This is a genomic window from Pseudomonas sp. Z003-0.4C(8344-21) (genome assembly GCF_900104975.1).
GTDB classification, from domain to species: domain Bacteria; phylum Pseudomonadota; class Gammaproteobacteria; order Pseudomonadales; family Pseudomonadaceae; genus Aquipseudomonas; species Aquipseudomonas granadensis.
Genome location: NZ_LT629756.1, coordinates 1820440 through 1878110, shown reverse-complemented (window position 1 = coordinate 1878110; position 57671 = coordinate 1820440). Strand labels below are relative to the sequence as shown.

Genomic DNA, 57671 nt, shown 5'->3' with positions numbered 1-57671 from the left:
CCTTAATCTGCCGACCGATCGCAACGGCCTGCAACAACTGGCCGCGCAATCGAGCGTTGGCGAGCAGTTGTTGCGTCAGGGCGACGCCCTGACCGACCTGATTGCCCAATGCCAGGCAGCCAACGTCAAGAATGGCCAGTCGATCCGCATTCAGCAGGCCACCACGGCCAATCAGCTGAAAATCCTCACCGGGGGCGAACCGCCAGCGTTGTACGACGCCAGCGGCACCTTTGCCAAGCCCGCCAAACCGCGTCCGCTCAGCCAGGCATGAGCCGTTGATGCGCCAGCTCTATCAACCCGCGGAACATGCTGGCAAAATGCTGGCTAGTCGTCATATTTTGTCTGGAGATTGATAAACCGTGTCCAACGCCCTCAGCGCGGATGATGCTCCGCAGCCACCTAAGGTGCTCACCACGCCACTGGAAATCTCCAGCAACCTGCGCCAGCTGCAGGACAGCCACGATCCGCTGATCATCACCTTCCACGAGCGCAGCCAGCGCTTCCAGAGCTACCTGATCAAAGTCGACCGCGACAGCGCCTCGATCGCTCTGGACGAAATGATCCCGCGCGATGGCGAACGCTTCCTGCTCGCCGGCGAGCCGTTCAAGGTTGAAGGTTTTCATGACGGCGTACGCATCGCCTGGGAATGCAACGGCACGCTGAATATCGAAGAATCCGACGGCGATCGGTTCTATACCGGCGAGCTGCCGACCGAAGTGGTTTACCACCAGCGCCGCAACGCCTTCCGTGCCGCGCTGAAACTGACTGATCTGGTCAGCGTTGAACTGGGTGGTGAAAAACTCAAGTCGCCGATCCATGGCAAGCTGCTGGATATCTCCGCGACCGGTTGCAAGTTTCGTTTCGAAGGCGACATCACCGACCGCCTGCAACTGGGCCAGGTCTACGACCGCTTGATTGCCCCGCCGCTGTTCGGCAACCAGCCGATCGCCGTCGAACTGCGCTACCTGCACTTCGAAGAAAAGCTCAATATCACCTTCGCCGGCCTGCGCTTTCACAACATCAGCGGCCCGGCCGCGCGCAACGTCGAACGTTTCGTTTATCAGCTTCAACGTGAAGCGCGGCGGTTTGATAAAGACGATCTCTGAGCCGTAGCGACCCACAAAAAAGGGCAGCCCCTCACAGGACTGCCCTTTTTTATGCGCGAGTGCTTATCTTCGATTCAGGGCCGCGCGCCACTGATATCCGGCGCAGGCTTGTCATCTGCGCTGCTCACATCATCTTCGGCCGTGGCTGGCTGCGGTTCGGCTGGCTCGGGTTCAGGTTCTGGACTGGACGGTGCCGGGTCCTGGACCATCTGCTCTTGCACCACTTGCTCGTCGACCCGTGGGTCGAGCGCCGCCACCAGTGGCGAACTCGACATGCTGTCGGGCATGGCGACGTGATGCAGCGGCGCATCATCGACCTGATGCAGATTGGTCACCGCTTTTGGCCGAATCCGCCACACCAGCACCAGCGCAAAAAAGCTGAAGAACGCATACAGACTCTGGCTGCCGAGAAACTTCATCAGCACGCCGGCCAGCAGCGGCCCGATGCTCGCGCCCACACCGTAGGTCACCAGCAGCATCGCCGTCAGCGACACCCGTCGATCGCCCTCGACATGGTCGTTGGAAAACGCCACGGCCAACGGATACAGGCAGAATTGCACCAGCGAACAGAGGAAACCCACCACAAACAGCACTTCCAGCGGTACCTGCGGCAACACCGCCAACGGTAAAGCCGCCACTGCCAGAAACCCGGCGAAGCAGCGGATCAACAGCGCCCGGTCGTAGCGATCGGACAACCAGCCGAGCGGCCACTGCACCAGCAAACCGGCAAAGATGCAGCTACCCATGAACAGACCGACCTGCTCGGTCGACAGCCCTTGCTGCGAGGCATACAACGGCGCCAGACCGTAAAACGAACCGATGATCAGGCCGGCGCCGAGCACCGTGCTCAACGACTGCGGCACCCGCTTGATAAAGAAGCGCGGCTCCATCGGCGCCGGATGCAGGGGCGCCGGGTGAATCCGCCGGGTCAGCGCCACCGGCACCAGACACAGCGCAAAGCACAGCGCGACCAGCATCAGCAGCTCCAGGCCGAGGCCCGGGTGCATGACCAGAATCAACTGACCGAGCACCAGGCCCAGATACGAAGCGATCATGTAACCGCTGAACACCAGACCGCGCTGATTGGCGTCGGCCTGCTCGTTGAGCCAGCTCTCGATCACCATGTACTGGCACATCATGCCGAGGCCGACGATGGTCCGCAGCACCAGCCACGCCGGCAGCCAATCCACCAGACCATGGCCCAGCACTGCCGCACCGACAATCCCGGCACACGCCGAATAAGCGCGAATGTGCCCGACCCGGGCGATCAGTCGGTGACCGATCTTGCCGCCCAGCACCAGACCAAAATAGTTGGCGGCCATCAGCGCACCGACCCACAGGCCGTCGACATTGTCTGCTGCCAGACGCAAGGCCAGATAGGTGGAGAGAAGGCCCGAGCCGATCAACATCATCAGCGAGGCGAAATACAGCGCTCGAAAGGATTTCCAGATTTGGCGCATCGGCGTTCCGAGCGGCTCCTTGCAGTAGATTTCGGGCTAACAAGCGCTAGCCCGATGGCGACAGTACGTCAGGCCTGGGCTGCTAGAACACGCCGTTCCCAGGGGGTGATTTCATCGAAGAAGCTGGTCAACTCCATGGTCTTCGACGCGATGTAGCCTTCGATGAACTCGGGTCCGAACAGTTCCCTGGCCAAGTGGCTACGCTTCAGACGTTCCAGAGCAGCATGCAAGGTACACGGCAACGCAAGATTATCCGGCACGACAAACTCGCCCTGGATCGCCTCGCTGGGCTCGAGTTCCTGCTCGATGCCATGCAAACCCGCGGCCAGACTGGCGGCGAGCGCCAGATACGGATTCGCGTCGGCGCCCGGCAAGCGGTTTTCGACCCGACGAGCGACCGGCGAACTGGCCGGAATGCGCAGCCCGGCCGCACGGTTGTCGTGGGACCAGCAGGCATTGTTCGGCGACGCATACGGATGGCACAGGCGCTGATAGGAATTCACGTTGGGTGCAAACAGTGCGGTGAAATCCGTCATCGCCGCCTGCTGCCCGCCGATGAAATGGCGGAACATCGCAGTCGCCTCGCCGCTCGCGTCACTGAAGACGTTTCTGCCGCTGCCGATTTCGACCACGCTCTGGTGAATGTGCATCGAACTGCCCGGCGTGTGCGCCAGCGGCTTGGCCATGCACACGACGGTCAGGCCGTGCTTGAGCGCGACCTCTTTGAGCAGGTGCTTGAACAGGAACGTCTGGTCGGCCAGCAACAGCGGATCGCCGTGCAGCAGATTGATCTCGAACTGGCTGACGCCCATTTCGTGCATGAAGGTGTCGCGCGGCAAGCCCAGCGCGGCCATGCATTTATAGACCTCGCTGAAAAACGGTCGCAGCCCGTTATTGGAGCTGACGCTGAATGCCGACTGCCCGTCCTCGCGACGACCGTCGAGGCCGACGGGCGGGCGAAACGCTTGGGTCGGATCAGGGTTGGGCGCGAAAACAAAAAACTCCAGCTCGGTCGCCACCACCGGCGCCAATCCGCGCTCGGCGTAACGGGCAATGACTTTCTTTAGCTGGCCACGGGTCGACAGCGGCGAACTTTCGCCGCTCAGCTCGTCAGCGTCGCAAATCGCCAGGGCGCGCGGCTCGTCACTCCAGGGCAGGCGATGGATCTGGGTCGGTTCGGCGACGAGGGCGAGGTCGCCGTCATCGCTGCCGTAAAACCGCGCCGGCGGATAACCGCCCATGATGCATTGCAGCAGCACACCCCGCGCCAACTGCAGGCGCCGCCCTTCGAGGAAAGCCTCGGCAGTCATCACTTTGCCGCGCGGCACGCCGTTCAGATCCGGCGTTACACATTCAATCTCATCAATGCCCGTCAGTCGCTGTGCGAGTGAGCGCTGGCCATCGGTTGTCATGACGCAATCCTTGTTATTGTGCGAGCCGCGAACGGCGACCCGTACAAAATAGGCTCCGGCTGTTCGGAATATCAAGCAGCGTCAAACAAAAACCGTTGTTACGGCAGATACAGGCTGAACACACCGCCGCCGAGCGGCCCGCCGTTACTGATTTCCGTACGCCCTTCTACACCATTGCGCTGATGCAGCGCCGCGATGCGATTGGCGAAATACAGGCCGAGCCCGGTACTGCCGCTGCTGTGATTGATGCCTTGCACGTAATCGGCCTGACGCTCGAGCATATCGCGCGGATAACCGGCGCCGTCATCGTTGATGCTCAGGACCAGTTGCCCGGCCTCGTCACTCACGGTGATCAACAATGATTCGCGTGCATAACGAATGGCGTTGTTGATGCAGTTGCTCAGCACCGAAGCAATCAGTTCGCGATCGAAGAAACCCAGCGGGCTCAGCGGATCGACTTCATAGGTGGCGATGATGCCGCGGCTGGCGAACACCTCTTGATGCGCGGCCAGTTGCGCCTCGATGAAATCGTCGAGTTCGTGATAGGCCGGTTGCAGCGGCAGCTGATTGACGCCGAGCTTGTACAGCCCGAGCAACTGCACGAGCATGCCGTTTAGGTGAGCGAACTCGAAGTCGATCACGCCCTGCTCCGCGCCCTCGCGCTGCGCTGGCGGCAGACGCGCCAGCCATTGGCTGTGCGCCTGCGTAAGCATAGCCAGGGAGTTTTTCATGTCGTGGACGGTGGAGGCGATCACCGTGGAGAAATCCAGCGCCTGCTCGTCTTGGTTCATTCGCCAAACGCCTTGCTTTTCAGCTTCTGATAACGCGCAAACCGCGCGTCGGTGTCGGGCATCAGGCCGACCATTTTCAGGCAGGCCCGACATTCTTCCAGCTCCGCCGACGGCACACTGGTGTCGGTGCCATGCAACAGCGACTGGGCCAGGTTCAACGCGATGCTGAGGTTCTTCGGTTGCATCTTCAACGCCTTGCGGAATACCTCGCGGGCTTCCACCAGGTTGCCGGTCTTGTAGACCCGCACGCCTTGACGGTTGAGGTCGGCAGCGGCGTTGCTGGAGCTGAGAATGGTCGGGTCATCGGTGAGCTTGGCGATGTCTTTCATCACCGCCGGGTCATCACCATAGATTTCCGCACAGCTCTTGAGCATCGAGGTGCCCGCCTCGGCCTGACCGAGCATCTGCAACTGCTTGGCCACCAGCAACGCCGCTTCCGGGCTCATGAACTGTTCCATGCCGTCGAGGCGCATCAGCGCTTGCTCGGTGAGCTTGTCGGCGGTTTCCGCATCGTTGAGCAGCAGACTGGTGGCCTTCATCAGACGTGCACGAATCTGCAGGCCGGGGTCACTCGGGTTTTCTTTGGCGACCGCGCTGAGCGTGGTGTTGATCTCCAGTCGCGTGCGCGTGTCGAGTCCACGATCACTGCCCTTGCTGATCAGCGCATGCGCCAGGCCGAGGTTGCTTTCCGGGTCCTTGAAGCGCGACTGCGCGCCTTGCGACACGGCCTGACGATAGGCGCGCGAGGCGGTTTCGAAGTCTTCGTTGGCCATCGCCAATTTGCCCAGCAAGGCCTGACGACGCACCGCCAACGGTGACAGGCGAATCGCTTCTTCCAGCACCCGTTGCGCGCCTTTGCTGTCACCCTCGGCCACCAGCACGTCGGCCATGCCGTCATACAGCGCCGGCATCATCGGGAAGACTTTCAAGGCTTTCTCATAGACTTCTTTGGCCTGCGTCACCTGGCCACGCTTGAACAGCAGCTTGCCCAGACCGGCGAACGCCCATGGCAATGGGCGGTCGGCGATGATGCCGTCATAGAGGCGTTCCAGCGCTTCGTTCTGATTCATATCGCGCAGCGCATCGGCGCGATAGCGCAGGCACAGCGGCGAATAGCGGATGTCCTGCTTGCACAGGGCGATGCAGGCGTTGAGCACCTCGACCGGTTTGCCACGGTCGAGGGCTTGCAGAATCGGTTTGAGCAGGGTTTTGCGCTGCTCCAGGCGCTCCAGGCGCTGGGCCAGGCCGGAGCGGTTGAACGGCTTGGTCAGGTACGCATCGGGCTCGTGTTCCAGCGCACTGAGCACCATCGCCTGACTGGTTTCGGCGGTGACCATGACGAACACCGCTTCGTGACTGATGAGCTTTTCCGACATCAGGTCTTCGAGCACTTGCTGGCCGTTTTTCTTGCCGTCGCCGAGATGGAAATCCTGCAGGATGAAATCGTAGGATTTCTGCGAGCACATCTTCAGCGCCTGCTCACCCGTGTCGGCAGTATCGACATCCTTGACGCCCAGTTCACGCAGCATCGAACGCACGGAACTGCGGAAATCCGAAAAATCATCGACGATCAGAAAGCTTTTTTGGTGATACGACGACATCGACGATTTCCAGGCAAATGAAGAGAGGGCAATTTCAGGCGCGCAGATGATAGCTGCCGGCCAAATGCTATCAAGCGATTTCGCGCGACGTTGCTGTCACCGAACGGGTTATCGGCCGCTCCCTCGAATCTCTTGAAGATTGTTGGTGCGTTTAGGTCAAGAGCGAGGTCAACACAAAACAACCAGCACGCCATTCGAACTGCGGCAGGAAAAAAGTCGGAAACAGGATTATCCTGCGCAGTTACCCATGCGTTTTTTGATCCACCGCGACCCCAACCGTCGCCTTCTCAAGGCCGAAGTCATGACCTCGAAATCACCCTCCTCGCCCTCTGCTCCCGAGCGCCGAGGCCTGAGCCCCAGCCACCTGGACTTCCCGGTGGTCGGCATCGGCGCGTCCGCTGGCGGACTGCAAGCGATCAAGCTGTTTTTCGAGCACATGCCGCAAGACACTGGCATGGCCTTCGTGATCATCCTGCATTTATCGCCGGATCATCAGAGCGTCGCTGACAAGATCATCCAGGAATCGACGCGGATGCCGGTGCTGCAGGTGACGCAACCGGTGCCGATCGAGAAAAACTGCGTGTACGTCATTTCGCCCGCGCAATCGCTGTCGATGAACGATGGTTACTTACGCGTGAGCACCGCCGCCACACAAACCACCCGACATTCGGCGATCGACCTGTTCTTCCGCGATCTCGCCGATGTGCATCGCGAACGGGCGTTTTGCGTGGTGCTGTCGGGCACCGGCTCCGATGGCGCAGTGGGTTTGTCGCGGATCAAGGAACAGGGCGGCGTCACCTTGGCGCAAGTGCCTGAAGACGCCGAATACGACGGCATGCCGCGCGCCGCGATCGAAACGCGAATGGTCGACCTGGTGCTGCCAGTGGTGGAAATGCCGCAGAAGCTGATGGAGTTGTGGAGCAATTCGCAGAACATCACCCTGCCCAGCGCCAATGACCCCGACATCAAAGTGCAATCGCCGTCCAGCGACCAGGAAGCGGCGATTGCCGAACAGCGTTTGCATGACATCCTGATCTATCTGCGCGCAAGTACCGGCCACGATTTCAAACACTACAAGCGCGCCACCGTGCTGCGCCGCATCGAGCGGCGCATGCAGGTCACCGGCCAGTCCGACCTCAGCGCCTATTACGATTACCTGCAAAACACCGCAGACGAAGCCAAGGCGCTGCTGGGCGACATGCTGATCGGTGTGACCAACTTCTTTCGCGACCGCGAAGCCTTCGAGGCGCTGGAGCGCGAAGTGCTGCCGCAATTGGTGCAGTCGGTATCCAGCTCGGCGGAAAAAGAGGAATTGCGCGTCTGGTCTGCCGGCTGCTCTACCGGCGAGGAAGCCTACAGCCTGGCGATCCTGCTCGACGATCAGTTGCAGGTCGAAAACAGCAAGGCCAACCTGCAAGTGTTCGCCACCGATATCGACGAACGTGCGATCAGCGTCGGCCGCGCCGGCACTTACCCGCAAGCCATCGTTACCGACGTACCGCCTAATCGCCTGCGCCATTATTTCGTTAAAGACGACGAGCATTACCGCATCCGCAAGGAAATCCGCGAAAAGGTTCTGTTTGCCAAGCACAGCCTGTTGTCCGATCCGCCGTTTTCGCAGATCGATCTGATCACTTGCCGCAATCTGCTGATCTATCTTGATCGCGAAGTGCAGCGCGAGATCCTGCAGATGTTTCACTTTGCCTTGCGACCGGGTGGCTTCCTGTTTCTCGGCACTTCGGAAAGCGCCGATGCCTGCCATGAATTGTTCACTCCGGTGGACAAGCGCAACCGCATCTTCCGCGCCAAGACCGGCACGCCGAACAGCCGTCGCACGCCGACCATGCCGCGTGGCGGCTATATGCGCAGCAGTGTCTCGCGTCCGGAAGTGAAGCCCAGCGAACAACCCAAGTTGTCGTTCGCCGACATTCATCGACGTGCGATCGAGCGTTCGGCGCCGCCGAGCATCATTGTCGACAGCAACGCCGATATCCTGCACATGAGCGAAAGCGCCGGGCGCTTTCTGCGACATGTCGGCGGCGAGCTGTCGCGCAACCTGCTGACGCTGATCCTGCCGGAGCTGCGCCTGGAGATTCGCACAACGCTCTTCCAGGTGCAGCAAAGCAACCTGACCGTGCGCTCGCGGGAAGTGATCCTCAAGCGCGAAGAGCGGCAGTTCCGCATCGATCTGATCGCCCAACCGTATAAAGACGACGAGTCGGACAGCGAATGCGTGCTGGTGATCTTCGAGGAAGTGGAAATCGATCCCGCCGAACACGCAGCCACCACCATGTTGCAGACCGAAAGCCAGGTGCTGTCGAACCTTGAGCGCGAACTGCAACGCACCAAGCTGCACCTGCAGGACACCATTGAACAGTCGGAAGTCTCCAGCGAAGAACTGAAAGCCTCCAACGAAGAGATGCAGGCCATCAACGAGGAGTTGCGCTCGGCCACCGAAGAGCTGGAAACCAGCAAGGAAGAACTGCAGTCGATCAACGAAGAGCTGTTGACGGTCAATTACGAGCTGAAAACCAAAGTCGAAGAAACCGACAAGATCAACGATTACCTGACCAACCTGATCGCCTCCACCGACATCGCCACGGTGTTTGTCGATCGCAGCATGCGCATCAAGTGGTTCACCCCGCGCGCTACCGACATTTTCAGCATGCTGCCGGTCGACACCGGTCGTTCATTGCTCGACATTACCCATCGCTTGAATTATGCCGACCTCGCCGAGGACGCCGCGCAAGTGTTCGAGTCGCTGAACATGATCGAACGTGAAGTGAACAGCACCGATAATCGCTGGTACATCGCCCGGTTACTGCCCTATCGCTCCAGCGAAGATCATATCGACGGCACCGTGCTGACCTTCATCGACATCACGAAACGCCGCGCCGCCGAAGAAGAATTGCGCCTGGGCGAAGAACGCATGCGCCTGGTGGCCGAGAGCACCCGCGATTACGCGATCATCATTCTCGACGAACAAGGCGCGATCACCAGCTGGAACAAAGGCGCCGAACTGATCTTCGGCTACACCAAGGCCGAGGCCGAGGGTGCGTTCTACGATTTCATCTTTACTGCCGAAGATCGTGCTGCCGGCATGGCCGAGAACGAACTGGCGACTGCCCGTACCCACGGCCGCGCCGAAGATGAACGCTGGCACCAGCGCAAGGATGGCAGCCGCTTCTTCTGCAGTGGCGAGGTCACCCTGCTCAGCGGCGATTATCTGCAAGGCTACGTGAAGATCGCGCGCGACCTGACCGGCCACAAACGCGCCCAGGACGAGCAGAGCCAGGAACTGGCGCAGACGCGCAACACGGTGTCCCTGCGCGATGAGTTCTTTGCGGTCATGTCCCATGAACTCAAACATCCACTGAACCTTATTCAGCTCAACGCCGAGCTGCTGCGACGCCTTCCGGTTATCCGTACCGCAGGGCCGGCGACGAAAGCGGTCAATACCATCTGCGATGCAGTCAACAGCCAGGCGCGGATCATCGATGACCTGCTCGACGTCGCGCGAGTGCGCACCGGCAAGCTCAAGCTGCAACTGACACGGGTTGATCTGAGCGCCGTACTGCGTGATATCCATACCGTGGTGATCAACGAACAGCATGCGACGCGCGTTGATCTGCACTTGCCCACCGAGCCACTGATCATTCATGCCGACCCGACGCGGGTGGAGCAGATCATCTGGAACCTGGTGAACAATGCGCTGAAATTCACCCCACCGACCGGACGAATCGAATTGATCGCCAGTCGCAGTGCGCAAATGGCTCGTCTGGACATCAAGGACAACGGCGTCGGCATCGCTGCGGAAAATCTGGAACATGTGTTCGATCTGTTCGGCCAGGCGGAAAAACAGCACACCAATCATCAGCGCGAAGGTTTGGGGATTGGTCTGTCACTGGTCAGGCAACTGACTGAAGCACAACACGGCTCGGTACTGGTCACCTCGCCTGGCCTGGGCGCTGGTTGCACCTTTACCGTGTGCCTGCCATTGGCAATTGATGTGGTCGAAGAAAGTTCGCCACAAGAGGTTGAAGTGGCATCTGGCAAACTGGATGGCCTGAGTATCCTGCTGGTGGATGACTCACCGGAAGTGCTCGAAACGCTGAAAATGCTGCTGGAAATGGAAGACGCGGACGTTACCGCATTCGATCATCCGGTTGCCGCACTGAAAGCGGCTGAGGGCACGCGTTTCGATCTGATCATTTCCGATCTGGGCATGCCGGTCATGAGCGGCTACGAACTGATGAGCGCGTTACGCAAATTGCCGCTGGTGAAAAATGTACCCGCCATCGCCCTCACTGGTTATGGCACGCAAAGCGATATGCAGAAGTCCCGTGAAGCAGGTTTCGACCAGCACCTCGGCAAACCAGTGGCCTATGACGATTTGATCGAAACCATCGAGGCGCTGCGCCGCTCGCAGCGCCTGTAAGCGATTCAGCTTAGATAGGCGCGCTGGATGCACACGCGACGGTCGATCGCCTGCTGAAGGCGCGCCTTGCTCTCGGCCCAAATGCCTGGATCGACGCGCCTCAGGCGCATCAGATCGAGCATGGCGGTCTTGGCAGCCAGATATTCTGACCAGGCATCCGACGCCTTGAGTTTAAGGCGCTCGTGCTCGCTCATCTCCATCCGCCGGATCGCAACTATCGAGGGGTCGGTCACCACTGCACTCAGCGTTGTCTGAGTACGATGCGGGGCGGCGAAGACCTGCTGAGCGATAACGATCTCCCGGGCTCGCTCGCTTCCCCACTTCAGCGCAACTTCGCAGGAAATGTCTGTGCCGCGGTCATGAAACTCTTCACTGATCGCTCGCCCCTCCTTCGTATACACGCCGATAAACACTTGCGTGTCGCCACTCAGGCCTATGCGAGCCTGAACCTCGATCTGTAAGCCGTCGCTCAGTGTCTCGTCATGGCCGTACATCGGCAAACGGCTGTTGATCCATAACCAATAGCTGGCTCCACGACGTCGCATGGTCATCCCCCCTGCCCCGAAAGAGAAACATTAAGGCACTGGATCGGAAGGTACGCCATGTCGATTCGTCGGCTTGGTCGACGCCTCAAACTTTTTCGCAGGCAAAACAAAACCCCAACTGCTTTCGCAATTGGGGTTTCGGAATTTAATCTTGACGATGACCTACTCTCACATGGGGAAACCCCACACTACCATCGGCGATGCATCGTTTCACTGCTGAGTTCGGGATGGGATCAGGTGGTTCCAACGCTCTATGGTCGTCAAGAAATTCGGGTACTGACTCGTGACCAGATGGCCTCGCTTCAGCAAATTGGGTATGTGACAGCTGTCGGTGTTTTGTGAACATCGAACTTTCGGTTCGTTTCGTCTTCACACACCGCAATCTGGTCTGTTCGACGCAAATTGCTTGGGTGTTATATGGTCAAGCCTCACGGGCAATTAGTATTGGTTAGCTCAACGCCTCACAGCGCTTACACACCCAACCTATCAACGTCGTAGTCTTCGACGGCCCTTCAGGGAACTCAAGGTTCCAGTGAGATCTCATCTTGAGGCAAGTTTCCCGCTTAGATGCTTTCAGCGGTTATCTTTCCCGAACATAGCTACCCGGCAATGCCACTGGCGTGACAACCGGAACACCAGAGGTTCGTCCACTCCGGTCCTCTCGTACTAGGAGCAGCCCCTCTCAAATCTCAAACGTCCACGGCAGATAGGGACCGAACTGTCTCACGACGTTCTAAACCCAGCTCGCGTACCACTTTAAATGGCGAACAGCCATACCCTTGGGACCGGCTTCAGCCCCAGGATGTGATGAGCCGACATCGAGGTGCCAAACACCGCCGTCGATATGAACTCTTGGGCGGTATCAGCCTGTTATCCCCGGAGTACCTTTTATCCGTTGAGCGATGGCCCTTCCATACAGAACCACCGGATCACTAAGACCTACTTTCGTACCTGCTCGACGTGTCTGTCTCGCAGTCAAGCGCGCTTTTGCCTTTATACTCTACGACCGATTTCCGACCGGTCTGAGCGCACCTTCGTACTCCTCCGTTACTCTTTAGGAGGAGACCGCCCCAGTCAAACTACCCACCATACACTGTCCTCGATCCGGATAACGGACCTGAGTTAGAACCTCAAAGTTGCCAGGGTGGTATTTCAAGGATGGCTCCACGCGAACTGGCGTCCACGCTTCAAAGCCTCCCACCTATCCTACACAAGCAAATTCAAAGTCCAGTGCAAAGCTATAGTAAAGGTTCACGGGGTCTTTCCGTCTAGCCGCGGATACACTGCATCTTCACAGCGATTTCAATTTCACTGAGTCTCGGGTGGAGACAGCGCCGCCATCGTTACGCCATTCGTGCAGGTCGGAACTTACCCGACAAGGAATTTCGCTACCTTAGGACCGTTATAGTTACGGCCGCCGTTTACCGGGGCTTCGATCAAGAGCTTCGCGTTAGCTAACCCCATCAATTAACCTTCCGGCACCGGGCAGGCGTCACACCCTATACGTCCACTTTCGTGTTTGCAGAGTGCTGTGTTTTTAATAAACAGTCGCAGCGGCCTGGTATCTTCGACCGGCATGAGCTTACGGAGCAAGTCCTTCACCCTCACCGGCGCACCTTCTCCCGAAGTTACGGTGCCATTTTGCCTAGTTCCTTCACCCGAGTTCTCTCAAGCGCCTTGGTATTCTCTACCCAACCACCTGTGTCGGTTTGGGGTACGGTTCCTGGTTACCTGAAGCTTAGAAGCTTTTCTTGGAAGCATGGCATCAACCACTTCGTCACCCAAAGGGTAACTCGTCATCAGCTCTCGGCCTTAAGATCCCGGATTTACCTAAGATCTCAGCCTACCACCTTAAACTTGGACAACCAACGCCAAGCTGGCCTAGCCTTCTCCGTCCCTCCATCGCAATAACCAGAAGTACAGGAATATTAACCTGTTTTCCATCGACTACGCTTTTCAGCCTCGCCTTAGGGACCGACTAACCCTGCGTCGATTAACGTTGCGCAGGAAACCTTGGTCTTTCGGCGTGGGTGTTTTTCACACCCATTGTCGTTACTCATGTCAGCATTCGCACTTCTGATACCTCCAGCAAGCTTCTCAACTCACCTTCACAGGCTTACAGAACGCTCCTCTACCGCATCATCCGAAGATGATACCCGTAGCTTCGGTGTATGGTTTGAGCCCCGTTACATCTTCCGCGCAGGCCGACTCGACTAGTGAGCTATTACGCTTTCTTTAAAGGGTGGCTGCTTCTAAGCCAACCTCCTAGCTGTCTAAGCCTTCCCACATCGTTTCCCACTTAACCATAACTTTGGGACCTTAGCTGACGGTCTGGGTTGTTTCCCTTTTCACGACGGACGTTAGCACCCGCCGTGTGTCTCCCATGCTCGGCACTTGTAGGTATTCGGAGTTTGCATCGGTTTGGTAAGTCGGGATGACCCCCTAGCCGAAACAGTGCTCTACCCCCTACAGTGATACATGAGGCGCTACCTAAATAGCTTTCGAGGAGAACCAGCTATCTCCGAGCTTGATTAGCCTTTCACTCCGATCCACAGGTCATCCGCTAACTTTTCAACGGTAGTCGGTTCGGTCCTCCAGTCAGTGTTACCTAACCTTCAACCTGCCCATGGATAGATCGCCCGGTTTCGGGTCTATTCCCAGCGACTAGACGCCCTATTAAGACTCGCTTTCGCTACGCCTCCCCTATTCGGTTAAGCTCGCCACTGAAAATAAGTCGCTGACCCATTATACAAAAGGTACGCAGTCACCCAACAAAGTGGGCTCCCACTGCTTGTACGCATACGGTTTCAGGATCTATTTCACTCCCCTCTCCGGGGTTCTTTTCGCCTTTCCCTCACGGTACTAGTTCACTATCGGTCAGTCAGTAGTATTTAGCCTTGGAGGATGGTCCCCCCATATTCAGACAAAGTTTCTCGTGCTCCGTCCTACTCGATTTCATGACTAAAAGATTTTCGCGTACAGGGCTATCACCCACTATGGCCGCACTTTCCAGAGCGTTCCGCTAATCTCAAAGCCACTTAAGGGCTAGTCCCCGTTCGCTCGCCACTACTAAGGGAATCTCGGTTGATTTCTTTTCCTCAGGGTACTTAGATGTTTCAGTTCCCCTGGTTCGCCTCTTGCACCTATGTATTCAGTACAAGATAACCATCTTATGATGGCTGGGTTCCCCCATTCAGACATCTCCGGATCAAAGTCTGTTTGCCGACTCCCCGAAGCTTTTCGCAGGCTACCACGTCTTTCATCGCCTCTGACTGCCAAGGCATCCACCGTATGCGCTTCTTCACTTGACCATATAACCCCAAGCAATCTGGTTATACTGTGAAGACGACATTCGCCGAAAATTCGAATTTCTCAATTAAGAGAACTCACAAATTTTACCTTAGCCTGATCCGTTACCAGTGAAAGTAACGTCCAGTCTATCTTTCTATCACATACCCAAATTTTTAAAGAACGATCTAGCCAAAGACTAGAAATCAACATTCACCATCACAACGATGGAATGCTCATTTCTAAGCTTTATACAAGAGAAGCAGTAGTGGTGGAGCCAAGCGGGATCGAACCGCTGACCTCCTGCGTGCAAGGCAGGCGCTCTCCCAGCTGAGCTATGGCCCCGTATTTCTACCGGCGTTTCCCACACAAAATTGGTGGGTCTGGGCAGATTCGAACTGCCGACCTCACCCTTATCAGGGGTGCGCTCTAACCAACTGAGCTACAGACCCAATTTCGGGCTGCTTCTATCGTCTTCTTCAATGAATCAAGCAATTCGTGTGGGAGCTCATGGAGCAGCTGATGTCGTCGATTAAGGAGGTGATCCAGCCGCAGGTTCCCCTACGGCTACCTTGTTACGACTTCACCCCAGTCATGAATCACACCGTGGTAACCGTCCTCCCGAAGGTTAGACTAGCTACTTCTGGTGCAACCCACTCCCATGGTGTGACGGGCGGTGTGTACAAGGCCCGGGAACGTATTCACCGTGACATTCTGATTCACGATTACTAGCGATTCCGACTTCACGCAGTCGAGTTGCAGACTGCGATCCGGACTACGATCGGTTTTATGGGATTAGCTCCACCTCGCGGCTTGGCAACCCTTTGTACCGACCATTGTAGCACGTGTGTAGCCCAGGCCGTAAGGGCCATGATGACTTGACGTCATCCCCACCTTCCTCCGGTTTGTCACCGGCAGTCTCCTTAGAGTGCCCACCATAACGTGCTGGTAACTAAGGACAAGGGTTGCGCTCGTTACGGGACTTAACCCAACATCTCACGACACGAGCTGACGACAGCCATGCAGCACCTGTCTCAATGTTCCCGAAGGCACCAATCCATCTCTGGAAAGTTCATTGGATGTCAAGGCCTGGTAAGGTTCTTCGCGTTGCTTCGAATTAAACCACATGCTCCACCGCTTGTGCGGGCCCCCGTCAATTCATTTGAGTTTTAACCTTGCGGCCGTACTCCCCAGGCGGTCAACTTAATGCGTTAGCTGCGCCACTAAGAGCTCAAGGCTCCCAACGGCTAGTTGACATCGTTTACGGCGTGGACTACCAGGGTATCTAATCCTGTTTGCTCCCCACGCTTTCGCACCTCAGTGTCAGTATCAGTCCAGGTGGTCGCCTTCGCCACTGGTGTTCCTTCCTATATCTACGCATTTCACCGCTACACAGGAAATTCCACCACCCTCTACCATACTCTAGCTCGACAGTTTTGAATGCAGTTCCCAGGTTGAGCCCGGGGATTTCACATCCAACTTAACGAACCACCTACGCGCGCTTTACGCCCAGTAATTCCGATTAACGCTTGCACCCTCTGTATTACCGCGGCTGCTGGCACAGAGTTAGCCGGTGCTTATTCTGTCGGTAACGTCAAAATTGCAGAGTATTAATCTACAACCCTTCCTCCCAACTTAAAGTGCTTTACAATCCGAAGACCTTCTTCACACACGCGGCATGGCTGGATCAGGCTTTCGCCCATTGTCCAATATTCCCCACTGCTGCCTCCCGTAGGAGTCTGGACCGTGTCTCAGTTCCAGTGTGACTGATCATCCTCTCAGACCAGTTACGGATCGTCGCCTTGGTGAGCCATTACCTCACCAACTAGCTAATCCGACCTAGGCTCATCTGATAGCGCAAGGCCCGAAGGTCCCCTGCTTTCTCCCGTAGGACGTATGCGGTATTAGCGTTCCTTTCGAAACGTTGTCCCCCACTACCAGGCAGATTCCTAGGCATTACTCACCCGTCCGCCGCTGAATCCAGGAGCAAGCTCCCTTCATCCGCTCGACTTGCATGTGTTAGGCCTGCCGCCAGCGTTCAATCTGAGCCATGATCAAACTCTTCAGTTCAAACATCTTTGGGTTTTTAAGAAACCCTAAACTTGGCTCAGCAATCGTTGGTTACATCTTTGATTTCTCGCGGAGTAACTTGTGATGCTGATAATCTTGTTGACTATCAGTCTGACTCCACAAGCACCCACACGAATTGCTTGATTCAGTTGTTAAAGAGCGGTTGGTTAAGATCTTTCGTCTCAACCGAGGCGCGCATTCTACAGCAGCCTCATTTGCTGTCAAGTGATTATTTTCAGAAGCTTTCGAAGATTTCTTCAACAACTTCAACCACTTGCGCTTCCGATCTCTCGTCAGCGGGAGGCGAATTCTACAGCGTTACACGCTGCTGTCAACACCTCTTTTTCAACTTCCTTTCGGGCTTCGATGAACTGAAACCGCTTATCGCCGAAACCTACTTAACTCATTGAATCTCAAGGAGTTTTCCGTTTCGACTGCGCCGGAAGTGGGGCGAATTATAGACACCTCAGATCTGCCGTCAACCGTTAATTTCGCTTTTCACGCATTCTCGCTTCACTACCGCTTTATATAGAAGCGATGCTAGCGGTCAGCCCGATGGCGCCTGTAACAGGCAGCCAAAAGTCATCCCACTCGGGGTGAGCAGCCATCTTAAGGAGGAAGTTGATATAGATGGTGTCCCAGGGCAGGTTCGAACTGCCAACCTTCCCCTTAGGAGGGGGATGCTCTATCCAATTGAGCTACTGAGACACAGGTAAGCCGCAGCAAGCGCTGCGTGACGGACGGCGTGCATGTTAACGGCCGAACCCTGATTTGTCATGTCATCCCACGGCTTTTTAAGTGTAGGACGCTACCCCACCCGGTTGCGCGAAGAATTACCGGCATTTTGCACGACCGTGAAAACACCGGCATTGCAGATTGCAACCAGCGCGCTTGCTCAAAATCGTTCAAATGCTTGTCTTTAAAGGACTTAACAGCCGCTAGACTGTTGGCACGGCGAGTGCTTTGCCTGTCCTATAAAAGAACATTCGGAGCCCAGCCCCATGAACAGCACCCTTTTGCTTGCAAATGCAATTGCTTTGGCGGTTTTGGTCGGTTCTCAGTTTATCCCCGAGCGCAAAGCACCCGAATCCGTGGCTCAACGCGTACCGCATTACTTGCAGGTACAGAAGGCACCTCAACTCGCAGTGTTAAGCAATCAGGGCGCGCCGCAAGCCGTGAGCGATTCCGAGCGGTCACTTCCGACGGCAACCTCAGAACGACTGGTTTTTTGAATATCTTCAGGAGTACAAAGTAATGTCCAAGTCAGCTGCGGGATTACTGATCCTCGCCCTGTTGAGCGGCGCTGTGCATTTTTCGCTGTTCGAGGACACCGAGATCAGCCTGCCGCTGGTTGGCAGCGGCGTCTTTGGGGTGTTATTCGTTTTGGCGTTGGCTGCCGGACGAAAAATCAAATTCGATCCGGTTTTGCGCTAAGCGCAATCAAAGCCAGAAGTTGATTCACGGCATCCGCCAGGTTGCCTGAGTTGTCGATGAGGTACACAGGCCCATCGCTCGACCTCCTGTCCTTGAACTGCGCATTACGACCCAGCCTCTGATCGATCTGCTCAAGCGTTTCACGACCACGGTTGAGCAGACGCTCTCGTAATACATCGTCCCGAACCGTCAACAAGACCGCTACTAGCCCTGGGTAAAGCGTCATCGCTTGGCGTAGATTAGCTCGCGAACCATTAACCAAAACGTTTTGGCCAGCACGCAGGCGTCGATCCATTTCCACGGGAATGCCATAGGACAAACCATTGGCGTGCCAAGCCAAGGCAAAATCGCCTGCTCGCTCGCGTTGGTCAAATTCATCGGGCGTCACTCCGATAGCATCCTCCCCCACCGATTCGGCGGATCGGGTAATCACCCGGCGCATGACTTCACAATTCAATGCACGCAATGGTTGGCGAGCAGCCTCGATCAGACTGTCTTTGCCTGAACCCGACGGACCCATCAAATAAATAAGCTTGCCATCCATCCCTTAAACGCCCTCTACGGATGCCCGCCACTAGTAAATCGGCAATTTGCCACTATCCTGTAAAGGTCAGTAACAACGATGCGCAGCTGCTTAGCATGCACCCTATGGCACCTTAGAGCATCCGTGGAAGCCGATGACACCTAGGCAGAGCAGGGGACACAGGCAAAGATTTCCAACCAGTCCGCATTTCTGATGATTGGTGCTGGCATTACGCCTTTACCCGGCTCAATATTTGTCACAGAATTGACGCCAATGATCTGGCAATTTTGAGGCATGATGCCGGCCTCTTAACAATTCAGGTTGAACCATTTGGCGCGGATGCTTGTCCTACCACACATCCTGCGGCCAATCCCGAGAACCGCTCCCCTGAACTAACCGGTTAAATATATGCGCCCATTGAAACAGGCAATTTATTCCAGCCGTACGGCTGACAAGTTCGTCGTACGTCTGCCAGACGGAATGCGTGAACGCATTGCCGAGGTGGCTCGCAATCATCATCGCAGCATGAACTCCGAGATCATTGCGCGCCTTGAGCAGAGTCTTATTCAGGAAGGCGCACTGGGCGAAGAGCTGAGCATGCGCCTGGACAGCCCGGAGCTGTCGTTGCACGAGCGCGAGCTGTTGCAACGCTTCCGTCAGTTGTCGCACCGTCAGCAGAACGCACTGGTTTCGCTGATTGCACACGATGCAGAAATGGCCGCAGACGCGTCCTGAGTAACAACGAACACCTCAAGCCAGCTTGATTGCTGGCTTTTTTTTGCCCGAAATTCGCGTTTTACAGGGCAAAAAAAACCCGCCAGACTGGCGGGTTGTTTCAGCGCGATCAGTTAGAGCAGGAAGATCGTCGCCAACCCCAGAAAGATGAAGAAGCCACCGCTGTCGGTCATGGCAGTGATCATCACACTGGCGCCCATCGCCGGATCCCGGCCCATCTTAGCCAGCGTCATCGGAATCAATACCCCCATCAACGCAGCCAATAACAGGTTCAGTGTCATCGCGGCAGTCATTACCACGCCTAGCGACCAACTGCCGTATAGCAGATAGGCCACGACACCGATTACCCCACCCCACACCAGGCCATTGATCAGACCTACCGCAAGCTCCTTGCGCATCAGCCGCGACGTATTACCGGTGCTGACCTGATCAAGCGCCATGGCGCGTACGATCATGGTGATCGTCTGATTACCGGAGTTGCCACCGATACCGGCGACGATCGGCATCAATGCAGCGAGTGCCACCAGCTTCTCGATCGATCCTTCGAACAGACCAATCACACGCGATGCGACAAACGCCGTGATCAGGTTGACGGCCAGCCATGCCCAACGGTTGCGCAGCGACTTCCAGACGGAAGCGAAAATATCTTCCTCTTCGCGCAGACCCGCCATGTTGAGCACTTCGCTTTCGCTCTCTTCACGGATCAGGTCGACCATCTCGTCAATGGTCAGACGGCCAATCAGCTTGCCGTTCTTGTCGACCACCGGCGCCGAGATCAAGTCGTAACGCTCGAACGCCTGCGCCGCATCGTAGGCGTCTTCGTCCGGGTGGAAGCTTACCGGATCGCTGGCCATGACTTCGGCGACCTGTTTTTCCGGATCATTGACCAGCAGACGCTTGATCGGCAGTACACCCTTGAGCACACCGTCGTAATCGACCACGAACAGTTTGTCGGTATGGCCGGGGAGTTCTTTCAGGCGGCGCAGATAACGCAGGACCACTTCGAGACTGACATCCTCACGGATGGTCACCATCTCGAAGTCCATCAATGCACCGACCTGGTCCTCGTCGTAGGAGAGGGCCGAACGCACGCGCTCACGCTGCTGATTGTCGAGGCTCTCCATCAATTCATGGACGACGTCCCGCGGCAGCTCGGAAGCCAGGTCAGCGAGTTCGTCGGCGTCCATGTCCTTGGCAGCCGCGAGCAGTTCGTGATCGTCCATGTCGGCGATCAGCGTTTCACGAACGGAATCGGATACTTCGAGCAGAATATCGCCGTCGCGGTCAGCCTTGACCAATTGCCAGAGCGTCAGACGATCGTCCAGCGGCAGGGCTTCGAGAATATAGGCGACGTCGGCGGAGTGCAGATCATCGAGCTTGCGTTGCAGTTCGACGAGGTTTTGCCGGTGAACCAGGTTTTCGACGCGGTCGTGATGCGGACCTTCCTGACGATGAGTCAGGTCCTCGACGACGCGCTGGCGCTGCAGCAGTTCGACCACCTGAGCCAGGCGATCCTGCAGGCTTTCTTGAGTTTTCTTTACTTCGATTTCAGACATAGGCGAACTCCACTCCCAGCAGCGGGGCACGCCGGAAGGATCAATCAGTCAATTCATGATTGGTGAAACGGGGTACTGAGTAACTACTGGGTAAGTCCATGGAATTTTTCCATAAGCCCCGGCGGGGCTGACGGGCGCAATGATACACCGCTTGACGGTTTAAAACGTTAAAAAATCACGGCCGAAACAAGCGCTTGCGAAACAATTCTGAGCGCCGTCCTGAACCCTGCAAATGCGACGACTCATTCTGAAAAGAAAACACACCGGCAGCAGAAAATGTAGCGGCTACGCTTGAAGACAGATCGTCATGGAGGACATCGAATGCTGTTCAACCCCTATGTTTTTCTGCTACCCGCCTGCCTGCTTTGCCTGCCATCCAGCGCAGCGCCTGTTTCGCTTCATCGTTGCGAGGCCAGCGACGGCAGCGTCACGTTCACTTCAATGAGCTGTGCGCAGGGAGAGCAGCGATCGACACAAGAAGTACACCCCTACTCGCCCGGATCGGTTGCCGTAATGCCCGAGCACGACCACGAACGCATGACCGAACTGAAGGCCATGAGGCGCGAACCGGCCGTGATTGGTCATGCGGAAGACAACTGCGGAAATCTGATCGATAACCGACAGCGGCGAGAAGCGATCATCAATCGGCGCGTCATCGCCGGCATGAGCCAACAGGACGTCGAAAGCGCGCTGGGCAAACCAGACAAGGTGAGTATCAGAACATCGACCACCCGCTACAGTTACGACCTCAAGCGAGACCACAGTGCTCAGATCGATTTTGACGAGAGAGGATGCGTGAAGGCAAAAGCCAAATCCCGGACAGCAAAAAGCCCGCGTTAAACGCGGGCTTTTTGGTATATGGTGCACTCGACAGGATTCGAACCTGTGACCGCTCGGTTCGTAGCCGAGTACTCTATCCAGCTGAGCTACGAGTGCAATTTGTGTTTTTAGCCCAGACCACAACTGGATGAAGCCAAGTTACCTGCATCGCTGCAACTAACTCTTAAATGGTGCACTCGACAGGATTCGAACCTGTGACCGCTCGGTTCGTAGCCGAGTACTCTATCCAGCTGAGCTACGAGTGCATTTGTGTTTTTAGACCAGCTCACATCTGGTTGAAGCCGAGTTACCTGCATCACTGCAATCAACTCTTAAATGGTGCACTCGACAGGATTCGAACCTGTGACCGCTCGGTTCGTAGCCGAGTACTCTATCCAGCTGAGCTACGAGTGCATTTGTTGCGCCGCATTATAGCCCGTCTAATCTCTATTCCAACCACTTTTTCAAGTAAATTCAATCACTTACCGAAAAAGCCAGATTACAACGTACTAAGCAAATAATGGCGGAGAACGGGGGATTCGAACCCCCGACACCCTTGTGAGGTGTACTCCCTTAGCAGGGGAGCGCCTTCGGCCACTCGGCCAGCTCTCCGCAACACGGGGCGTATCTTAACCAACCTTTTCCCCGTTTGCAAACATAAAAATCGATAAAAATTAATGGCTTGGTTCTTCGTCCTTCTCTTTCTTTATACGCAGGTAAATTTCCTCACGGTGCACGGCAACCTCTTTCGGCGCGTTGACGCCGATGCGCACCTGGTTTCCTTTAACGCCAAGCACGGTCACAGTGATTTCGCCATCACCGATAATCAGGCTTTCTGCGCACCGACGAGTCAGAATCAGCATACCTTTCTCCTCACGCAATTCTTTCAGGGACAACAGTCTGCAAAAAAAAGGCACCCGACCTACAACCGGAGCGATCGTAGCCCTACATGCCTGAGTATTGACCAGCACGAGCAAAAGAACAGTTCAGGGCTCGCGCCATTCAAAAATAAAGGGCGCGGTCAGACCGCGCCCTTCAAGAAACGGATTACTCGCCCTGGCGGGCCGGAGCATCCAGTTCGAAAGCCGTGTGCAGGGCGCGCACAGCCAGTTCCAGGTACTTCTCTTCGATCACCACGGAAACCTTGATTTCCGACGTCGAGATCATCTGGATGTTGATGCTTTCCTTGGCCAGCGATTCGAACATCCGGCTGGCAACGCCCGCGTGGGAACGCATGCCGACGCCGACGATCGAGACCTTGGCAATCTTCGTGTCGCCCACCACTTCACGGGCACCGATCTCGCGAGCGGTGTTTTCCAGCACGGTCTGTGCGGCCTGATAGTCGTTGCGGTGCACGGTGAAGGTGAAGTCGGTGGTGTTATCGTGCGCGACGTTCTGCACGATCATGTCGACTTCGATGTTCGCGGCACTGATCGGGCCGAGAATCTTGAACGCCACACCCGGGGTGTCTGGCACGCCACGGATGGTCAGCTTGGCTTCATCGCGGTTGAAAGCGATGCCGGAAATGATCGGCTGTTCCATGGTTTCCTCTTCATCGATAGTAATGAGGGTGCCCGGACCCTCCTTGAAGCTGTGCAGTACGCGCAGCGGAACGTTGTACTTGCCAGCGAATTCGACTGCACGGATCTGCAACACCTTGGAACCGAGGCTGGCCATTTCCAGCATCTCTTCGAAGGTGATCTTGTCCAGACGCTGTGCAACCGGAACAACACGCGGGTCGGTGGTGTAAACGCCATCAACGTCGGTGTAGATCTGGCACTCGTCAGCCTTCAGCGCGGCCGCCAGGGCTACGCCGGTGGTGTCGGAGCCACCACGGCCCAAGGTCGTGATGTTGCCGTGCTCGTCGACGCCCTGGAAACCCGCGACCACAACCACGCGGCCGGCTTTCAGATCGCCACGAATCTTCTGATCATCAATCTGCAAGATACGCGCTTTATTGTGCGCACTGTCTGTCAGGATCCGCACCTGATTACCGGTGTACGACACCGCTGGCACACCGCGCTTGATCAGCGCCATGGCCAACAGGGCAATCGTCACCTGCTCACCGGTGGAAACGATCACGTCCAGTTCACGCGGAACCGGTTGCGTCTCGCCACTGATTTGCTTGGCCAGATCGATCAGACGGTTGGTTTCGCCGCTCATTGCCGACAACACGACCACCAGGTCATCGCCAGCATCACGGAATTTCTTAACCTTGTCGGCGACCTGCTCGATTCTCTCGACAGTGCCGACCGAGGTGCCTCCAAATTTCTGTACGATCAAAGCCATTTCAAAGCCGCCTCTGCCCATGAAGGGCGCCCAATAATCAATCGAACAGCCGCCCGGCGCGCCACTAGACTGCGGGCCGGGCGAACCGTCTTATAAACCCTGCTCGACGAATGGAACGGTCAGCGCCAGTGCGCCATCCAGCGCCCCGGCATCGACACCGCCGCCCTGCGCCATGTCCGGACGACCACCGCCCTTCCCGCCCACTGCCGCAGCAGCCTGCTTCATCAAATCACCGGCTTTGAGTTGGCCAGTCAGGTCCTTGGTTACGCCTGCAACCAGTACGACCTTTTCCTCATGGACACCGCCGAGCAGGATCACTGCGCGGCCGAGTTTGTTTTTCAGCTGATCGACCAGCGCCAGCAGCGCCTTGCCGTCCTGACCGTCCAGACGTGCGGCCAGAACCTTCACGCCCTTGACGTCCACTGCCGAGGCCGACAGATCGTCGCCCGCCGCACTGGCCGCCTTGGCCTGCAACTGCTCGAGTTGCTTTTCCAGCAGGCGGTTGCGCTCGAGCACAGCCGACAGCTTGTCGATCAGATTGTCACGGCTGCCCTTGACCAGGCTGGCCGCTTCCTTGAGTTGTTCTTCGGCAGCGTTGAGGTACGCCAGCGCCGCGGCACCGGTGACGGCTTCGATACGACGCACGCCCGAAGCCACACCGCCTTCGCTGATGATCTTCAGCAGGCCGATGTCGCCGGTACGGTTGGCGTGGATACCGCCGCACAGCTCGACGGAGAAATCGCCGCCCATGCTCAGCACGCGCACACTGTCACCGTACTTCTCGCCGAACAGCGCCATCGCGCCTTTGTTCTTCGCGGTTTCGATGTCGGTTTCTTCGGTTTCAACCGCAGAGTTCTTGCGGATCTCGGCGTTGACGATGTCTTCCAGTTGCTTGATCTGTTCCGGCTTGATGGCTTCGAAGTGGCTGAAGTCGAAACGCAGGCGCTGACTGTCGACCAACGAACCTTTCTGCTGCACGTGTTCACCCAGCACCTGACGCAATGCCGCGTGCAGCAAGTGGGTGGCCGAGTGGTTCAACGCGGTGGCATGACGCACTTCGGCGTCGACGTGGGTTTCCACCGGCGCGCCGATGGTCAGGCTGCCGGACGCCAGCACGCCATGATGCAGGAACGCACCGCCGGTCTTGGTAGTGTCGCGCACGTCGAAACGGCTGTTGCCGGCCTGAATGAAACCGCAGTCGCCAATCTGGCCACCGGACTCGGCGTAGAACGGCGTCTGGTTGAGGACGATCACCGCCTCTTCGCCTTCGCTCAGCACGTCGACCGACTGACCGTCCTTATAGATAGCCACGATTTTCGCCGAACCGCTGGTGGCGGCGTAACCGGTGAATTCGGTGGCGACGTCAACCTTGACCAGCGTGTTGTAGTCCAGACCGAACGAGCTGGCGGAACGCGCACGCACGCGCTGGGCTTCCATTTCACGCTCGAAACCGACTTCATCGACAGTCAGGCCGCGTTCGCGGGCGATGTCAGCGGTCAGGTCCATCGGAAAACCGTAGGTGTCGTAGAGCTTGAACACCACGTCGCCCGGCACCACGGTGCCTTTGAGCTCGGCCAGATCCTGCTCGAGAATTTTCAGGCCGTGCTCCAGCGTCTTGGAGAACTGTTCTTCTTCAGCCTTGAGCACGCGTTCGATGTTGCTCTGCTGCTTCTTCAGTTCCGGGAACGCTTCGCCCATCTCGGCCACCAGCGCCGCGACGATCTTGTAGAAGAAGCTGCCGGTGGCGCCGAGCTTGTTGCCGTGACGGCAGGCGCGACGAATGATCCGGCGCAGCACGTAGCCACGGCCCTCGTTGGACGGCAGCACGCCATCGGCAATCAGGAAGCCGCACGAACGGATGTGGTCGGACACGACCTTCAGCGATGACTGATCACCGTTCTCGCAACCGATCGCTTCAGCCGAAGCCTTCAGCAGGTTCTTGAACAGGTCGATGTCGTAGTTGGAGTTGACGTGCTGCATCACCGCACTGATCCGCTCCAGGCCCATGCCGGTGTCGACCGACGGCGCTGGCAACGGATGCAACACGCCGTCGGCGGTGCGGTTGAACTGCATGAACACGTTGTTCCAGATTTCGATGTAACGGTCGCCATCTTCTTCCGGCGAGCCCGGCGGGCCACCCCAGATGTGCTCGCCGTGATCGTAGAAAATCTCGGTGCACGGGCCGCACGGGCCGGTGTCACCCATGGTCCAGAAGTTGTCGGACGCGTACGGCGCGCCTTTGTTGTCGCCGATGCGGATCATGCGCTCGGCCGGCACGCCGATTTTCTGCGTCCAGATGTCATACGCTTCGTCGTCGGTGGCGTAGACGGTGACCCATAGTTTTTCCTTCGGCAGCTTCAGCACGCCGGTCAGGAAGGTCCAGGCGAAGGTGATCGCGTCGTGCTTGAAATAATCGCCGAAGCTGAAGTTACCGAGCATTTCGAAGAACGTGTGGTGACGGGCGGTATAACCGACGTTTTCCAGGTCACTGTTCTTGCCACCGGCGCGCACGCACTTCTGGCTGCTGGTCGCACGGGTGTAGGCACGTTTTTCCTGGCCCAGGAAGCAGTCCTTGAACTGGTTCATCCCCGCGTTGGTGAACAGCAGGGTTGGGTCGTTGCCCGGAATCAAAGAGCTGGAGGCTACACGGGTGTGGCCTTGCTCTTCGAAGAAGCGAAGGAAGGCTTCACGGATTTCTGCGCTTTTCATTAGGTTCTTCCACGGAGGCTGCGGCCAAAGGCCTGTTCGAAACGTCAGAGACGAAGCGACGGCAAAGGGCCGCATTATATCGGCCCTGCGCGCGGGGTACAGCGTGTTTATACGATAGAAACGGTCAATTGGACGGCTAACGCTGTCACTTGCGTGAAAACTCGACGAATGTCGCGATCACTTGCTCGATTTGTGCGCGGCTGACATCCATGTGCGTGACCATGCGCAGACGTGCAGCAGCGCTGAGCTTGATCCCGCGCTCGGCCGCAAAGGCCTTGAGCGCCTCGGCCCTGTCGCCCATTTGCACATAAACCATGTTGGTTTGCACGGGTTCGACGACGAAACCGGCTTCGCGCAGACCATCGGCCAGCAGCTGCGCGTTGGCATGGTCGTCGGCCAGCCGCCCAACGTGGTGATCGAGCGCGTAAAGCCCCGCCGCTGCCAGCACGCCTGCCTGACGCATGCCGCCGCCGACCATTTTGCGCAAGCGTCGGGCCTTGCCGATCAGCTGTTCAGAACCGCACAGCACCGAGCCGACCGGTGCACCGAGGCCTTTGGACAGGCACACCGAGACCGAATCGAAATACTGGGTGATTTCCCGCGCATCGACACCCAGTTTGACCGCCGCGTTGTAAAGGCGCGCGCCGTCCAGGTGCAACTGCAGGCCGTGCTGCTGAGTGAAGCGTCGCGCCCGGGCCAGATATTCCAGCGGCAGCACCTTGCCCTGCATGGTGTTTTCCAGCGCCAGCAAGCGGGTGCGGGCGAAGTGAAAGTCGTCCGGTTTGATCGCCGCCGCAACCTGCTCCAGATCGAGCGAACCGTCGGCCTGCACTTCCAGCGGCTGCGGCTGGATCGAACCGAGCACCGCCGCGCCACCGCCCTCGTACTTGTAGGTGTGCGCCTGCTGGCCGACGATGTATTCGTCGCCGCGCTCGCAGTGCGCCATCAACCCGAGCAGGTTGCTCATGGTCCCGGTCGGCACGAACAGCGCGGCTGCAAAACCGAGGCGGCTGGCCAGTTCGGCTTCCAGACGGTTGACCGTCGGGTCTTCGCCGTACACGTCGTCACCGGTGTCCGCCGCCAGCATGGCGTCGAGCATGGCGGGAGTCGGTTGGGTGACGGTGTCGCTGCGAAGATCGATAACGCTCATGAACCTGGCCTCTGGTCAGCAGGGGAAATCCCTTTGTGAAGTGGGATTACTGCGGTCATGGCGCGGATTAATCAAGCCTTGAAGAAGGAAAAATCACGGTCTCGCTGAAAAAGCACCATCCCCTGTGTGCGAGCCTGCTCGCGAAAGCGGAGTAACAGCCAGCATGTGTGATAAATGTGGAACCGCTATCGAGCAGGCTCGCTCCAGCACGGTCGGTGCACGGCTGGAAAATATGTGATAAAAACGCTGCGCCACCCGAAGGGGCGGCACAAACGTTCTCAGGGCGGGGTGCAATTCCCCACCGGCGGTAATTGCGCGCAATGCGCATAGCCCGCGAGCGCTTGGCGGCGAACACGGCAATGGCGGTGGTCGACGGCAAGGTCAGCAGACCCGGTGTGATTCCGGGGCCGACGGTCATAGTCCGGATGAAGAGAGAACGGGATCAAAAGCACAGGGCCGTCCGCGTGTTGTCGTGCGTGTGCGAACCCTGGCATCCCTTTCGATTCATAACGCCCTGTTTTTCACACAAACAGGAATCTGAACATGCAACCCACCGCTATCGACAGCAAAAACAAACACCCGCACGGCGAGCGCGTCGCGTTCATCCAGGCTTGCTGGCACAAGGAAATCGTCGACCAGAGCCGCAAAGGCTTCGTCGTTGAAATGCTTGCCCAGGGTTATCTGGAATCGGACATCGATTTCTTCGAAGTCGGCGGTGCCTTTGAAATGCCTCTGCACGCCAAACTGCTGGCCAAGACCGGTCGTTATGCCGGCATCGTCGCTGCAGCTCTGGTGGTGGACGGCGGCATCTACCGTCATGAGTTCGTCGCTCAATCGGTGGTCAGCGGTCTGATGCAAGTGCAACTGGAAACCGAAGTGCCGGTGTTCTCGGTGTCACTGACGCCGCATCACTTCCACTCTGGCGAAGAGCATCAGAAGTTTTTCTACGAGCACTTTGTGCACAAGGGTCAGGAAGCGGCGCGGACATGTGCGGATACGCTGCGCAAAATTCGCGCACTGCGCCGTACCGAGCCGCATGCGGTAGCGGTTTAAACACAAACGCAAAAACTGTAGGAGTGAGCCTGCTCGCGATAGCGGACTGTCAGTGACACCTGTGGTGGCTGACATATTGCAATCGCGAGCAGGCTCACTCCTACATTGGGTCGGCGGCAATCTTAGGCGAGGTTTTCGTCGGTGGTCGGGACGATCAGGATGCCGGCGCGCAGGCCGTTCTTGACCTTCGGGTTGGGGAAAATGATCCGCGCGCCCGGCTCTTCAATGACCCAGCGGGTATTGGCCAGATCTTCGGCCAGCACATACCCCATGTCCAACTCTGAAAAATTCTCGATGTCGGCCGGCAGGTTCAGGCGGAACGCATCGCTGTGCTTGATGATTTCCCGGGCGACGCTGAACAGTTGCAGGCCGTCCAGCCCCGCTTGCGCCATCTCCGGCTCGGTGCCTTCGATGATCTGCTTCAAGCGAGTTTCCAGCAGCGACACGTTGACGCCGTCGTTCTGCCCGAACGGCCGCGCCTTGCCCAGCTCCAGGGTGAAAGCCTCGGCATCAAGCTTGTCATAGGTATAGGAGCTGAACACGATCGACGGCTTGTTCTGCAGCAGCACGGCTTCCATCCCGGCGGCGCGCAGGCGCGCCAATTCAAGACGCGAATGCTGGCGCCCCTCTTTCCATGGATACAGCGCAAATTGCTCGATCTTCGAGCCACGAATCGCCGTGTGCAGGTCGTAGTGCAAACGCTGGCGCTCGGGTTTGCTGAAGAAAGTCGCCGCCAGACGCTCCAGCTCACAGGCGCGCAACGCTTCGCTGCCACTGCTTTGTTCATGCCGGCCGTTGAACAGCCGATTGACGTCCTGCTCGATGAAGCGCTCGCCCTTGCGCATCGCCTCGGGATTACCGAACAGGAACAGAATGCGTGCGCGCGGCTTCAGATCGCCGCGAGCGATGTCGTGCAGCAACCGGTCGAGCAACTCGATCGGTGCGGTTTCGTTACCGTGGATACCCGCCGACAGCAGCAGGTCCAGGCCATTGTCGCGCGCTTCCGGGGGCCGGACTTCCAGCGCCCCTTCGCTCAACCAGCGCATGCGCACGCCTTCGACAGTCAGTTGAGTCTTCTCCGCCGGTTCGCGGCCGGCGAGGGTCAGTTCAAGCAGTTTGCCGAGGGCGAGCATAGAGCGGTTTCCTTAGTGGTCGTGGTTGCAATCCGGGCCGTGTACGTGATCCTCGTCAGCGCCGAGGTCAGCCGGTTCCATTTCCAGTTGCAGACTTACCAGATTAGTCGCCAATGGGCGCAACAGCAGGTTGGCGTATTCTTCGTCACCTTCCTCGACGTCAACGCCGATCAGCAACTGGCCGCGGCCGTCCTGCTGGATCCACAGCTCTTTGCCTTGCCACATGACCGCGACGCGGGTGCACGAGGTTTGCAGTTGCGTGCCGTCGGTGTCTTCAAGGATCAGCTGCAGGGAATCGCTCATGTTTTTACTCTCTTGGGGTGACACACCGCGCACCGCGTTCAAGCGGCGCGCCGGCGTTCAATTGATCTGGAAGGGATAAACCGCGCCCAGTTTAAGGATTTGCGTCAGTTCATCCAGTGCCGTCCGGCATTCAAGCAACAATTGCGGATCCGCCAGGTCGCTTTCGCTGAGGCGGTCGCGGTAGTGCTTTTCAACCCATGCGGTCAACGAACCGTACAACGGGGCCGTCATGATAACGCCTGGGTTGACCGCCGCCAGTTCGGTTTCATTCAGCGCCACGCGCAGACGCAGGCACGCCGGGCCGCCGCCGTTCTGCATGCTTTGCTTGAGATCGAAGACTTTCACTTCGCGGATCAGCCCGCCGGAACTGGTCAGACTTTGCAGATACGCCCAGACGCGTTCGTTGGCCTGGCATTCCTGCGGCACGATCAGCAGCATCGAACCGTCAGGGCGCGACAGCAACTGGCTGTTGAACAGGTACGAGCGCACCGCGTCATCCACGGTGACCGCCGAACGCGGCACGCACACGGACTGGAACTTGCCACCGACCTTGGCCAGTTTGCTTTCCAGCTCAGCGAGCATTTGTTCGGTCTCGAGGAACGCGTCCTCGTGATAGAACAGCACTTCGCCGTTGCCGACAGCGATCACGTCGTTATGGAACACGCCCTGATCGATCACGTTGGGATTCTGCTGGGCGTAGACCACGCCGTCTTCACGCAGACCGTGCAGACGCGCCACGGCCTGCGAGGCTTCGAGGGTCTGCCGCGCCGGGTACTTTTGCGGGGCCGGGTAACGATTGTCGAACGCACTGCGGCCGAACACGAAGAACTCGACGCCCGCCTCGCCATATTCACGGCAGAAACGCGTGTGGTTGGCTGCGCCTTCGTCACCGAATTGCGCAACCGCCGGCAATGCCGAGTGATGGGCGAAGTGCTGCTGATTAGCGAACATCGCCCCGAGCACGCGACTGGTGGTCGGGTGTTCAATGCTGCGGTGGTATTTGCAGTTGAGGTTGGCGGCAGTGAAATGCACGCGGCCGTCAGCGGTGTCTGCGCTCGGGCTGACCGTGGCGGCGTTGGCCACCCACATGCTCGATGCCGAGCAACTGGCGACCAGCAGCGGCATGGCTTCTTTAGCGGCGCGCTCGATCACTTGCGCGTCAGTGCCGCTGAAACCCAGGCGGCGCAGTGCGGCCACGTCCGGACGCTCCTGCGGTGCCAATACGCCCTGCTGGAAGCCCATTTCCATCAGCGCTTTCATTTTCGCCAGGCCTTGCAGCGCCGCTTCTTTGGGGCTCGAGGATTGCTGGCTGTTGCTCTGAGAAGCAACGTTGCCGTAGGACAGACCACCGTAGTTATGGGTCGGCCCCACTAGACCGTCAAAATTGACTTCGTAGGATTTCATCAGCGAGGCTCCACGTGAATCTGTTGTTATAGGCTTCAGTAACTATTCAGTACGACCGAGTCGCACCCATCGCTGGCAAGCCAGCTCCCACAGGATTGGTGATGTTCACAGATTCTGTGGACGACTCGCCTTCTGTGGGAGCTGGCTTGCCAGCGATTGGCATCACGCCATTTTCACGCCGGGTGTCAGGGCTGCTGGCAGAGTCAGGCTCGGGGTTTCCAGCGACGCCACCGGGTACGCGCAGTAATCCGCGGCGTAGTAGGCGCTGGCGCGATGGTTGCCCGAAGCGCCGACCCCGCCGAACGGCGCGCTGCTCGCGGCCCCGGTCAGTTGTTTGTTCCAGTTGACGATGCCGGCGCGGCTTTCCAGCCAGAACTGCTGGTAACGCGCTTCGGAATCCGACAACAGGCCGGCAGCCAGACCGTAGGCGGTATTGTTGGCTTCGACGATGGCAGCTTCGAAATCGACGTAGCGAATGACTTGCAGCAACGGACCGAACAGTTCCTCGTCGGGGCGCTCGGCGACTGCGGTCACGTCGACAATGCCCGGCGTCAGCAATGCCGACTGCGCTTGCGGCTGAGTCATTTCCAGCAGCGCCACTGCGCCGTTCGCAAGCAGATGCTCCTGTGCATCCATCAGCGCTTTTGCCGCGCCAAGGGAAACCACCGAGCCCATGAACGGCGCTGGCTGCTGATCGAACGCGCCGACTTCGATGGTCGCACTGACTTCCACCAGACGCTTGAGCAGGCTGTCGCCCCACGCGCCTTGCGGCACCAGCAAACGGCGCGCGCAGGTGCAACGCTGGCCGGCGGAGATGAACGCCGACTGAATGATCGTGTAAACCGCAGCATCGAGATCGGCAACCTCGTCGACCACCAGCGGATTGTTGCCGCCCATTTCCAGCGCCAGGATCTTGTCCGGGCGACCAGCGAATTGCTGATGCAGATGGTTGCCGGTGCGGCTCGAACCGGTGAAGAACAGACCGTCGATGCCCGGGTTCGCCGCCAGTGCAATGCCGGTTTCCCGCGCGCCTTGCAGCAGGTTCAGCACGCCCGCTGGCAGGCCGGCTTCGATCCAGCACTTGACCGTCAGCTCGGCGACTTTCGGCGTCAGTTCGCTCGGCTTGAACAGCACGCTGTTACCGGCCAGCAGTGCCGGCACGATATGACCGTTGGGCAAGTGGCCGGGGAAGTTGTAAGGGCCGAACACCGCGACCACGCCGTGAGGTTTGTGGCGCAACACGGCGGTGGCGTCGCCCAGCGGGCCGCTCTTTTCGCCGGTACGCTCACGGTAGCTCTGCACCGAGATGGCAATCTTGTTGACCATGCTGGTGACTTCGGTCGTAGCTTCCCACAACGGTTTGCCGGTTTCCTCACCGATGGTGCGGGCCAGTTCGTCAGAATGGTTTTTCAGCGCGGCGGCAAACGCTTCGAGCACAATGATGCGTTCGTCCAGCGAACGACGCGCCCAGCCCGGAAATGCCTGACGTGCGGCCTGCACGGCGGATTCGACCTGAGCGGCGGTAGCGCCCTCGCCCGACCACAATACCTGCTGGGTGACCGGGTTCAACGATTGAAAGGCTTCGCCCTGACCGGCCAGCCACTCACCTGCGATGTATAGCGAATTCATTGTTTCGACTCCCGTGCAGCGGACAACGCAACGGCGCGAACCTGATCGCCGGCGCTGAGTTGAAGACGTTTGGCGGTCTGCGGGTCAACCACCAGCGTGCCGGCGGCCAGACGCGCTGGCGCCGCGGTGATGCGGCAGTCTTCGCGTTTGCGGTTATGGATGATGAATGGCGTGGCGTCGTCGCCCGGCGTGCCGACGGCCAGCACCAGCGCTTCACTGTCGCGCACTGCGCGGATCTTGCCGGTTTCGCATTCAATCGCCGGGCCGGCGTCGAAGATATCGACGTAACCCTGATAGCTGAAGCCTTCGCCCTTGAGCATCGCCAGTGCCGGCTCGGTGTCCGGGTGGACCTGGCCGATCACGTTGCGCGCATCCGGCGACAGGAAACAGGTGTACAGCGGGAATTTCGGCATCAGTTCGGCAATGAATGCCTTGTTGCCGACACCGGTCAGGTAATCGGCCTGGCTGAATTCCATCTTGAAGAAGTGCCGGCCCAGGCTTTCCCAGAACGGCGAGCGCCCGGCGTCGTCGGACACGCCGCGCATCTCGGCGATGATCTTGTTGCCGAACAGCTCCGGGAACTCGGCGATGAACAGCATGCGCGCCTTGGACAGCATGCGGCCGTTCAGACCGCTGCGGTAATCGGCGTGCAGGAACAGCGAGCACAACTCGGAATTGCCGGTCAGGTCGTTGGCCAGGAACAGCGTCGGAATCTCGCGATAGATGTTCAGTTCCTGCGAGGCGCTGACGGTCAGGCCGACGCGGAAGTTGTACCACGGCTCACGCAGACCGACCGCGCCAGCGATGGCGGAAATCCCCACCACGCGGCCATTGTCGTCTTCGAGCACGAACAGGTAGTCCGCATCGCCACGGCCGGCTTCGCCGCGAAAGGTTTTTTCGGCCCAGCCGACCCGGTGGGCCAGACGTTCTTCGTTGGCCGGCAAGGTAGTGAGGCCGGTGCCGGTGCTGCGGGCCAGATCGATCAGCGCGGGTAAATCGCTGCTGCGTACGGGACGAACAATCATGCTATCTCCTCAAACGGGCCGCTTGCGCCACCCGTGAAACTCGCTAAGGCGTTAAACCGCCACCAGGCGCACGCTGGCACCTTCACCGACGCCCAGGGCTTCGGCCGCTTCCAGATCCAGAGTCACCGGTTTGCCCGGCGCGTAATCCAGCTCGAGCAACACCGCGCGGTAATCCTGCAACTGCGCGTTGGCCACCAGATACTGGCGCCCGGCGCCTTTGACCGGCTCGCCGATCTTCACCGGTACCACGCGGCTCTGCGCGATCGAGCGGATCCCGGAAACGCGCGCATGCAGGGTCGGTCCACCGTCGAAAATGTCGATGTAGTGATCGGTCTCGAAGCCTTCGCGCATCAGGATGTCGAAGGTGATCTGCGCCCGCGGGTGCACCTGGCCCATCGCTTCTTGCGCGGAGTCCGGCAGCAACGGCACGTAGATCGGGTAATGCGGCATCAGCTCGGCGAGGAACGTGCGGCTTTTCAGCCCGCACAGGCGTTCGGCTTCGGCGTAGTTGAGGTCGAAGAAGTTGCGCCCGATGGCATCCCAGAACGGCGAGTCACCGTTTTCATCGCTGTAACCGACAATCTCGGTCACCACCGAATCGGCAAAACGCTCCGGATGGCTGGCGACGAACAGCAGACGACCACGGGAATTGAGCTCGGCCCACGGCGATCCGACCAGTTCGCGTTGCACGTAGAAACTGGTCAGCAAGCTGTTGCCGGTCAGGTCGTGGCACTGCGAGAGCACGTGGATCTTGTTATGGATCTTCAGTTCGCGCGAGGCGTGGACGAAGGTCTCGTTGCGGAAGCTGTAGAACGGCTCCGAATAACCGGCCGAGGCGACGATGGCCGAGCAACCGACCAGCTTGCCGGTAGCGGAATCTTCGAGGACGAAGAAATAGCTTTCCTCACCGTTGAAGCTTACTTCGGCGGCAAACGACGCTTCGCTCGCGGCGATCTTGTCGCTCAGACGTTCCACGTCATCCGGCAAGGAAGTGACACCAATCGGGCTGTCCGCAGCCAGACGCTGTACCTCGCCCAGATCAGCCATTTGCGCGGGGCGCATCACCAGCATGGTGTCACTCCTTTTCTCTTCAAAAAAATCACAGAAAGAACACCGGACCTTGTAGGAGTGAGCCTGCTCGCGATAGCGGTGTATCAGTCGACATTGATGTGTCTGATACACCCCTATCGCGAGCAGGCTCACTCCTACAGTTGAACGTGCCCGGTATCAAAAATTTTGATCGACGCCCGTATCGTCGGGCGTCGACGGGTCCATCAAGCTTGCGTCAGTGCAGCAGCAGCGCGTTCGAAACGGTCCAGGCCGGCATCGATATCGGCGTCTTCGACCACCAGGCTCGGGGCGAAACGAATCACGTCCGGGCCGGCCTGGAGAATCATCAGGCCTTCTTTTTCAGCGGCGTTGAAGATGTCCTTGGCCTTGCCTTTCCAGGCGTCGTTGAGCACGCAGCCGATCAGCAGACCGAGGCCACGCACCTGGGTGAACAAGCCGTATTTCTCACCGATCTGCTCAAGGCGCGCCTTGAACTTGTCGTGCTTGGCATTCACGCCGCTCAGCACCTCAGGTGTGTTGATCACGTCGATCACCGCTTCCGCCACCGCGCAGGCCAGCGGGTTGCCGCCGTAAGTGGTGCCGTGAGTACCGACGACCAGATGCTTGGCCAGCGCTTCGGTGGTCAGCATCGCCGCGATCGGGAAACCGCCGCCCAGGCTCTTGGCGCTGGTGAGGATGTCCGGGGTCACGCCGTAATGCTGGTAAGCAAACAGCTTGCCGCTGCGGCCCATGCCGGTCTGCACTTCGTCGAACACCAGCAGCGAATTGTGCGCGTCGCACAGTTCACGGGCGCCTTGCAGGTACTCAAGCTCTGCCGGCAGCACGCCGCCCTCGCCCTGGATCGGTTCGAGCACGACCGCGCAGGTCTTGTCGGAAACTGCGGCTTTCAGCGCCGCGAGGTCGTTGTAAGGCACATGGGTGATGCCGGTGATTTTCGGGCCGAAACCGTCGGAGTACTTCGACTGGCCACCGACGTTGACGGTGAACAGGGTACGGCCGTGGAAGCTGTTCAGCGCGGCGATGATTTCGTACTTCTCGCTGCCGAAACGGTCGAACGCGACGCGACGGGCCAGCTTGAATGCGGCCTCGTTGGCTTCGGCGCCGGAGTTGCAGAAGAACGCACGCTCGGCGAACGTGGCGTCGATCAGCTTGTGCGCCAGGCGCAGCGCCGGCTCGTTGGTGAACACGTTGGACACATGCCACAGCTTGTTGGCCTGCTCGGTCAAGGCACCGACCAGCGCCGGGTGCGCGTGGCCCAATACGTTGACGGCAATCCCGCCGGCGAAGTCGATCAGCTCGCGGCCGGCCTGATCCCAGACCCGGGAACCGGCGCCACGCACCGGAATGAAAGCGGCAGGCGCGTAGTTGGGAACCATTACCTGGTCGAAATCGGCGCGTTGTACCGCAGCGTGCTCAACGGACATCGGAGTCTCCTGAAAAGGAACACTCGCCGGAAACTGGCGAGCGATTGAGGGGATTGTAAGGACAGTTTTGTGCCCGGCCTTGCCGCCAAGCGACAACTTCTTATAGCGCAAACCCCGGATTTTCCCGGGTTTACGGCAATGCGACATATAGCGTCGCAAAGGCGCAGTTTACCGGGCGCGGCCGATTTGCGGCAGGCCGCGCAGAATAGCAAGTCAGCCCCGCGCCAGAGATATAAATATGTACCGCACGAAGGGCGCGGCCTGCTGGTTTGCTGGAGGTCCTTACCGACGCCAAGGAATGGCCATGCATTTGTCTCAAGCACACCCATCCGTAACCGCTGCTGACACAAACATCGCGCAACATGCGGATGAACATTATCAACCGCTCAAAGAGGCGATCCCGCAGTGGCTGGGCAACACCTCAGCCACCCGGCGCGAAGCGTTGAAGAACAGCGTCCCGCTGCAGCCCGAAGCGCTAAAGTCGGCATCCGCCGAACAGCACACGCAAATGAAACAACTCGCTGGCGCACATCTCGATGCGCAGAGTCAGGTCGATAAAAGCCTGGAACATCTGCAGGACGCCGCAGCCTTCGCCGAGCCCTTGCTCAAGGCCGAACTGAAAAGCTGTTTCGATCTGGACCTGGATGTCAGAAACACCTTCGTGCGCCTGTACATCCCGGCGACCACCCCGCTGTTCCCGATCAAGACCGGCGCACGCGTCTGGAGCGTTTCCCTGCTGGAGGCGGCGCTGCATAACTTCGAAGATCGGGAAACCTACGACAACGCCTTCGAGGCGCAATCGACATTCACCACCGCTCCTACGCCAACCGGGCAATTCGAAACCCTGCCCACGATCAAAGCCCGACTGAGCATTCCTGCCTTCACCCAGCTGTGCCGGCGGCTGGACATCGGCGCGAAATACAAAGCCAGCCTGGAAGAAAACCTCGGTTATTCCGATCCGATGGTCGCCACGGTGCTGCGCAACAAACTCGATGCCAGCCAGAAAACCGCTATGAAAGCGGCCCTGCAATGGGCGCGAATGAACCGCGATGTGTCGGAGAGTGCCGTGCGCCTGATCGAGGCCTTCCTCGATGGCATGAAAGGCCTCTATGTAAACGGCGCACCATTACTCTGTCATGACATGAGCATGCTTTGCTTGCCGCTGACCGGCATCGTCGTGTTCGCCCCGGACCTGTACCTGTCGCGAAACAATGCGCGAGTCGTGGCGTATGTGCCGGATGACCCGGAACATCCGTTCAAGGAGTACACCTCGCCGCTGGAAATGATCGTCGAACTGACGCGCCAGCTGCGCTCGAAGGATTACCAGCGCTTCTTCAGCCGTTTCGTCAATCACGAGCACCGCGGGTTTTTCTTCAGCACCCTTGATAGCCGCCTCAGCGAAATCAAGTGGCATCCGCATGAACCCGGCAGTTCCCTGCCCGCGTGGCGCGAATCACCGGTGGAACGGCCCGATCTGCAGACGGCGCTGGTGCCCTTCCATGACGACATCTGGCAGCACCTGCATCAGGCGAAACTGAACAAGGTCTTCAACGACGCCCGATCCATCGCCGTGCCCACCGCAGTCGTCGATCAAAAAGTACGCTGGGCGTTCTGGGACTCGGTGGCCGAGATCATTTCCACGATCGCCCAGACCGCCGCGCTGATCGTCGCACCGTTCGTGCCGGTGCTGGGCGAAGCGATGATGGCGTACATGGCTTATCAGATGCTCGACGAAGCCTTCGAGGGCATCGTCGAATGGGGCCAGGGCCGCACCACCGAAGCTTTCGAGCATTTGATGGGCACCGTTGAATCGATGATCCAGCTGGGCATGTTTGCCGTGGGCGGCGCGATTGCATCGGCCGAGTTTCGCAAGGTCTTGCCCAAGGAAGTGGTGGCGTTCATTGATCGCTTCAAACCGGTGAAACTGGCCAATGGCACAACCCACTACTGGGAGCCGGATCTCGAGCGCTACAAACATCCGACACCGCCACCAGCGGATTCGCAGCCGAATCAACGGGGCCTGCATACGCATCAGGGCAAGCAGCTGTTACCCCTCGAAGAGGCGCACTTCTCAGTCAAAGAACATGAGGTGCCCGGGCAATACCGTATCGAACACCCGACCCGCCCCGACGCTTACCAGCCTGTGCTGCGGCACAACGGCGACGGCGCCTGGCACACCGAACTCGAACAACCCATGGAATGGGACGGCGAAACCGCATTGCGGCGCATCGGTCCTGCGGTAGAAGCCTTTACCCCGGCCGAGCGCGAAACCATTCTTCAGGTCAGCGGCAGCAGCGAAGAGGCGTTGCGCAAGATGCACGTCAATCAGGAAAAAACCCCACCGCTCCTGGCCGACAGCATCCAGCGATTCAAGATCGATCAGCAGTTGCAGCGCTTTATCGATCAGCTGGACAGCGATGTCGCTGAAGATTTTTTGCGCGCCGATCAGGTTACGCAATTGCAATTGCTCAGCGAGCGGGGTCGCTGGCCGAGCAACCAGCGCCTGCGCCTGATCGATCGCAACGGTGAGCTGCTCTGGCAGTCCAGCGCAGACGCAAGCCTGCCCCTGACCGAACTGCGTCAGCATCAGTTGATCGGCGGCGACCTGCTCAAGACTTTGCTTTCGCTTCTCGACGAAACGCACATCAAGGCGCTGCTCGGCGAACCCTTCACCGCCAAGCCACCCCTGGACATTCGCACCCAGACCCTGCGCAAGCAACTGGTCGGCCTGGCGAAGACCCACCGAAGTGCGCTGTTCGAATCGCGCTACCAAGCGTTGCAACACATCGACGATCCGCTGGCGCAACAGCTCAAGGCTCACAATCCCGACCTGCCGGCGAGTGTCACTCGTGAATTGCTCGAAACCGCCACCGGCAACGAACTGCTGCAAATCAACGAGGGGCAACTGCCAGCGCGTCAGCAGGAACTGATGCAACTGGCCAGTCAGGAACTGCGCGTGTCCCGTGCCTATGAAGGGCTTGAGCTTGGCTCAGTGAATAATCCCGATTCGGACTCGCTGGCGCTGCACAGCCTCAAATTGCTGCCGGGCTGGAGCGGCGATGTGCGGATTGAAATCCGCGACGGTCGCTACGAAGGGCCGGTCGTCGACAGCATTGGTCGCGAAGACGCCTCGGAAAAAAAGGTCCTGGTGCGCAGCGATGACCAGCGCTATCAAGCCTTCGATGACCGTGGCCAGCAACTGCAATCGCTCAGCGATTTCTATTCCAGCGTGCTGTACGCGCTGCCCGACAGTGAGCGCGCCAGCCTCAACATCGGGATTGGCCAGGGCCAGAACCTGAAGGCCGCCATTCGCCAACACAGGCTGGAGCGCCAGGAGCTCCGCGTCGTGCTGCATGAAACGCCCATTCAGCCACCGATAACCGACACGTTACGGCTGCTGGGCAGCGACGGTTTTACTCGGCTTGATCGCACTGAAAGCCTGAACAATGTTTCGCACTCCGACGAGCAGGATATCCGCGCGCTTTACCCGCGGATGACCGATCAGCAAATCGACGCACTGGCGCAAGAGATGCGCGTCAGTGCGTCCGGGCCGCGCGGGGAGATTCAGCGATTGCAGAACGAGTACCTGCAATTGCAAAACGATCTGCACGTCTGGGCCAACGATCCGCCCGCCAGACATCCCGATACCGGTATTGCGCTGACATCGCTGCAAAAGCGCGCAGAGATTCAGAACCGGCGCCTGCTCAGGGAAGAATTGCTCAAGGGCTGGCGCCGCGAATACCCGACCGAGATCAATCAGTACGGCATGGAATCAGGTTATGCCCTGCGGCTTGCGCACCCGATCATCGGCGACTTGCCTACGCTGTCGGCGGACCTCAGCCATATCACCGCGCTATCCCTTGACGGCAGTGTCACCCCGGGTTCTCTGGATGTATTGCTGCAACACTTTCCAGGACTGCAACAGCTCGACGCGCGAAACCTTAAGTTGCCGACCCTGCCCCAGGCGCTCGGCTCAATGCCGTCGCTGCGCGAACTGAGAATGCGCAACTGCGGCCTCAGCCTGTCGATCACCACGCAATCGGTACTTGCTTCCATGCCGCAGCTCACACTACTTGATCTTGAGGGCAACGCTCTGGGTTTACCGCCCGATCTGCACACGATGCCTTCGCTGCGTTACGTCAACCTGTCCAACACTGGCATCCACAGCCTGCCGAACGATCTGCTGAATCATCCACGGCTGATTTCCGGCCAGTTCAACGGCAATCGAATCACGGCCGTGCCCGAAGCTTTCTTCAAGCTGCCCCCCTCCCTGTGTGATGGCTTCACCTTCGCCGACAACCCGTTGTCCCCTGCCGTACGCGAACGGGTGAAACGCTTCCATGGCCTCACCGGCAAGCACTTCGGCATCCGCCCGGAGCGGGCAGACCTGCAGCGCACCACCACGTTGTTTCCGAGCCTCGACGAGGCGCAAGCCACTGACATGCTGTACCGCTTGCCCGGCACACTGGCAGAGGGTCGGGCACAGCTGACGCGCTGGGAAACCGAGATCAGTCAACTGAACCTGGAGCTCAATCAATGGATCAACCAGGCGGCCACCTCTCACCCCGAGACCGCCGAACGCCTGAGCCAGGCTGAACAGACGCGTGAACTCAATGCCCGACGAGCCTTCGCACAACAACTCGAGCGCTTCTGGCGTAGCCGGGACGCGTTCGACCGCAGTGCAGAATGTGAAGCAACGGCTGCGTTCAGCGGCGACATGCCTGTGCTCAGCGCCAATTTCGAGCATGTTTCGCGACTCAAGCTGACCGGCAATGCCAATATTTCGGCCAGTTTGCCCTTCGTGGAATCCTTCCCGAATCTGCTCTCGTTGAGCCTCAATGGCTTCGATCTGGGATTCGGCCCCCTGTCCGGGACCACTCTGCCGCGGCTGACCGATCTGAAACTGAAAAGCTGTGGCGTGGTAATGACGCCGGAAAATCAGGCTGCACTGGTTTCGATGAACACGCTGCAGTCGTTGAACCTGAGTGGCAATCCGCTGGGGACTTTCCCCGACCTGAATCTGCTCCCCGAGCTCACATTCATCGACCTGTCCAACAGTGGCCTCACCGTCGCTCCGCAAGGGCTGGCCAGCCATCCTCAATTGCGAACGGCGGTGCTGACCGGCAACCGCATCACGGACATACCCGACGCGGTATTCGACCTGCCTGCGGAACGCAGTGACGGCCTGTACTTTTCCGACAATCCGCTATCGGCCGCCACACGGGAAAAAATCAAAACCTACTACCGCACCCATCAGCAGGACTTTGACGTCAGGGCCGCTGACCAGGATGTCAGCCTGACGCAGGAACTGTTCCCGCAGCTGGATCAGCAAGAGGCCAGTGACAGGGTCTACGACCTGCCCGGCAACCTGACCGACAGCCGCGCACAACTGTTGCGCTGGCAAGCCGAGCTTGCGCAACTGCAGAGCGATCTCGATCACTGGGTACTGGAAACCCCATCCACCCATCCGGCCACAGGGCGGGCGCTATCCGAAAATGAGCGCGCGCAACAGCACTCGGCGCGCACCGCGTTCAAGCAAAACCTGGAAACGTTCTGGCGCCAGACCTCCAGCGAGACCGGCCAGCGCAGCCTGTCCTTTGCGACAGACTTGCAGTTCGTTGGCCAGTTGCCTCGCCTGAGCGCCGACTTCAGCCATGTCTCGAGCCTGAAGTTGACCGGCAGTACAGCGATTGATGGCATCGGGACGTTCGTAGCGTTGTTTCCTGAACTCGAGTCGCTGCAAATGAAAAATTTTGCGCTGAACGAAATACCCGCCTTCATCGGTAGCCTGCGCAACCTGACAAAGCTTCGCCTGGACAGCTGCGCCGTTACCCACACGTCTGCGGGCAGTGATGTGCTCAAGTCGCTGCGCTCACTAACGCGTCTGGACCTGAGCAACAATCCATTGACCGAGGCACCCGATCTGCAGACGTTGCCGACATTGCACGACCTCTCTCTGACCAATAGTGGCCTGACATCCCTACCCGAGGGCATTGTCGGGCACCCGGCTCTGCAGACGGTGAACCTCAACAACAACGTCATCACCCAGTTACCGGAGGCTTTCTTCAGCCTCAGTCCCAATCGTGCAGAGGGTCTGCGTCTGGCCGGTAACCCGCTGTCGCTGGCGGCTCGTGAGCAGATCAAGACTTACTACGCCGAACACAATCGCAACTTCGGAATAACGCCCGCCACCGATGAGATAGCGATGGCCCGCAGAGTCTTCCCGCACCTGAACGATTCCATGGCCAGCGAAATGATCTATCGGCTCCCCGGCACATTGCAGGCAGGCACCGTGCAACTGATGAATTGGGAAGCGGAAATGACCCGGCTGCTCGGTGACCTGAATACCTGGCAAGAAGGCGTACCGAGTCATGACCCGACAACAGGTCAGCTCTGGACTGCCGAGCAACGCGCAGCACAGCATGAGGCCAGACACCAGTTCAGTGGCAAGCTTGAAGAGTTATGGCGCGCCAGTCGCATCGATATGCCGGATCTGCGCGTCGAAACCTTCAAAGCCAGAATCGCATTCGCTGGCGAGTTGCCGAAGCTGGCCGCCGACTTCAGCCAGATACGGCACCTGGAGATTCAGGGCCATCCACAATCGACCGTTCCCGACGGTTTTCTCGACTGCTTCACTGGATTGGAGGGGCTGGAGTTACCGGGTTTCGCACTGGGCCGGATCCCGCAAGCCCTGGAACACATGCCATCGCTCGAGACGCTGATGCTGAGCCGTTGCAATATCACGCTCGATGCTGCCGGACAATCCACTTTGTCGACGCTAAGCCGCCTGACGTCGCTGGATCTTTTTAATAATCCACTGGGCCAGGTGCCCGATGTCTCGACGCTGTCGAATCTGACGTTCATCGACCTGATCCGTACCGGAATAGACAGTGTTCCCGCCGGGCTGGAGCAACTTGCGCACCTGCAAACGGCGTTGCTGAGTGACAACAACATCATCGAATTGCCCGACTCCCTGGCGGCTTATGCCAACCGTGGCGTGGATCTGGGCCCCAACCCACTGTCGGCTACCTCGCGCGAACAGATCAAGGCCTGTTATCTGATGAAAGATGACAACTTTGGCGTCTGGCCCGAACAGGGCGACATTGACCTGGCCCAAACGCTGTATCCCCGATTGAGCAGCTTCGATGCCAATGACCTGATCTACCGTCTGCCCGGAACATTGGCGGCCGGACGCACCGAGCTGCTGCGTCGGCAAACCGAGCTCAGCTCGCTGCTCAACACGCTTGAAACCTGGGTGAATGCGGCACCTGAAGATCCGGTTACCCACGGTGTACCGGATAGCGACCCACCCCGCGGGCAAATCACGCAGCGTCGGCGCTTCAAGGACAACCTGGAGAAACGCCTGCGGCGCTACCCGGTCTATGGCCTGGACACCGAATTCGACTGCGATCTTTCCTTCACGGGCGAGCTGCCGCAAATGACGGGGCGCTTCGACTACATCAGACAGTTGCAGCTGACCACCACGGCAAGTACGCCCCCACCAGTCGACGCCTTGCTGGAGCTGTTTCCCCAGCTCAGGGTGCTGGATATCCGCGATTACCCGTTACATCGCGTTCCGCCGGCCGTCTTTCGTCTCGAGACATTGAGCAGCCTCAGCCTGTCGGGCTGCCAGATCATGATTACGCCGCAAACCGCAGACGCTTTCGCCAGCTTGATGAACCTCGACACCCTGGATTTAAGCAACAACAGCCGACTTTGGAGAGTCCCCGAACTGGATCACTTTCCCGACCTGCACATGCTCGACGTGAGTAACACCGGCCTGACCAGGGCGCCCGCTGGTTTGTTCAGACTCCCCCGTTTGCGAAGAGCGGATCTGTCCAATAACAGAATCAAACGACTGCCCGCAGAATTTCCGTCGCGACCCGACATCAGGCTGACCGAGTACAACTTCAATGGAAATCCATTGGTTTTGGAAAGTCAGCTGCGCCTGGACAGCTACAACAGGGTCCTGGGCGAACACCCTATCGAGGCGCGGATGCCGAGCATGCACGAACTTGACGACTTCGTGGATTCGGACTTTTCCGATGGAGAGGAGCTCACATAAACCGGCAATAGCTGAATCGCCGTCAGCCTCGCTCGGGCGGTACTGACGACAATTCGAACGGGCTGCTGCTGCGCCGCTGGTTGCGATCTTCGCGCGGCGTGGCACCGAAGAAGTTGCGGTAGGCGCTGGAGAAATGCGGCCCCGAGGAGAAGCCACACGAGAGGCCGATCTGGATGATCGACTTGCTGGTCTGCATCAACATCTGCCGGGCCTTGTTCAGGCGCAGTTCCAGGTAGTACTGGCTCGGCACACGGTTGAGGTACTGCTTGAAGATCCGCTCCAACTGGCGCCGCGACACGCACACGTGCTGGGCGATTTCGTCGGTGGTCAGCGGCTCTTCGATGTTGGCTTCCATCAGCAACACCGCCTGGGTGAGCTTTGGATGACTGGAGCCGAGACGGTTCTGCAACGGAATACGCTGACGCTCGCCCCCTTCGCGAATGCGCTCGACCACCAGTTCTTCGGACACCGCACCGGCCAGTTCGGCGCCGTGATCACGCGCCAGTACCGCCAGCAGCAGGTCGAGTACCGACATGCCACCGCAGGCGGTCAGGCGATCGCGGTCCCAATCGAACAGGTGACTGGTAGCAATGACTTTCGGGAAGCGTTCGGCGAAATCGTCCTGCCAGCGCCAGTGCACAGCGGCGCGATAGCCATCGAGCAAACCGAGCTGGGCCAACGGGTAGACACCCGCCGACAGACCACCGATCACGCAACCGGCACGCACCAATTGTTTGAGCGCACTGCTCAGCGCCGGCGCCAGTGTGGTCGGCGGCTCGTCAGCGAGCAGGAACAGTTTCTGAAAGTTTTCGAGCTTGCCGGCCCACGCTTCACCGGGCAGTTGCCAGGCACCTTCGGCCGGCGGTTCGGCCTGCAGGAACGACAATTCGTAAACCACGTCGGGGTGCACACGCTGAGCGACACGCAAGGCTTCCTCCGCCAGCGCCAGCGTCAACGCTTTAGTGCTGGGCCAAATCAGGAAACCAATTCGATGGGCAGTCATGGGCGGGCAATCCGAAACGAACAACGGTGATGAAGGCATGGGCCAATGCTAGCCCGTAAATGAACACACATCGCAAACAATGCAGATCCATTGTAGGAGTGAGCCTGCTCGCGATAGCGGTGTAACAGTCAACATCATGGTTGTCTGAAAGACCGCTATCGCGAGCAGGCTCACTCCTACAGGGGACTTCGTCTGTCCCCGAGGGCTGCGAAGCATGCACTATTGAAGTGCACAACGGCAGCCCTGTTTTATTTCAGGCTACCGGACAGGAACTGCTGCAAACGCTCCGATTGCGGATTGACCAGCACTTCGCGCGGATTGCCGCTTTCTTCGACGACGCCTTTGTGCAGGAACACCAACTGGTTCGACACTTCGCGGGCAAAACCCATTTCGTGAGTGACCACGACCATGGTCCGGCCTTCCTGCGCCAATGCCTGCATGACTTTCAGCACGTCGCCGACCAGTTCCGGGTCGAGGGCCGAGGTCGGCTCGTCGAACAGCATCACTTCCGGTTCCATCGCCAGCGCACGGGCTATCGCCACGCGCTGCTGCTCGCCACCGGACATGTGCCCAGGGAACGCATCCTTACGATGGGCAACGCCAACCTTGTTCAGGTAGTACTCGGCTTTCTCGCGAGCTTCGTACTTGGGCACGCCAAGCACGTGCACCGGCGCTTCCATGATGTTTTCAATCGCGGTCATGTGCGACCACAGGTTGAAATGCTGGAACACCATCGACAGGCGCGAACGCATGCGTTGCAGCTGCTTCGGATCAGCGGCCTTCAGCGCGCCGTCCTTGTTGGCGACCAGTTTCAGCTCTTCGTTGTTGAGCAGGATCTTGCCCGCGTGCGGCTGCTCGAGCAGGTTGATGCAGCGCAGAAAAGTACTTTTGCCGGAGCCACTGGAGCCGATGATGCTGATCACATCGCCGGCGGCCGCTTTCAGGGACACGCCCTTGAGCACTTCGTGACTGCCATAGCGTTTATGCAGGTCTTGGACTTCAAGTTTGTACATGCGGTCGGTTCTCACAAAAACAGTCAGTCAGTCGTTGAGCAAGCGCCCGTGACGCAGCGCTTCGCGCCCCGCCACCTTGGCCAGCCAGAAACCGGGTTGGGCATAACGCAGCCGTTCAATGGCAAACAGCACCCCGGAGGTACCAGCACATACCGTGCTGACCCGATCGGCCACAGGGTCGATCACTTCAAAAATCTCCTCGCCCGCCTCGACCCATTCGCCGGGCTTGCGGGAAAAACTCACCACACCGGGGTGCGGCGCGAACAACAATTCGGTGCCTTCGAACGGCATGCCTTCACATGGCTCGTGCGCCGGATTTGGCCACTCGCCGGTGATCAGGCCCTGCTCGGCGAGGAAGGCGAGAATGCCTTCTGCGTAGGCCTCGGCATCCGCGCGACCGGTGTCGGCCTGACCGCCCAGTTCGATGGTGGTGGCCAGGCACGCCAGCGGAATCTGCGCATCGGGAAACTGCCGCGACAGGCGCAGCCACGGCAGCGAACAGGCTTCGTCGAACGAGCTGCCACCGGAGTCTTCCGCGAGCAAGCCGACCTTCACGTTCAGGTGCGCGGCGAGCGAGCGCCACTGCGGCCAGTGTTGCGGCAGCGCATACATGTGCAGCGCGGCTTCGGCGTCGCAATGCAGATCGAGTACCACATCAGCGCTGCAGGCATGGCTGAGCAATACGCGCTGCATGCCTTGCAACTGGCTGCTCGCCTCTGGCAGCGCGGCCAAATGATCGGCCATCGCCTGACGGATCAGCCGCACATTGGCGTGGGGATCGTCACCGAGCTTGTCGGCCAGCACGGCGGCGACCGGGGCGCTCAGCTCGACGAAATCACGGTTGAAATTCTTGCCGCTGCCAGCCTCGAAACGGCCTTGGTGATTGCCTTGCAGCAATTGCCCGAGTCCCAACGGATTGGCGACCGGCACCAGCTCGATCACGCCGTTGAGCACGCCTTGGGCTTCGAGTTCGCCGAGGCGCTTCTTCAGCTCCCAGGCGGTGCGCATGCCCGGCAGTTCGTCGGCGTGCAGGCTGGCCTGAATGTAGGCCTTGCGCTCGCCGTGGCCAAAGCGGAACACCGAAACCTTGCGCTCGCTGCCCAGGTGGCTCCACGGCAACACGTGGTCGATGCGTTCCATATCAGTGCTTCCGCGGCGCGAGGTAGCTCAACCAGCGACGCTCGGCCAGCTTGAACAGCTTGACCAGAATGAAGGTCAGGCACAGGTAGAACACGCCAGCGGTGATGTACGCCTCGAACGGCAGGTAGAACTGCGCATTGACGGTACGTGCCGCGCCAGTGATGTCGATCAGGGTCACGATCGAAGCCAGACTGGTGGTCTGCAGCATCATGATCACTTCGTTGCTGTACTGCGGCAGTGCCCGGCGCAGGGCCGATGGCAGCAGGATGCGCTTGTACAGTTTGAAGCGCGACATGCCCATGGCCTTGGCCGCTTCGATCTCACCGTTCGGCGTGGCCTTGAGGCTGCCGGCGATGATCTCGGCGGTGTAGGCGCTGGTGTTGACCGCAAACGCCAGGCACGCACAGAACGTTGCACTGGACAGCCAAGGCCACAGGAAGCTTTCGCGTACTGCTTCGAACTGCGCCAGACCGTAATAGATCAGGAACAGCTGCACCAGCATCGGCGTGCCACGAATCACGTAGGTGTACAGCCACGCGGCGCCGTTGACGACCGGGTTCTTCGAGACGCGCATCAGCCCCAGCGGCAGTGCGGCCAGCAAGCCGAAAAACAGCGACAGCGCGAGCAGTTTGAGGGTGGTCAGCAGGCCGCCGAAGTACAGCGGCAGCGCCTCCCAAATGACGTTGTAGTCGAAGATCATAGATCAGCCGCCCTTACGCCTACCGAGTAGCGCTTCTCAAGTTGACGCAGGATCAGCAACGAAACACTGGTGATCACCAGGTACATCGCCGCCACTGCGAGGAAGAAGGTGAAAGGCTCACGCGTGGCATCCGCCGCCTGCTTGGCCTTGAACATCATGTCTTGCAGACCGACCACGGAAATCAGCGCGGTGGCCTTGGTCAATACCAGCCAGTTGTTGGTGAAGCCGGGAATCGCCAGACGAATCATCTGCGGCACCATCACCCGGAAGAACACCTGAAAACTGCTCATGCCGTACGCCATGCCGGCTTCGGCCTGGCCTTTGGGGATTGCCATGAACGCACCGCGGAAGGTTTCCGACAGGTACGCACCGAAGATGAAACCGAGGGTGCCTATACCGGCGGCCAGCGGGTTCAGGTCGATGTAGTCGTCATAGCCGAGCATCGGCGCGACGCGGTTGAGCAAGTCCTGACCGCCGTAGAAGATCAGCAGAATCAGCACCAGATCGGGAATCCCGCGGATCACCGTGGAATACAGGTCGCCCAGCCAGGCCAGCCAGCGCACCGGCGACAGGCGCAGCGCGACACCGATCAGCCCGAGAACGATGGCCAGAGCCATGGACGACAAGGCGAGCTGAAGCGTCAGCCATGCGCCATCGAGGATGACAGCCCCGTAGCCTTTCAACATGATTCAGGTCCTCGAAAGTTGGGATGAAAAAATGGCGCAAACCGCAGAGATTCTGTTGCTTGCGCCATTTCGGACTTGTCGCAGAGACGTCTTACTTGCCGTAGATATCGAAGGCGAAGTACTTGTCCTGGATTTGCTTGTATTTGCCGTTCTCGCGGATGGCCGCGATGGCGCTGTTGATCTTGTCTTTCAGGGCATCGCCCTTGCGTACAGCGATGCCTACGCCGTCGCCGAAGTATTTGACGTCGGTGAACGCCGGGCCAACGAACGCGAAGCCTTTGCCGGCGTCGGTTTTCAGGAAGCCGTCATCGAGCAGGGTCGCGTCAGCCACGGTACCGTCGAGACGACCGGCAGCCACGTCGAGGTAGATCTCGTTCTGCGAACCGTACGGCTTGATCTCGGCACCCAGTGGGGCCAGGACTTCGCGGGCGAAACGCTCGTGGATCGAACCGCGCTGTACGCCGATGTTCTTGCCTTTGAGCTCAGCCAGACCTTCGCTGACCTGAGTGCCGGCCTTCATCACCAGACGCGCCGGGGTGTTGTAGTACTTGTTGGTGAAGTCGACCGACTTCTTGCGGTCTTCAGTGATCGACATGGACGACAGGATCGCGTCGATCTTGCGCACTTTCAGCGCCGGGATCAGGCCGTCGAACTCTTGCTCGACCCACACACACTTGACCTTCATTTCTTCGCACAGCGCGTTGCCGATGTCGTAGTCGAAACCGACGATGCTGCCGTCCGGGGCTTTCGAGGCGAATGGAGGGTAAGCCGCTTCGATGCCGATCTTCACAGGTTTTTCGTCAGCGACGGCATTCAGCGACAGCACGGACAGTGCCAGGGCGCCAAGCAGCACAAGTTTCTTCATCTTGGGACTCCATCGGTAAAGGGCAAAAACGGCAGAGTGAGCAACAGCCCAATATGCGAATGGGTGAATCAGGAAATCGGTTGCTGCATCGGTGGGAAATTTCCTGTTGAAACCGGCGAAGGTTTCAACGTCAGCCACGATGAGCGAGTGATCGGCATTCTAACGACAGGCCCGAAGCCGATATTTCTTCAATGCGACAACTAATTACAGATGCACAGAGAAAGCGACTTGAGCACATTGACAGCCTTGCAATTTCATGCAAGCGCGAAAGGCAGTGAACCGATCCATGCTGCAAATTGCGGGCCTATTATTCGCAAACCCTTCTAATCCGGCAAGCGCAGCGTTGGGTCTTATTTTTCAGCGGGGGTTTTGAGGTTCTAATACGGGGCGTAGCGTTTCCCTTCGCCCCGTTGCGGGGCGGGCGGTTACACATTGGGTTGTGTTGGGTAACAGAGGGAAAGGTCTTACAGTGCAGGTCGATAATTATTGGTCGGGTGGTTTCGGTTTCTGGCAGGGAACTACACCGGTGTCTGACAGATTGCTATCGCGAGCAGGCTCACTCCTACAGTTGATCGCGTTTCTTCAGGTGGAATGCGATCCCTGTAGGAGTGAGCCTGCTCGCGATGAGGCCCGCCCAACCACCACAAAACGTGCAGACACAAAAAAGCCCTGTCCGGCATACACCGAACAGGGCTTTTCAGCACATCAACCTGCTACTCAAGCAACATTCATGGTCTTGTGCGTATCAATCAAATGCTGCACCACACCCGGATCCGCCAGGGTCGAAATATCACCCAAGCCGTCATATTCCGCCGTGGCAATCTTGCGCAGAATCCGGCGCATGATCTTGCCCGAGCGGGTCTTCGGCAGCCCCGGCGCCCACTGGATCACATCCGGCGAAGCGATCGGCCCGATCTCCTTGCGCACCCAGTTCTTCAGTTCCAGACGCAGTTGCTCGGTCGGCTCTTCGCCATTCTTCAAGGTCACATAGACATAAATGCCCTGCCCCTTGATGTCGTGCGGCACGCCGACCACAGCGGCCTCGGCGACTTTCGGGTGCGCAACCATCGCGCTCTCGATCTCGGCCGTGCCCATGCGGTGGCCGGAAACGTTGAGCACATCATCCACGCGCCCGGTGATCCAGTAGTAACCATCGGCATCGCGACGCGCGCCGTCACCGGTGAAGTACATGCCACGGAACGTCTTGAAGTAGGTATCGACGAAGCGATCGTGATCGCCGTACAGCGTGCGCGCCTGACCTGGCCAGGAATCGAGAATGACCAGATTGCCCTCGGCCTCGCCCTCAATGATGTTACCGAGGTTGTCGACCAGCGCCGGCACCACACCGAAGAACGGCCGTGCCGCCGAGCCAGGCTTCAGCGCATGCGCGCCCGGCAGCGGGCTCATCATGTTGCCGCCGGTTTCGGTCTGCCACCAGGTATCGACGATCGGGCAACGCGACTTGCCGACATTCTTGTAGTACCAGTCCCACGCTTCCGGGTTGATCGGCTCGCCGACCGAACCGAGCAGACGCAGACTGCTGCCATCGGCGCCCTCAACGGCAGCCTGACCGGAAGCCATCATCGCGCGGATCGCGGTCGGCGCGGTGTAGAGGATATTGACCTTGTGCTTGTCGACGATCTTCGCCACCCGGGTGATGTCCGGATAGTTCGGCACGCCTTCGAACAGCAGCGTGGTCGCGCCATTGGCCAGCGGGCCGTAGACGATGTAGCTGTGGCCGGTGACCCAGCCGACGTCGGCGGTGCACCAGTAGATCTCGCCCGGGCGGTAGTCGAACACGCGCTCGTGGGTCATCGCCGCATACAGCAGATAACCGCCAGTGGTGTGCTGCACGCCCTTCGGCTTGCCGGTCGAGCCGGAGGTATAAAGGATGAACAGCGCTTCTTCGGCGCCCATTTCTTTCGGCGCGCAAACGGTGCCCGCGACTTTCATCAGGTCTTCGTACCAGATGTCGCGATGCTGGTTCCACTTGATGTCGCCACCAGTGCGCTTGCAGACGATGACTTTCTGGATGCTGCTGGTTTCCGGGTTGGTCAGCGCGTCGTCGACGTTAGCCTTGAGGGAAATCTTCTTGCCGGCACGAATGCCTTCGTCAGCGGTGATCACCACTTTCGAACGGCAGTCGATGATGCGACCGGCCAAGGCTTCCGGCGAGAAGCCACCGAACACCACCGAGTGAATCGCGCCGATCCGGGTGCAGGCCAGCATGGCGACCACGGCTTCGGGAATCATCGGCATGTAAATCGTCACCACGTCGCCACGGTGCACGTCCTGACCACGCAGGGCGTTGGCCAGTTTGCACACTTGCTCGTGCAGTTCGCGATAGGTGATGTTGCGGCTTTCGGAAGGATCGTCGCCTTCCCAGATGATTGCGACCTGATCGCCGCGCTCGGCCAGATGACGGTCGAGGCAGTTGTAGGAAACGTTGAGGGTGCCGTCGGCAAACCACTTGATGTCGACGTGGTGATCGTCGAACGACGTCTGTTTCACCGTGGTGAAAGGCTTGATCCAGTCGAGGCGCTGGGCTTGCTCACGCCAGAAGCCGTCAGGGTTGACGACCGACTGTTGGTACATGGCTTTGTAGGTCGCCTCGTCAGTCAGCGTATTGGCCAGAACCTCGGGACGAACGGGATACAGAGAAGCCGCACTCATCTTTCCTACCTCGGTGTAATAGTTGTTTTTGTATGACCCCGTTGTAGCCGGGTGGGCCCCATAGAACCATTCGACGATGGTAGTAACAAGCCCCTACAAAACATCCAGACATCGCTTATCAAAGGCTTACGCAGCTCGCCCAAACACCGCGATCCCTGTAGGAGCTTGCCTGCAAGCGATCCGGCCAGCACAGCCAACATCTTCATTGACTGAACCATTGCCATCGCCAGCAGGCTGGCTCCTACAGTTCTCGGGCATCTGCATAATTCTGTGGGAGCTTGCCTGCAAGCGATGCAAACAACTCGGTGCGCCAGACAATCCACTCCGCCGATTGTTACCAAATCTGCCAAAAGTGTTTATCAAAACCCGCTCTGTTTACCCTCGCCCCATCTCCTTAAAATTCACTCCGCCAACACGGCAAACGCGATTAACAACGTTACAGCCCCCACGAAGGCCGTTAATCCAGCTCTCGCAGTAAAGATCAAAAACTGAAGTTACACACGCAACCCCAAAAAGGTTGCGTGACCCCTTTCGACCTCAAAAAGGTAAACAGCAAATGAAAGCTTTAATGTTCCTGGTCCTCAGCAGCCTGTGCGCAACCGCCATGGCCGACGAGGCCACGACAGATGTGGCACAGCAACAACCGGTGGTCGAGGAATACACTTACTCCACGCACCTGGACATCGCCAAAGTTGTCTCGATGAGCGAAGTCCCGAATGTCTGTGAAGTAGTGCCGGCAAAAATGGAATACGACGACTCCAAAGGCCAACGCCACATCCTGCGTTACAGCATCATGGGCAACGGCTGCACGAACTGAATCAGACTGCACCGAATTGGATCGCTCAGCACAGATCTGAGGCCCGATTCCAGCCCGACTTCGGTCGGGCTCAGTTGTGTCTGAGGTCGGCAAAAAGGCTTGCAAAACACTAGATGTAGTGAAAAACGTGTTTTTTTGTTCGTTTTTTGAACAAATCCACAACGCCGTGATTTTTACGAAAAAAAATCTTCCCCCGGCAAAGCCCTGTAAACCCTCACTCTCACCGAAAAACCACCCTCCTCGACCGCTTCATGCGCGGATTCGCCTCAGCACAGCCGTGTTTTTTTCCCTATAATGCCGCCCCATACGGGTCAGCAATATTCCCTTACAGGGAGCAAGCGCCATTCTGAAGCCCCGCAACCGTGCTCGACACTGGCTGCGCCCATCAGAGGCTCTCGGAACCCGTCAAAATTTCTGTTTATTTGCCTGCGTGCATCGCTGCAAAAAACGACATCCAACGCGGCTTGTTTGGCCGTGTGAAAAACCAACCCATCAGGTTTCACACGGGCACAAGCCCTCACGCAGGAGACGACACGTCATGCTGAGCTGGGACGAATTCGACAAAGAAGACAGTGAAGTAGCGGTAAAAGGCGCCAACGCCGGCCACGCTTCCGAAGCCAACATGGACCGCCTCGACAACGCCGGCGGTGCAGCCGCCCTCGAAGCCCGCGCCGTGACCGCCGACGACTCGGCCGCCGTGGCCCGCGCCAAGGCTGCACTGAACTCCCTCGACGTCGCCGAAGGCCTCGCCGAACTCGAAGGCGCCGCCGCCCGTGTCGCCGTCGACGAAAAGCGCATGATCAACTGCCGCGCCGACCTCAACCAGCTCGTGCCATTCAAGTACGACTGGGCCTGGCAGAAGTATCTGGACGGTTGCGCAAACCACTGGATGCCGCAAGAAGTCAACATGACCGCCGACATCGCCCTCTGGAAAAATCCGGAAGGCCTGACCGACGACGAGCGCCGCATCGTCATGCGCAACCTCGGCTTCTTCTCCACCGCCGACTCCCTGGTTGCCAACAACCTGGTCCTGGCCGTGTACCGCCTGATCACCAACCCGGAATGCCGCCAGTACATCCTGCGCCAGGCCTTCGAAGAGGCGATCCACACCCACGCCTACCAGTACTGCATCGAATCGCTGGCCATGGATGAAGGCGAAATCTTCAACATGTACCACGAGATCCCATCGGTCGCGAAAAAAGCCGCTTGGGGGCTGAAGTACACCCGCTCGATCTCCGATCCGAAGTTCGAAACCGGCACCCCGGACACCGACAAAGAGTTGCTGCGCAACCTGATCGCCTACTACTGCGTTCTGGAAGGCATCTTCTTCTACTGCGGCTTCACCCAAATCCTCTCCATGGGCCGCCGCAACAAAATGACCGGCGTCGCCGAGCAGTTCCAATACATCCTGCGCGACGAATCCATGCACCTGAACTTCGGCATCGACGTGATCAACCAGATCAAAATCGAAAACCCACACCTGTGGGATGCCGAAATGAAAGAAGAAGCGACCCAGATGATTCTGCAAGGGACTCAGCTGGAGATTGAATATGCGCGGGATACCATGCCTCGCGGGGTGTTGGGGATGAATGCGGCGATGATGGAGGACTACCTGAAGTTCATCGCTAACCGTCGTTTGTCGCAGATTGGCCTTAAAGAGGAATATCCAGGGACGACTAACCCGTTCCCTTGGATGAGCGAGATTATGGACTTGAAGAAAGAGAAGAATTTCTTTGAGACTCGGGTTATTGAGTATCAGACTGGTGGGGCGTTGAGCTGGGATTAAGCTCCGGCTCTAAGACTGTTATCAGTTCTAATTCTAACCCAGCCAGAGAAGCCCCAATTTATTGGGGCTTTTTTTTACAGCTGAGCCATCAAAACTACCAAAAATTGAATACAACCTAACCAGATGACATCCCAGCACGCAACGCACAATCAGTCATAAATTCATCTATCTCTGCTTCGGTCATAACCTCAAAGACCCTGCCCCCTCCAAGCTTATTCAAAACTTTCATAAAGTCCCGAAAAGTAGACTGTGTCGAATTGATCCAATCATATTTTTCAGAGGCTCTTATAACACCTGCCGCGATCGCGGGGCGACTAACAGTAAGTGAACGCTCTAGAAAACTCAGCCGACTGTCAGCCCGCCTTAATATCGTTTTAAGTGAATCAAAGTCATCACGGGCTATTTGATTAGCGATATAACCGTTAAACCACAATCTGGCGAGGGCATTATCGTCTCGACGCCCCCCTAGACTTGGTGCAAAAAAATGTTTACTTATCGCACTTTCTATTTTTTCTTGGCTTCCAAGCCCTTCCAACCAACGCTGCCTTGAATAACCCAGACATTCTACGTGGGTTAATCTAGTCCATATTCCTTCTTCATATGCGAGGCTCGGCTTTACGGCCGAAAGAGCGCGCCATACTAATATAGAATTTTCTATTTCTGCTTGGGGAGTACCAGAGGGATCAAGATCACTTAGAGGCCCTAGATCAACTTCCAAACTTAAAGAAACAGTCCAGTCCGGCTCATTAACAAATTCGTCAAATCCTTCAGACGTATAATTTTTTAAGTTCGCTTGAATACTAGCTCTCAGAGTCTCAATAGCCTTTGTAGAAAAATAACTTAATCTCATCACTCCCCCTCCCACAGCTGCGAGTTCATTCTGATATTACCAAAAGGAGAGTTTAACAGCTGCTGTGCGTCTCGCCACAAGCTGGGAGACTCGAGATCAACTCCTAAATAATCACACTTAGCCTTAAATATTCTGAACCAACGCCGCCCCTCATATTCGGACCTAGCTTGCCGAAGAAGATCTAGAACCTCCATAACGGCAGGAACAAAAGCACTATTCAGAACTATAGGCCTCCCATGTGGCAGCCCCCTAAATCTATTAAAATCTTGATAAATATTAGATGCCACAAGCAATTGAATTTTATCAGAGTCTGGATTTACCAGTAGCTCATCATCTCTTAGGTCGGGAGCTTGAACGACAGAAAAAATACTTTCAATTTCTGCTAGCTTTTCCCGTCCAATTGTTAATCGTTGCGCCTCACCAACTGCAAGAACCGAACCGATATCTAAAGACATCGCCCCACCGCCAAACTCGGCATGACAATTGGCCAGATCAAATTCTCCTACATTTTTCTTTGCCCAAACCATCGGCAAAAAACTTACGCTTCCAACAAGAGCCCCTGGATCAAACGAAAACCGTCGATCCTCAAGACCAATAGGTACAAGCCGACTATAGTAAGTATCCAAGCATGTAACAAAAAAGCCGACGCCAGCATGGCCATCAACAATCAGCTCCCGCAACGACTGCTCCGCAAGCGACACTACCACATCTACGGTCACCTGATCAGTGGCCAGCTTTTCTTCCACTGTCACAACCTTAATATCAAACTCGCCTGTCAAGTAATCGTTACTTTCCGAGCTTAGTACAGGATGTGGAAATCGTGTTCTTTCATTAATTTTCATTAGAGGACACCTCTAAAACATCCACTGCTGCACGAATCTCAATCGGCCCTCTATACATCTCGGAAAACTCGAGATCAATTTTAATTCGCTTCCCCGCTAGAAATTCTACTAACACCGCCCCGTTTTTAACATTAGCGCCAAAAGCCGACGAAACAGTTAGTGGCTCATTCTTATTGATTCCTACAGCGTCAATTGAGAGAAGTGCGTGAGTGGAGATAGTTGGTGTAAAAAAAACAGTTCTGCTATTCGAGGCGCCCCCAGTG

General features: G+C 58.1%; 39 protein-coding genes, 7 tRNA genes, 3 rRNA genes and 1 riboswitch (2 of these 50 only partly in view). Of the genes, 11 read left to right on the top strand and 38 right to left on the bottom strand.

Going from position 1 to position 57671, the window contains the following annotated elements:
* On the top strand, nucleotides 1–271 hold the 3' portion of the coding sequence (locus tag BLU24_RS08650; RefSeq protein ID WP_093099237.1) for a flagella synthesis protein FlgN. It extends 197 nt beyond the left edge of the window; the window shows 271 of its 468 coding nt (coding positions 198–468); its start codon lies beyond the left edge, outside the window; its stop codon occupies nucleotides 269–271.
* A gap of 88 nt (nucleotides 272–359) precedes the next feature.
* A complete protein-coding gene (locus BLU24_RS08645) occupies nucleotides 360–1106 on the top strand; it encodes a flagellar brake protein (protein ID WP_090285368.1) in 747 nt (248 codons plus the stop codon).
* A 74-nt stretch (nucleotides 1107–1180) separates the two neighbouring features.
* Here the strand turns inward: BLU24_RS08645 and BLU24_RS08640 are convergent, their stop codons facing one another.
* The 4 genes from BLU24_RS08640 to BLU24_RS08625 all read right to left on the bottom strand — a co-directional run bounded on the left by BLU24_RS08640 (nucleotide 1181) and on the right by BLU24_RS08625 (nucleotide 6370).
* On the bottom strand, nucleotides 1181–2566 hold the full coding sequence (locus BLU24_RS08640) for an MFS transporter (protein ID WP_090285370.1): 1386 nt from the start codon (nucleotides 2564–2566) through the stop codon (nucleotides 1181–1183).
* Nucleotides 2567–2634: 68 nt separating this feature from the next.
* Nucleotides 2635–3876 carry a glutamine synthetase family protein gene (locus tag BLU24_RS08635; RefSeq protein ID WP_172833325.1) on the bottom strand — a complete coding sequence of 414 codons (1242 nt, stop codon included), beginning with the start codon at nucleotides 3874–3876 and terminating at the stop codon, nucleotides 2635–2637.
* 200 nt (nucleotides 3877–4076) lie between these two features.
* Nucleotides 4077–4769, bottom strand: a complete 693-nt coding sequence (locus BLU24_RS08630; protein WP_093099233.1) for a sensor histidine kinase — start codon at nucleotides 4767–4769, stop codon at nucleotides 4077–4079.
* Nucleotides 4766–6370 (bottom strand): tetratricopeptide repeat-containing response regulator, encoded by a 1605-nt coding sequence (locus BLU24_RS08625; RefSeq protein WP_090285377.1) that lies wholly within the window; start codon nucleotides 6368–6370, stop codon nucleotides 4766–4768. The genes BLU24_RS08630 and BLU24_RS08625 overlap by 4 nt, the downstream gene beginning before the upstream one ends.
* A gap of 301 nt (nucleotides 6371–6671) precedes the next feature.
* Here BLU24_RS08625 and BLU24_RS08620 point away from each other — a divergent pair, with 301 nt between their 5' ends.
* A complete protein-coding gene (locus BLU24_RS08620) occupies nucleotides 6672–10808 on the top strand; it encodes a CheR family methyltransferase (protein ID WP_093106542.1) in 4137 nt (1378 codons plus the stop codon).
* A gap of 5 nt (nucleotides 10809–10813) precedes the next feature.
* On the opposite strand, the gene BLU24_RS08615 is transcribed toward BLU24_RS08620, so the two are convergent.
* The 7 genes from BLU24_RS08615 to BLU24_RS08580 all read right to left on the bottom strand — a co-directional run bounded on the left by BLU24_RS08615 (nucleotide 10814) and on the right by BLU24_RS08580 (nucleotide 17419).
* Nucleotides 10814–11353: a hypothetical protein gene (locus BLU24_RS08615; RefSeq protein WP_093106537.1), complete on the bottom strand. Its 540-nt coding sequence runs from the start codon at nucleotides 11351–11353 to the stop codon at nucleotides 10814–10816.
* 149 nt (nucleotides 11354–11502) lie between these two features.
* Nucleotides 11503–11618, bottom strand: a 5S ribosomal RNA gene (gene rrf, locus BLU24_RS08610).
* 152 nt (nucleotides 11619–11770) lie between these two features.
* A 23S ribosomal RNA gene (locus tag BLU24_RS08605) occupies nucleotides 11771–14664 on the bottom strand.
* 246 nt (nucleotides 14665–14910) lie between these two features.
* Nucleotides 14911–14986 (bottom strand) — tRNA-Ala (locus BLU24_RS08600).
* 30 nt (nucleotides 14987–15016) lie between these two features.
* A tRNA-Ile gene (locus BLU24_RS08595) sits at nucleotides 15017–15093 on the bottom strand.
* 81 nt (nucleotides 15094–15174) lie between these two features.
* Nucleotides 15175–16711: ribosomal RNA gene (locus tag BLU24_RS08590) — 16S ribosomal RNA — on the bottom strand.
* Together the 16S, 23S and 5S rRNA genes with 2 tRNA genes alongside form the textbook arrangement of a ribosomal RNA operon.
* A gap of 631 nt (nucleotides 16712–17342) precedes the next feature.
* Nucleotides 17343–17419 (bottom strand) — tRNA-Arg (locus BLU24_RS08580).
* 293 nt (nucleotides 17420–17712) lie between these two features.
* On the opposite strand from BLU24_RS08580, the gene BLU24_RS08575 reads away from it, so the two are divergent.
* Nucleotides 17713–17943, top strand: coding sequence for a hypothetical protein (locus BLU24_RS08575; RefSeq protein WP_093099231.1), 231 nt, complete (start codon nucleotides 17713–17715; stop codon nucleotides 17941–17943).
* A gap of 22 nt (nucleotides 17944–17965) precedes the next feature.
* A complete protein-coding gene (locus BLU24_RS08570) occupies nucleotides 17966–18145 on the top strand; it encodes a PA3371 family protein (RefSeq protein ID WP_093099229.1) in 180 nt (59 codons plus the stop codon).
* Here BLU24_RS08570 and phnN read toward each other — a convergent pair.
* A complete protein-coding gene (gene phnN, locus BLU24_RS08565) occupies nucleotides 18120–18689 on the bottom strand; it encodes a phosphonate metabolism protein/1,5-bisphosphokinase (PRPP-forming) PhnN (RefSeq protein WP_093099227.1) in 570 nt (189 codons plus the stop codon). The two genes, BLU24_RS08570 and phnN, sit on opposite strands and share 26 nt — an antisense overlap.
* Before the next feature lie 387 nt (nucleotides 18690–19076).
* Here phnN and BLU24_RS08560 point away from each other — a divergent pair, with 387 nt between their 5' ends.
* Nucleotides 19077–19403, top strand: a complete 327-nt coding sequence (locus tag BLU24_RS08560; RefSeq protein ID WP_003178899.1) for an Arc family DNA-binding protein — start codon at nucleotides 19077–19079, stop codon at nucleotides 19401–19403.
* A gap of 113 nt (nucleotides 19404–19516) precedes the next feature.
* Here BLU24_RS08560 and mgtE read toward each other — a convergent pair whose 3' ends face one another.
* On the bottom strand, nucleotides 19517–20959 hold the full coding sequence (gene mgtE, locus BLU24_RS08555) for a magnesium transporter (RefSeq protein ID WP_090285386.1): 1443 nt from the start codon (nucleotides 20957–20959) through the stop codon (nucleotides 19517–19519).
* Between the two features lie 321 nt (nucleotides 20960–21280).
* Here mgtE and BLU24_RS08550 point away from each other — a divergent pair, with 321 nt between their 5' ends.
* On the top strand, nucleotides 21281–21799 hold the full coding sequence (locus BLU24_RS08550) for a cell envelope protein SmpA (RefSeq protein ID WP_093099224.1): 519 nt from the start codon (nucleotides 21281–21283) through the stop codon (nucleotides 21797–21799).
* Between the two features lie 19 nt (nucleotides 21800–21818).
* Here the strand turns inward: BLU24_RS08550 and BLU24_RS08545 are convergent.
* The 8 genes from BLU24_RS08545 to ltaE form a co-directional block, all read right to left on the bottom strand.
* Nucleotides 21819–21895: transfer RNA gene (locus tag BLU24_RS08545), tRNA-Arg, on the bottom strand.
* A 72-nt stretch (nucleotides 21896–21967) separates the two neighbouring features.
* A tRNA-Arg gene (locus BLU24_RS08540) sits at nucleotides 21968–22044 on the bottom strand.
* Nucleotides 22045–22115: 71 nt separating this feature from the next.
* Nucleotides 22116–22192: transfer RNA gene (locus BLU24_RS08535), tRNA-Arg, on the bottom strand.
* Between the two features lie 107 nt (nucleotides 22193–22299).
* Nucleotides 22300–22390: transfer RNA gene (locus tag BLU24_RS08530), tRNA-Ser, on the bottom strand.
* Between the two features lie 62 nt (nucleotides 22391–22452).
* Nucleotides 22453–22641 carry a carbon storage regulator CsrA gene (gene csrA, locus BLU24_RS08525; protein WP_002554426.1) on the bottom strand — a complete coding sequence of 63 codons (189 nt, stop codon included), beginning with the start codon at nucleotides 22639–22641 and terminating at the stop codon, nucleotides 22453–22455.
* Between the two features lie 184 nt (nucleotides 22642–22825).
* Nucleotides 22826–24067 carry an aspartate kinase gene (locus BLU24_RS08520; protein WP_093099222.1) on the bottom strand — a complete coding sequence of 414 codons (1242 nt, stop codon included), beginning with the start codon at nucleotides 24065–24067 and terminating at the stop codon, nucleotides 22826–22828.
* Between the two features lie 90 nt (nucleotides 24068–24157).
* Nucleotides 24158–26776, bottom strand: a complete 2619-nt coding sequence (gene alaS, locus BLU24_RS08515; RefSeq protein ID WP_093099220.1) for an alanine--tRNA ligase — start codon at nucleotides 26774–26776, stop codon at nucleotides 24158–24160.
* A gap of 145 nt (nucleotides 26777–26921) precedes the next feature.
* Complete coding sequence (ltaE, locus tag BLU24_RS08510) at nucleotides 26922–27926, bottom strand: low-specificity L-threonine aldolase (RefSeq protein WP_093099218.1); 1005 nt, start codon at nucleotides 27924–27926, stop codon at nucleotides 26922–26924.
* Between the two features lie 270 nt (nucleotides 27927–28196).
* Nucleotides 28197–28368, top strand: a riboswitch (FMN riboswitch).
* A gap of 101 nt (nucleotides 28369–28469) precedes the next feature.
* On the opposite strand from ltaE, the gene BLU24_RS08505 reads away from it, so the two are divergent.
* Nucleotides 28470–28979: a 6,7-dimethyl-8-ribityllumazine synthase gene (locus BLU24_RS08505; RefSeq protein ID WP_093099216.1), complete on the top strand. Its 510-nt coding sequence runs from the start codon at nucleotides 28470–28472 to the stop codon at nucleotides 28977–28979.
* Nucleotides 28980–29101: 122 nt separating this feature from the next.
* On the opposite strand, the gene astE is transcribed toward BLU24_RS08505, so the two are convergent.
* From astE to BLU24_RS08470, 7 genes are all read right to left on the bottom strand, one after another.
* A complete protein-coding gene (gene astE, locus BLU24_RS08500) occupies nucleotides 29102–30112 on the bottom strand; it encodes a succinylglutamate desuccinylase (protein WP_093099214.1) in 1011 nt (336 codons plus the stop codon).
* A 12-nt stretch (nucleotides 30113–30124) separates the two neighbouring features.
* Nucleotides 30125–30415: a hypothetical protein gene (locus BLU24_RS08495; protein WP_016773591.1), complete on the bottom strand. Its 291-nt coding sequence runs from the start codon at nucleotides 30413–30415 to the stop codon at nucleotides 30125–30127.
* Between the two features lie 57 nt (nucleotides 30416–30472).
* Nucleotides 30473–31819, bottom strand: coding sequence for an N-succinylarginine dihydrolase (astB, locus tag BLU24_RS08490; RefSeq protein WP_093099212.1), 1347 nt, complete (start codon nucleotides 31817–31819; stop codon nucleotides 30473–30475).
* 162 nt (nucleotides 31820–31981) lie between these two features.
* On the bottom strand, nucleotides 31982–33448 hold the full coding sequence (gene astD / locus BLU24_RS08485; RefSeq protein WP_093099210.1) for a succinylglutamate-semialdehyde dehydrogenase: 1467 nt from the start codon (nucleotides 33446–33448) through the stop codon (nucleotides 31982–31984).
* Nucleotides 33445–34473 (bottom strand): arginine N-succinyltransferase, encoded by a 1029-nt coding sequence (astA, locus tag BLU24_RS08480; protein ID WP_093099208.1) that lies wholly within the window; start codon nucleotides 34471–34473, stop codon nucleotides 33445–33447. Before astA ends, astD begins: the two co-directional genes overlap by 4 nt.
* Nucleotides 34474–34524: 51 nt before the next feature.
* A complete protein-coding gene (gene aruF / locus BLU24_RS08475; RefSeq protein WP_059404897.1) occupies nucleotides 34525–35544 on the bottom strand; it encodes an arginine/ornithine succinyltransferase subunit alpha in 1020 nt (339 codons plus the stop codon).
* Nucleotides 35545–35747: 203 nt separating this feature from the next.
* Entirely contained in the window at nucleotides 35748–36968 is a 1221-nt protein-coding gene (locus tag BLU24_RS08470; RefSeq protein ID WP_093099206.1) for an aspartate aminotransferase family protein, read from the bottom strand.
* A gap of 304 nt (nucleotides 36969–37272) precedes the next feature.
* Between BLU24_RS08470 and BLU24_RS08465 the strand changes: the two genes are divergently transcribed.
* Nucleotides 37273–45033 carry a dermonecrotic toxin domain-containing protein gene (locus BLU24_RS08465; protein ID WP_093099204.1) on the top strand — a complete coding sequence of 2587 codons (7761 nt, stop codon included), beginning with the start codon at nucleotides 37273–37275 and terminating at the stop codon, nucleotides 45031–45033.
* A 22-nt stretch (nucleotides 45034–45055) separates the two neighbouring features.
* On the opposite strand, the gene argR is transcribed toward BLU24_RS08465, so the two are convergent.
* The 7 genes from argR to acs form a co-directional block, all read right to left on the bottom strand.
* Complete coding sequence (gene argR, locus BLU24_RS08460; protein ID WP_090285414.1) at nucleotides 45056–46036, bottom strand: transcriptional regulator ArgR; 981 nt, start codon at nucleotides 46034–46036, stop codon at nucleotides 45056–45058.
* A 248-nt stretch (nucleotides 46037–46284) separates the two neighbouring features.
* Entirely contained in the window at nucleotides 46285–47049 is a 765-nt protein-coding gene (locus tag BLU24_RS08455) for an ABC transporter ATP-binding protein (protein ID WP_007912705.1), read from the bottom strand.
* A gap of 27 nt (nucleotides 47050–47076) precedes the next feature.
* Nucleotides 47077–48189 (bottom strand): succinylglutamate desuccinylase/aspartoacylase family protein, encoded by a 1113-nt coding sequence (locus tag BLU24_RS08450; RefSeq protein WP_093099202.1) that lies wholly within the window; start codon nucleotides 48187–48189, stop codon nucleotides 47077–47079.
* Between the two features lies 1 nt (nucleotide 48190).
* Nucleotides 48191–48889 (bottom strand): ABC transporter permease, encoded by a 699-nt coding sequence (locus tag BLU24_RS08445; protein WP_093099200.1) that lies wholly within the window; start codon nucleotides 48887–48889, stop codon nucleotides 48191–48193.
* Nucleotides 48886–49575 (bottom strand): ABC transporter permease, encoded by a 690-nt coding sequence (locus BLU24_RS08440; RefSeq protein WP_007912702.1) that lies wholly within the window; start codon nucleotides 49573–49575, stop codon nucleotides 48886–48888. The genes BLU24_RS08445 and BLU24_RS08440 overlap by 4 nt, the downstream gene beginning before the upstream one ends.
* Nucleotides 49576–49666: 91 nt before the next feature.
* Nucleotides 49667–50440: an ABC transporter substrate-binding protein gene (locus BLU24_RS08435; RefSeq protein WP_090285420.1), complete on the bottom strand. Its 774-nt coding sequence runs from the start codon at nucleotides 50438–50440 to the stop codon at nucleotides 49667–49669.
* 717 nt (nucleotides 50441–51157) lie between these two features.
* Nucleotides 51158–53113 (bottom strand): acetate--CoA ligase, encoded by a 1956-nt coding sequence (acs, locus tag BLU24_RS08430; protein WP_090285423.1) that lies wholly within the window; start codon nucleotides 53111–53113, stop codon nucleotides 51158–51160.
* 556 nt (nucleotides 53114–53669) lie between these two features.
* Here acs and BLU24_RS08425 point away from each other — a divergent pair.
* Nucleotides 53670–53930 carry a DUF2790 domain-containing protein gene (locus BLU24_RS08425; RefSeq protein WP_093099197.1) on the top strand — a complete coding sequence of 87 codons (261 nt, stop codon included), beginning with the start codon at nucleotides 53670–53672 and terminating at the stop codon, nucleotides 53928–53930.
* A gap of 538 nt (nucleotides 53931–54468) precedes the next feature.
* Nucleotides 54469–55716, top strand: coding sequence for a ribonucleotide-diphosphate reductase subunit beta (locus BLU24_RS08420; RefSeq protein WP_090285427.1), 1248 nt, complete (start codon nucleotides 54469–54471; stop codon nucleotides 55714–55716).
* Nucleotides 55717–55831: 115 nt separating this feature from the next.
* On the opposite strand, the gene BLU24_RS27545 is transcribed toward BLU24_RS08420, so the two are convergent.
* The 3 genes in view from BLU24_RS27545 to BLU24_RS27535 are tightly spaced (each overlapping or abutting the next) and all read right to left on the bottom strand, a layout consistent with a single transcriptional unit that may run on beyond the window.
* On the bottom strand, nucleotides 55832–56566 hold the full coding sequence (locus BLU24_RS27545) for a DUF6339 family protein (protein WP_157720825.1): 735 nt from the start codon (nucleotides 56564–56566) through the stop codon (nucleotides 55832–55834).
* Nucleotides 56566–57408 carry a hypothetical protein gene (locus BLU24_RS27540; protein WP_157720824.1) on the bottom strand — a complete coding sequence of 281 codons (843 nt, stop codon included), beginning with the start codon at nucleotides 57406–57408 and terminating at the stop codon, nucleotides 56566–56568. The genes BLU24_RS27545 and BLU24_RS27540 overlap by 1 nt, the downstream gene beginning before the upstream one ends.
* Nucleotides 57398–57671, bottom strand: the 3' end of a protein-coding gene (locus BLU24_RS27535) for a hypothetical protein (protein WP_157720823.1). It continues 1616 nt past the right edge of the window; only the last 274 of its 1890 coding nucleotides appear in the window; the start codon falls outside the window, past its right edge; it ends in the stop codon at nucleotides 57398–57400. The genes BLU24_RS27540 and BLU24_RS27535 overlap by 11 nt, the downstream gene beginning before the upstream one ends.

Excerpts from the sequence above, each read along its gene's own strand:
- BLU24_RS08560 (WP_003178899.1), top strand. The coding sequence starts at position 19,077 with ATGCGCCCATTGAAACAGGCAATTTATTCCAGCCGTACGGCTGACAAG.
- alaS (WP_093099220.1), bottom strand. The coding sequence starts at position 26,776 with ATGAAAAGCGCAGAAATCCGTGAAGCCTTCCTTCGCTTCTTCGAAGAG.
- csrA (WP_002554426.1), bottom strand. The coding sequence starts at position 22,641 with ATGCTGATTCTGACTCGTCGGTGCGCAGAAAGCCTGATTATCGGTGAT.
- BLU24_RS08575 (WP_093099231.1), top strand. The coding sequence starts at position 17,713 with ATGAACAGCACCCTTTTGCTTGCAAATGCAATTGCTTTGGCGGTTTTG.
- astE (WP_093099214.1), bottom strand. The coding sequence starts at position 30,112 with ATGCTCGCCCTCGGCAAACTGCTTGAACTGACCCTCGCCGGCCGCGAA.
- phnN (WP_093099227.1), bottom strand. The coding sequence starts at position 18,689 with ATGGATGGCAAGCTTATTTATTTGATGGGTCCGTCGGGTTCAGGCAAA.
- BLU24_RS08570 (WP_093099229.1), top strand. The coding sequence starts at position 17,966 with ATGTCCAAGTCAGCTGCGGGATTACTGATCCTCGCCCTGTTGAGCGGC.
- BLU24_RS08420 (WP_090285427.1), top strand. The coding sequence starts at position 54,469 with ATGCTGAGCTGGGACGAATTCGACAAAGAAGACAGTGAAGTAGCGGTA.
- astB (WP_093099212.1), bottom strand. The coding sequence starts at position 31,819 with ATGAAATCCTACGAAGTCAATTTTGACGGTCTAGTGGGGCCGACCCAT.
- BLU24_RS08630 (WP_093099233.1), bottom strand. The coding sequence starts at position 4,769 with ATGAACCAAGACGAGCAGGCGCTGGATTTCTCCACGGTGATCGCCTCC.
- BLU24_RS08620 (WP_093106542.1), top strand. The coding sequence starts at position 6,672 with ATGACCTCGAAATCACCCTCCTCGCCCTCTGCTCCCGAGCGCCGAGGC.
- BLU24_RS08505 (WP_093099216.1), top strand. The coding sequence starts at position 28,470 with ATGCAACCCACCGCTATCGACAGCAAAAACAAACACCCGCACGGCGAG.
- BLU24_RS08625 (WP_090285377.1), bottom strand. The coding sequence starts at position 6,370 with ATGTCGTCGTATCACCAAAAAAGCTTTCTGATCGTCGATGATTTTTCG.
- BLU24_RS27540 (WP_157720824.1), bottom strand. The coding sequence starts at position 57,408 with ATGAAAATTAATGAAAGAACACGATTTCCACATCCTGTACTAAGCTCG.
- BLU24_RS08550 (WP_093099224.1), top strand. The coding sequence starts at position 21,281 with ATGCTGTTCAACCCCTATGTTTTTCTGCTACCCGCCTGCCTGCTTTGC.
- BLU24_RS08615 (WP_093106537.1), bottom strand. The coding sequence starts at position 11,353 with ATGCGACGTCGTGGAGCCAGCTATTGGTTATGGATCAACAGCCGTTTG.
- astA (WP_093099208.1), bottom strand. The coding sequence starts at position 34,473 with ATGATTGTTCGTCCCGTACGCAGCAGCGATTTACCCGCGCTGATCGAT.
- ltaE (WP_093099218.1), bottom strand. The coding sequence starts at position 27,926 with ATGAGCGTTATCGATCTTCGCAGCGACACCGTCACCCAACCGACTCCC.
- BLU24_RS08445 (WP_093099200.1), bottom strand. The coding sequence starts at position 48,889 with ATGATCTTCGACTACAACGTCATTTGGGAGGCGCTGCCGCTGTACTTC.
- BLU24_RS08440 (WP_007912702.1), bottom strand. The coding sequence starts at position 49,575 with ATGTTGAAAGGCTACGGGGCTGTCATCCTCGATGGCGCATGGCTGACG.
- acs (WP_090285423.1), bottom strand. The coding sequence starts at position 53,113 with ATGAGTGCGGCTTCTCTGTATCCCGTTCGTCCCGAGGTTCTGGCCAAT.
- astD (WP_093099210.1), bottom strand. The coding sequence starts at position 33,448 with ATGAATTCGCTATACATCGCAGGTGAGTGGCTGGCCGGTCAGGGCGAA.
- BLU24_RS08425 (WP_093099197.1), top strand. The coding sequence starts at position 53,670 with ATGAAAGCTTTAATGTTCCTGGTCCTCAGCAGCCTGTGCGCAACCGCC.
- BLU24_RS08495 (WP_016773591.1), bottom strand. The coding sequence starts at position 30,415 with ATGAGCGATTCCCTGCAGCTGATCCTTGAAGACACCGACGGCACGCAA.
- argR (WP_090285414.1), bottom strand. The coding sequence starts at position 46,036 with ATGACTGCCCATCGAATTGGTTTCCTGATTTGGCCCAGCACTAAAGCG.
- BLU24_RS08435 (WP_090285420.1), bottom strand. The coding sequence starts at position 50,440 with ATGAAGAAACTTGTGCTGCTTGGCGCCCTGGCACTGTCCGTGCTGTCG.
- mgtE (WP_090285386.1), bottom strand. The coding sequence starts at position 20,959 with ATGTCTGAAATCGAAGTAAAGAAAACTCAAGAAAGCCTGCAGGATCGC.
- BLU24_RS27545 (WP_157720825.1), bottom strand. The coding sequence starts at position 56,566 with ATGAGATTAAGTTATTTTTCTACAAAGGCTATTGAGACTCTGAGAGCT.
- aruF (WP_059404897.1), bottom strand. The coding sequence starts at position 35,544 with ATGCTGGTGATGCGCCCCGCGCAAATGGCTGATCTGGGCGAGGTACAG.
- BLU24_RS08470 (WP_093099206.1), bottom strand. The coding sequence starts at position 36,968 with ATGTCCGTTGAGCACGCTGCGGTACAACGCGCCGATTTCGACCAGGTA.
- BLU24_RS08635 (WP_172833325.1), bottom strand. The coding sequence starts at position 3,876 with ATGACTGCCGAGGCTTTCCTCGAAGGGCGGCGCCTGCAGTTGGCGCGG.
- BLU24_RS08450 (WP_093099202.1), bottom strand. The coding sequence starts at position 48,189 with ATGGAACGCATCGACCACGTGTTGCCGTGGAGCCACCTGGGCAGCGAG.
- BLU24_RS08520 (WP_093099222.1), bottom strand. The coding sequence starts at position 24,067 with ATGGCTTTGATCGTACAGAAATTTGGAGGCACCTCGGTCGGCACTGTC.
- BLU24_RS08465 (WP_093099204.1), top strand. The coding sequence starts at position 37,273 with ATGCATTTGTCTCAAGCACACCCATCCGTAACCGCTGCTGACACAAAC.
- BLU24_RS08640 (WP_090285370.1), bottom strand. The coding sequence starts at position 2,566 with ATGCGCCAAATCTGGAAATCCTTTCGAGCGCTGTATTTCGCCTCGCTG.
- BLU24_RS08455 (WP_007912705.1), bottom strand. The coding sequence starts at position 47,049 with ATGTACAAACTTGAAGTCCAAGACCTGCATAAACGCTATGGCAGTCAC.